This window comes from Lacrimispora sphenoides JCM 1415, assembly GCF_900105615.1.
GTDB lineage: Bacteria > Bacillota > Clostridia > Lachnospirales > Lachnospiraceae > Lacrimispora > Lacrimispora sphenoides.
Genome location: NZ_LT630003.1, coordinates 5,051,373 through 5,108,075 on the forward strand (window position 1 = coordinate 5,051,373; position 56,703 = coordinate 5,108,075).

The window sequence follows — 56,703 nt, forward strand, 5'->3', positions numbered from 1 at the left end:
CGCAGCAGAATTTTCCGGAATCTATGTAAACAGAAACATCCTGCACTCCATGCTTATTTCCGGGGCTATCTGCGGGCTGGCTGCATCTCTTTATATTACCGGGAATTCTCCTCATGGCATTGCTACATTGGCAGCCTTTGAAAACACGGGCTTTAACGGATTATCCGTTTGTCTGATTGCGGCAAGTTCACCAATCGGCTGTATTTTTGCAGGGCTGCTGTTTGGCGGTTTGATCTATGGCGGCCAGTCTTTACAGTACGAGGTGGGAGCTCCATCAGAAATTATCAACATCGTCATTGGTGTCATCGTATTTTTTGTGGCGCTGACCCGTATCATTCCGCCGCTGGTGGACCGTTTTTCGAAGGGAGGTAAGAAACATGCTTAACAGTCTGATGCTATTTGTAGGCATTACACTTATGTATTCCACTCCTTTGGTATTTGCAGCATTGGGGGGAGTGGTGTCGGAGCGGTCCGGCGTTACCAATATCGGTATTGAAGGAATGATGACCATCGGAGCAGTTACAGGGGCTACTGTGGGTTACTATTCAGGAAGTGCCTGGGTAGGATTTTTTGCAGCCGGTCTGGCAGGAGGCGTTATTGCCCTTCTCCATGCCTTCGCGTCGATCACATGCAAGGCGGACCAGACGATATCCGGTATTGCCATCAATTTGATCGGTCCCGGTGTGGCTCTGTTTGTCTGCCGCCTGCTTTTTGACGGTGCTACCATGTCGCTCCCGGTACCTCATAAGATTCCAAAGGTGTTTGGGAGCTTAAACTCAAAGGCGTTTCAGAATTTAAATGTGGATGTAACCGTTGTCATCGCGTTTGTACTGGCTGTGTTTATCTGGTTCTTTCTTTATAAGACAAAGTGGGGTCTTCATATCCGGGCAGTCGGAGAGCATCCGGCAGCAGCGGATACCATGGGACTTAACGTTTATAAAATCAGGTATATCTGTGTGCTGGTCTCCGGCATTTTAGCAGGACTGGGCGGTGCGTCCATGACCCTGGCCATTATCCCTCAGTTTACGCCTACCGCGATCAGCGGACAGGGATTTATTGCACTTGCGGCTGTTATTTTTGGAAAATGGACTCCTCACGGGGCTTATGGCGCCTGTCTGTTATTCGGAGCAGCCCAGGCCCTTACCGTTACTCTGGGAGGGGGAAGATTTGCGGTTCCTTCGTCCATTCTGGCAATGCTTCCGTATCTCATTACTATCGTGATCCTGATCCTGTTTGTGGGGAAATCCTCTGCGCCGAAAGCCAGCGGGCAGCCTTACGAAAAGGATGCGAGGTAAGAGATTAAAGGCAAGTAATGATTCCCGGCGGATCATAAATATGATATGATGAAATCAAAGAGAAAGAAACGAAAAGGAGCAAGATCGTGAACGATGCTATGTCTTTAATCAATGAACTTCACAGTGAGCCGCGGGAATACTTAAATAATTATCTGGCCAATGCGCCTAAATGGCTCCTGGAAGCCTTTAAGATAGTAAACCTAAAAAAAGGCGCTACCTTTATTCATGAAAATGAAACCGTAGATACCATTTATATTCTGGTGGAAGGTGTTGTTAAGGCTACGGATTACCGGGTTCAGGAAATAGCCTACGACTATACCAGATTCTATCCGGTGGAAGTGTTTGGAGCCATGGAATTTCTTATGGGCTTTGAGCTTTACCGGACGACTCTGGTGACAGAAACAGACTGCCGGTTCCTTTGTGTCTCCAAGGATCAGTTCAGCCGCTGGATGCTTTCGGATATCCATGCGGTTTTAGAACAGGTTAAGGCCATGGGCGTCTATCTTTTAGAGCAGGTCAGAAAGGAACGTCTGTTTTTATTTTTACAGGGTAGTGACAGGCTGTTCCTGCTCTTTTTGGAGATTTACCGGAAATCTTCCCATCGGGGGACCTGCCGCATACAGCTTGCAAGAAAAGATTTATCAAACAGCACCGGTCTTTGCATAAAGACCGTGAACCGGTGTGTCAGCCAGATGGAGGAGAAAGGGTATATTTCCCGGGAAGGAAGGACCATTATTATCGATGAAGAGCAGTACCGGCGGATTAAGGCGGTGGTTGCAGAAAAGATTGATGAGAATGAGATATAAAGAAGGGTGGATTAAGTATGACAAATTATTCAGAAACAGAAGGAAAACAGTATCACCTCCAGGTTGGGAAAGGGGACGTGGGCAGATATGTCATTCTGCCAGGTGATCCCAAGCGCTGTGCTCTTATTGCGAAGTATTTTGACAATCCAAGGCTGATCGCGGACAGCAGGGAGTACGTGACCTATACCGGTACGTTAGACGGTAAGTTAGTCAGCGTTACATCTACTGGAATTGGCGGACCTTCTGCGGCTATTGCCCTGGAGGAACTGGTGATGTCCGGTGCAGACACCTTCATCCGCGTGGGTACCTGCGGCGGAATGGATGTGGAGGTAAAAAGCGGGGATTTAGTCATTGCGAACGGAGCCATCCGCATGGAAGGAACCAGCCGGGAGTACGCACCCATCGAGTTTCCGGCAGTCCCGGATTTTAATGTGACGGGCGCACTGGCGGCGGCTGCAAAAGCCCTGGATAAGTCCTATCATGTAGGAGTTGTCCAGTGTAAGGATTCCTTTTATGGGCAGCACTCTCCGGAAACAAAGCCGGTATCCTATGAGCTGTTAAACAAATGGGAAGCCTGGATGAAGCTGGGCTGCAAGGCTTCGGAGATGGAGTCTGCGGCTCTGTTTATTGCAGCCAGTGCGCTTAAGGTGAGGGTCGGTTCCATATTCCTTGTATTAGCGAACCAGGAACGGGCAAGACTTGGTCTTGAAAATCCCATCGTCCATGATACGGATGGGGCCATACGAACGGCAGTAGAAGCCATTCGTCTCATGATACAGCAGGATGAATCATAAAAGAGGAGGAGTTCAAATGGAGATGACACCAACTCCCCATAATGGGGCAAAAAAGGGTGAAATAGCAAAAACAGTTTTGATGCCGGGGGATCCTTTACGGGCAAAGTATATTGCGGAAACGTATCTTGAAAATCCGGTTCAGGTAACGTCGGTCCGGAACATGCTTGGGTTTACCGGAACCTATAAGGGGAAGGAAATCACCGTTATGGGAGGCGGAATGGGAATGCCGTCCATGGGGATTTATTCCTATGAGCTGTACCATTTTTATGATGTGGACCAGATTATCCGCATCGGTTCCGCCGGTTCCCTGCAGGATAAGGTAGAGCTTATGGATGTAGTGATCGCCATGGGAGCCTGTACGGATTCCAATTATGCTTACCAGTATGGACTTCCGGGTACCTTTGCGCCTATTGCCGATTATGAGCTCCTGGCCAGAGCAGCAGAAGCAGCCGGAAAGCTGGGGACGAAAGCGGTTGTGGGCAATGTTCTGTCCAGCGATATTTTTTATAATGCTGACAGCGGAGTTAATGACAAGTGGCGCAATATGGGAGTTCTGGCTGTTGAGATGGAAACAGCGGCTTTATATATGAATGCAGCTGCGGCCGGTAAAAAGGCTCTCTGCATGCTGACGATTTCCGATCTTGTATTTGGAGAGGAAAAACTGAGCGCAGAGGAGAGGCAGCTTGGATTTGGAAAAATGATAGAAATCGCCCTGGAATTGTAGATTACAGAAAAATATGGCTCCGGTTTTTGGAAAGGGTGGTGGCCAGGAGGTTGGAAATGAAAGAAGAAATGATGAAAGGTGTTTGCCAGGGTGAGGCTTTGGCCGGAACAGAGCTTCCTGTAAAGGAAATGATTGATCAGGCATTTGAGGCTATGGGAAAAGCGTATACTCCATATTCAGGATTTAAGGTGGGAGCGGCGCTTTTATCAGCTGACGGCACTTTGTATCAGGGCTGCAACATCGAAAATGCAGCCTATACTCCAAGCAACTGTGCGGAACGCACGGCATTTTTTAAGGCGGTCAGCCAGGGGGAAAAGGAATTTAAAGCAATCTGTATCGTTGGAGGAAAAGAGGGAATCCCTACTGGACTTACAGCCCCTTGCGGAGTCTGCCGTCAGGTAATGATGGAGTTTTGCGACCCGGAAACATTTCAGATCATATTAGCGGCAGGAAGAGAAGAATATAAGATATTTTATTTAAAGGAACTGCTGCCCATGGGCTTTGGGCCGAAAAATTTATAGAATACCAAAACACTTTACAGCTGAGAGCTAAGCACTTTATTCATAAGGGCTTGGCTCTTATTGTATCTCATACAATAAAACCCCCTGTTATACAGGGGGAAGGTATAAAACTTATAGTTATATTAAAAGCCTCCAGCTATAATAAATGTGGGTTCGCAAGCCACAAATAAAAAACTGGAGGTATCCAAATGGATAAGAATACATTAACACATACAACTTGGAATTGCAAATATCATATAGTTTTTGCGCCTAAATTTAGAAGAAAGGCAATCTATGGAGAGTTGCGAGAAGACATCCGAGAAATTATTAAAATGTTATGTGAAAGAAAAGGGATAGAAATATTAGAGGGAGAGTTGATGCCAGACCACATTCATTTGCTGTTAAATATCCCACCGAAATATAGTATTTCAGAAATAATGGGATATCTAAAATCAAAAAGTACTCTTATCATATTTGAAAGACATGCTAATTTAAAATATAAATATGGAAGTAGAAAATTTTGGTGTAGAGGATATTTTGTGGATACAGTAGGAAAAAATGAGAAGAAGATAAAAGAATATATTCAAAATCAGATGCAGGAAGATCTGCTGTATGATCAAATGAGTATAACGGAATATATTGATCCGTTTACCGGAGAAATGGTAAAAAAGAAAAAATGAGCATGTCCCAGAAGGGGCGGCAGAAGATCCCAAGGGGATAATGGATAAAGGTGCATAGAAAATATGCCCGAAAGGGCTAGCAAGAGAATGTGGTACAAAAGGCGAACCTTTCTATGCGCCTTTAGGCGTAGGTCGGAGTAACCCCCTTATAGGGGGTATGTCAAACCGCCGGTTTTACCGGCGGTACTGATTGGTTTTATCCGGATGATTTTAAAAATAAATAAATTGATAACTGGCAGCATTTTTGTTAGAATCATGTAATAAAAAAGAATTGGGGGAATAACATGAAAGGATGTATTTTCTGTCAAATAATTAACGGGGAACTGCCATGTTTTAAAATATATGAGGATGGTCATACGCTGGCATTTCTGGATATCGGAAAAGAAGTCGACGGACATACAATCGTCATTCCTAAAACCCATATAGTTAATATTCTTGACTGCGATGATGAAACTCTTGGACATGTTATGAGCGCCGTTAAACGAATCGCAAACCACTATGTTGACCATTGTAGCTATACTGCAGTGAACTTGCTAAATGCCAGCGGAACGGATGCAGAGCAGTCTGTGCCTCATCTTCATTTTCATATAATTCCAAGAAAAAGCGATGATGGTATTCATGCGTGGCCTGATCTGAAGGAAAGAGAAAATACTCTCGATGACATGTATCGTTTATTAAAAATATAATAAAGTTTCCCCATCTGTCTTATAGTCTGTTATAATTACATTAAAAAGTACTTCCCGCAAGAAAAGACGGTACAATATAGAACGAATGTCATAAATTGTATATTGCTGTCAAAGCTGCTTTGTGGTACCATTTAATTATTCTAAAAATGGAAAAAGAGGATGTTTTAAGTGATAAGAGAACGACTACAAAAGTGGTGTAAAATCGCAGGGATGTTTATCACCACTGTCATTATGCTTTTGATTCCCTGCGCATCTTATATTCTATTTGAATATGTGACTGGCAATCTGCTGACCATTCCCCTGTCCATGGCTGTTTTAAATATAGGCTTGATCTACATAATATATCTTGCAGTGATTGCTGTCAGCGGCAGCACCAGGATAGGGATCCCGTTCACAACGGTTTTTCTTTATATTGTCTCCGTAGCAGAATACCTGGTTACAGGCTTTCGGGGAAGGCCTATTATGATATGGGATGTTTTGGCTTTGCGGACTGCTATGAGTGTGGCAGGAAATTATGAATTTGTCTTCACAAAGGAAATGTACCTTGCTTGTCTGGGAGTCCAGGTAATCTGCCTCTTTGCCTTGCTATTTCCTATAAGGGTAAAGGGCAGGAACAAACGTCTGGCCTTTGCCGGAGGAGGTACCGGTGTTGTCCTAAGCTTTATTTTATGGTTTTATTCATGCCTGATCCCGTATAAAGGCCTGGAAATTAATATGTGGGAAGTCAATGAGACCTATCAGGAATATGGATATGTGCTTTCTACGGCTGTCTCTTTTAATTATGCAGTGAAGAAAAAACCAAAGGGTTACAGCTTTGCAAAGGTAAAACAGATTTATGATACTGTAAAAGCGGACAATCAGGTTCTTCTGGCTTCTGCCGGAGATGTTGACGTGGAAAGCGAAGATAAGATAACGCCGGTCAATATCATATGCATTATGAATGAAAGTTTTTCCGACTTAAAAGTAGCAGGAAATTTTAAAACGAACCAGGAGTACTTTCCTTTTTTAAACAGTTTAAAGGAAAATACGGTGAAAGGAAGCCTTACTGTTCCTGTGTTTGGTTCTTTGACCAGTAATTCTGAGTTTGAATTTCTGACTGGAGATTCGATCTCCCAGCTTCCGGCTAACAGCATTGCTTACCAGTTTAATGTTAAGCCCAATACATACAGCCTTGTAAGTACATTAAAATCCCAGGGTTATGATACCGTTGCCATGCACCCGTATCCAAAAGAGAACTGGAACCGTCAGGAGTGCTACCGGAACTTGGGGTTTGATGAATTTCTTGATATTGAAGATTATGAAGGCAGTGAGCTGCTTAGAAACTATATCAGTGACCGCGCAGATTACGAGAAGCTGATAGAAAGGGTGGAATCCAAGGAGAATTCGGAGGATAAACTGTTTCTTTTTAATGTGACTATGCAGAACCATGGAGGCTATGACATCCTGTTTGATGACTTTGATCAGGAGGTATGGCTGACCGGAAGTCTTAAGGGAAAATACCCAAAGGCTGACCAGTACTTGTCTCTTATGAAGAGGTCAGATGAAGCACTGGAATATTTGATCTCTTATTTTGAACAAAGCTCAGAGCCTACCATGATCGTTCTTTTTGGGGATCATCAGCCAAGTGTGGAAGATGAATTCTTTAATGATATTTCAGGAACTCCCAGTAGCCTTGTGAAGAATCAGGACCGGATGATGTGGTACCAGACCCCGTTTCTGATCTGGACCAATTATGAGATGCAGGCAGAGGAAAAAGGGGAAATGGGAGCCATTTATCTTTCCTCAGAGGTGTTAAAGAAAGCCGGGGTCACTATGACGCCTTATCAGCAGTTTCTCCTTAAGATGGAAGAAACATTCCCTGTAGTACACCCTATTGGATGCTTAGATCAGGAGGGAAACTACTATTCCTGGGAAGCCTTAAATAATCCGGAGAATCCATATAGTGAACTGATTAAGAACTATGAGTATCTGGTATATAACCACATTTTTGACGGGAAAAAGCTTAAGGAGATGTTTTCCTTAGAAACCGATAATTAGTCCTGGTGACTTTTACAAAAAATAGAATAAAAAAGGCGGATGGGGCAGGAAGATGCCGCATTCGCTTTTTTAAATTAGCTTAAAAGCATCATTATTAAAGAAGTCTCCCGGTCCTTACGGTTTTTTTACGAATACGTAATAAAAACGTTATTGTAAAAAGCAGGGAAATTGGTTATTATTGTATGGAACCTGATTAAGACAACATGGAGGGATGCGAAGATGAAGGAAATAAATATAGGCAGGGTCATGACTGGATTTTTAACCGCTGCATTTTTATGCTGTGCCTCTGCCTTTGTTGCGCTGGCAGATGTTGGCGCGGCTGGTGTACAGGCAACAATTCAGTCCTGTCTGGTCAATTCTGATAAGAACAGCGTGACGGTTCAGGCAGAAAGCAATGCTAATATGGGAGGAACGGATGGTGTCCTCTACCTGGTGGAGCTTCAGCCTTACCAGAAAAATCTTGACGGCAGGACGGATTATGCGGCTTCCGCAGCGCCGGGAAACAAAGTTACCTTTACATTTCCATTGAACCGTAATACGGTCCAGGACAGACTTTACAGCAAATTCGTCATTGCTGTCTGGGATGGAACAAAGTATATTGAAATCAGCAAACCTCATTATATTACAAACCCTGAAATGGTTGCGGCAAATACCCAGCCTTTTAATGATCCTCTTACCAAGAAGGGCTTAAACATTCAGCTTAATATGCTGGGGGATGCCTTTGAATTAGGTGTGAAGCACGTAGCCACCAATATCTCTTTTCATCAGATTCTGGGCCAGGGAATTGACTACCAGTACGATGGAAAGACCTATCATTTTGATAAGAATGCCATTACAAGCTATGACGAGACGATCAGTGCTTTATCCGGGAAAGGGATGACGGTAACCGCCATTATATTAAATGGCTGGAATGACGCAGAACCGAATCTGATCTATCCTGGAACAAAGAAAAATGCCAATGCATTTTACTACATGTTCAATCCGGCGACCCAGGAAGGGCTGGACCAGACCAGAGCTATTGCTGCTTTCCTGGCAGAGCGGTACAGCGGTTCCAATCCAAACTATGGAAAGATATCAAACTGGATCATTGGGAATGAGATCAACAACCAGCAGTGGAATCATCTGGGGGAAAGGGATATTAACAGCTACGTCCAGGCTTACCAGGATGCTTTCCGGATTTTCTACACAGCTATTAAGAGTACCAGTGCCAATGACCGGGTATATTACTCCCTGGATTATAACTGGAACAATGAGATTGATAACAAGCTGAAATATGGCGGAAGAGCGATTGTAGATACCTTTAATGCCATAGCCAATGAACAGGGGCAGATGGATTGGGGACTGTCCTATCATCCATATCCCTGTCCGATGACAGAACCGGAATTCTGGGATGATGAGCAGACCGGATTAATCACCAATGATTTTAACTCTCCGGTTATTAACTTTAAGAACCTTACCACTCTGACGGATTATATGGCTCAGGATTCTTTAAAATCCCCAACCGGCCAGGTGCGTCACATCATTCTGACAGAACAGGGATTTACGGCAACAAGCCAGACAAGAGGCAATGTAGCTCAGATTCAGGCTGCCGCTTATGCGTATTCCTATTACATGGTTGACAGCAATCCTCATATTGATGCTTATATCTTAAGCCGTCAGGTGGATGCCCCTCTGGAGGTGAGGAGCGGTTTATCCTTCGGACTTTGGGAATGTTCCATGGACCGGGGAGACGACATTGTAGCCACAAGGCGCCGTAAGATCTGGCAGGTATTCAGAGATATTGATAAAAAGAAATACACCCTGGAGTCAACGGAGTTTGCCAAATCCATTATAGGAATTGAGAAATGGTCTGATGTCGTTCCAAACTTCCGGTGGAGATCCCTGGAGAAATAAAAACCGACAATAGAACAATAAATATTTAACGTTTTAAGCATGAGAACCGCCTTTATAATAATTTTAAAGGCGGTTCTTTGTATGTTAAATTCCTTTTAAAATATCATAGTATGAAAAAAAGTTTCATAAATCATCGAATATCTTGAAAAAATAATACAACAAAGCTAGAATGGTATCAGGTAAAAAAATTGTAAAATTTCTTCTGGCTTTAAGGAAAGGAGAAGAAATGCATGAAAGGTCTACTTGTAAGGATTGACAGCTATCTCCAGGATGCCGGAGAAGCGGAAAAAGAGCTGATAAAAAGACTGCACAAAAATCCGGAATCAGTCCTCCGAAAGAGTATTAAGGAGATTGCCAAAGAAACTTATACCTCTCCGGCAACGGTCGTAAGGCTATGCAAGAAACTGGGCTGTAAAGGATATAAGGATTTTCAGAATACCCTTGCTTATGAAGTGGCTTTATTCCAGGAGAGCAGGGACATTGCGTTTCAGAAGATCACACGGGAAGATTCCATGGAGGACATTATTTATAAGGTTACAAAGAAAAATATCGAATCCCTGGAAACCACTCAAAAGCTGATAGAACCTAAGGTAGTAGCAGAATGTGTGAAGCTGCTGGAAAATAGCAGAACCGTCACCTTGTTTGGACTGGGAACCTCCCTTCTGGCTGCAAGAGATTTGTACTTAAAGCTCCTTAGGGCTGATGTGATATGCAATGTCTGCGACGACTGGCATACACAGTTACTGGCTGCCAGAAATTTAAGAAAAGGTGATCTTGCTATTGCCATCAGCTATTCAGGACTTACGGAAGAAATACTTCAGTGCGTAAAGGAAGCAAAAGGAAATGGGGCAAAGGTGATCGCCATCACAAGGGCAGTGGAATCGGAACTGGCTTCTGAAGCTGATTTCGTCCTTCCTGTTGCGGCAACAGAGCTGATACACCGAAGCGGTGCCATGTCTTCCCGAATTTCACAATTAAATGTAATAGACATTTTTTTTACTGCTTATGTCAATAGAAATTATGATGTGTGTATGAGTAAATTCACGAAAAATTATATACAGAAGAAAGGAAGTACAGAGCATGATTGATTTGTCAGTGCTGACAACAGAGTCCCGCAATCCGGATACCATGAACCTGGATGAAATGACACCGCTTCAAATTGCGGCTGTCATGAACCAGGAAGATGAAAAGGCCGTAAAAGCCGTGGAGGAAGTGCTCCCCCAGATTGCCACAGCAATCGAATGGGCAACAGACAGCCTGAAAGCAGGAGGCCGTATCATATATATTGGCGCAGGAACATCCGGTCGTCTTGGAGTATTGGATGCGGTAGAATGTCCGCCCACCTTCGGTGTTCCCAGGGAACTGGTAGTAGGCCTGATCGCAGGCGGAGATAAAGCGTTTGTAGAGGCAGTAGAAGGAGCCGAGGACAGTGAGACCTTATGTGAGGCAGAGTTAAAGGAGATTGGTCTTACCTCAAAGGATATTGTGATCGGACTGGCGGCATCCGGCCGAACACCTTATGTAATCTACGGCCTTGATTTTGCAAATAAAACAGGCTGCCATACCGTAGCCATTGCATGTAATAAAGGATCTGATGTAGGAAAAAAAGCAAAGCTGGCCATTGAACCGGTGACAGGGCCTGAGGTATTGACCGGATCAACCAGATTGAAGGCAGGAACAGCACAAAAAATGATCCTCAATATGATTTCAACAGGAAGCATGGTTGGAATCGGGAAAGCCTACGAAAATCTGATGGTTGATGTAAAGCAGAGCAACGAAAAGCTGGTAGTAAGATCACAGAATATTGTGATGACAGCAACAGGCTGCACCAGAGAAGAAGCCGAAGCGGTATTAAAACAGGCAGAAGGACATGTTAAAACTGCTATTACAATGATTTTGCTGGACTGTGATCCAGAGGATGCAAGACAAAAGTTATCACAAGCCGGAGGGAAGATCCGCAAGGCTTTGAAATAAAAGAAAGGAGTTTTAAAGTTCTTTAATAACTTAATTATATTTTCAAAGGAGGATTATCGTGAATTACAAGCAAATCAGTGAACAATTATTAACGCTGCTTGGGGGAAAAGCGAACATAACTTCCAATGCTGCCTGCATGACAAGGCTTCGTGTCGGCTTAAGGGATACATCAAAGGCTGATATTGAAGGCGTGAAAAAGGTAGAGGGAGTTCTTGGGGTTGTTGAGAGTGACACGCTCCAGATTGTATTTGGACCGGGGAAAGTAAATAAGGTATTGGACGAATTTTATAAGCTTACAGGGCTTGCAAAAGGCCAGGCTGAGAATGGACCGGATCAGGATATTAATGAAGTTGCAAAGGAAAATAAAGCGCTTCAAAAGGCAAAGTATGATAAACCGGTACAGAGATTTTTAAAGAAGATCTCCAATATTTTCGTAGCGCTGCTTCCAGGCATCATTGCAGCAGGTTTGATCAATGGTATCTGTAATGTTATTAATGTTTCTACCGGCGGATCACTTTTAGGAGTATGGTGGTATCAATGCATCCGGACCATGGGCTGGGCACTGTTTGCTTACCTGCCTATCCTGGTTGGATACAATGCTGCAAAGGAGTTCGGCGGTTCAGGAGTACTTGGAGCGATTGCAGGTGCCATGTCAATTGCCAACCCGGGTATGCCTCTCCTTGCAACGGTAAAGGATGCTCAGATTCTTCTTCCTATTACTAATACAGCTTTTAATCCGGCTTCCGGCGGCCTTTTGGCAGCTCTGATCGCAGGCGCATTCTTTGCTTATCTTGAAAAGAATATCAGAAAGCGTATGCCTGATTTAATTGATACCTTTGTAAGTCCTCTTTTAGTACTTATTGTTGGCGGTATTGTTGCCCTGCTGGTAATTCAGCCTTTGGGCGCAGGCTTAACAAAGGTGATCTTTGCCCTTTTGAGCTTTGTATATGAAAAGATGGGCGTTGTTGGAGGATATATTTTATCGGCAGGCTTCCTTCCTCTGGTAGCAGTAGGCTTACATCAGGCATTGACCCCGATCCATGCCCTGCTAAATGATCCGGATGGTGCTACAAAGGGAATCAACTACCTTCTTCCCATCCTTATGATGGCTGGCGGCGGACAGGTAGGCGCCGGTATTGCACTGTATGTAAAAACAAAGAACGCAAAATTAAAAAGATATATCCGTGATTCCATACCAGTAGGTATTCTTGGAATCGGAGAGCCTATGATGTATGCTGTGACCCTGCCTCTTGGCAGATCCTTTATCACCGCCTGCATCGGTGCCGGATTCGGAGGAGCTGTTGCAGCTCTTATGCACATCGGTACCGTTTCTCAGGGTGTATCCGGTTTGTTTGGTTTATTGATTGTCCAGCCCGGACAGCAGATTGGTTACATAATTGCAATGCTCATTGCTTATGCAGGAGGATTCCTGGTAACCTATTTCTTCGGGGTAGATGAGGACAGAATCAATGAGGTATATGGAGAATAAATGAATACAGGAATTTCAATCTATTTTTCAAGTGGAATGGAAAAGAATGAACGCTTAATAAAGAAAGCGATAAAGAGCGGAGTGAAGTATGCGTTTACTTCACTCCACATTCCAGAGGAAACAGGAATCGATTACCGTTCGGATGTACTTAAAATTCTGAGCATGTGCAGGGAAGGCGGGTTAAATCTCATTGTGGATGTGGGCCCGGAAACCCTGGAAAAGTTTGAAACAGACAGCATAGCAGAGCTTAAGGAGCTGGGAATCACCCATGTCCGCCTTGATTATGGTTTTGATGCAAAAGAGACGGTAGAGATTTCCAAGGATTTTTATGTGGTATTTAATGCCTCCACCATTATGGAGGAGGAACTAATGGAATGGAAAAAGTATGGGGCTGATTTTACCAGATTTACTGCATGCCATAACTTTTATCCCAAGCAGTTCACAGCCCTGTCACTGAAACAAACAAAGGAAATGAATCAGAGGCTTCAATATCTTGGCTTTACTACCATGGCTTTTGTGCCTGGGAATCTGGAATTGAGAGGCCCCTTGTTTGAAGGTCTTCCAACGGTGGAAGAGCACCGGAGGAGGAAAGACCAGGTACTTTTGAACATGCTGGAACTCTTCTATGATGGTTCCTGCGATGTGGTGTTAATCGGCGATGTGGATGTAGAAGAAAGGGACTGGAAGGATATCCAATGCTTAAGCCAGGATTATGTGGAACTTAAGGCAGACATACTTTCTCCCTATGAATTTGTTAGAGATATCCTTCATCATGACAGGCCGGATTCCAGCGAATACGTTATTCGTTCCCAGGAATCAAGACAGTATAAGCAGGAGATCAAGCCTGGTCATGAGAATCATACACAAGTAAGGAAGCAGGGAAGTATCAGCATTTCCAATGAAAATTATTTAAGGTATATGGGAGAACTTGAAATTGCCAGAGTTGATCTGCCTGGAGAGGATAGGGTAAATATTATTGGGCAGGTACATGACTCTTGTATGAAATATTTGCCATATATTCAGAAAGGGCTTGGAGTGAAACTGATATAATTCTTCTGTTAAAAAAGTCTGTAACCTTTGGTAAGACCGGGGTTACAGACTTTTTTTGGTTTATAATTATTATTTCGCACTGCTCATTGCTATCGTGAATGATTCCAGGTTAGGGCTCCGTAGGCGTCTAGAAGACCTCCGCTTACCATCTTCCCTGTAAGGGTATCCAGTTTCCTGCTGGAATTTAAAAGGATAGTTTTTACATCTGACAGGGAAATGTCCTGCCGGTAGGAATAGAGCATAGCAGCCACACCTGTTACCATGGGAGCTGCCATGGAAGTGCCGCTCATAAAACCATAGGCATTACCTGGAACAGTGCTTAATATGTAGCTGCCGGGGGCGGCAATATCAACGCTCGTTGCGCCATAGTTGGAATCCTTGCTTAAGGTCCCGTCAAACAAAAGGTTTGCCACGGAGATTATGTTGTCATATGGCAGGGAAGCAGGATAAACAGGGTAGATATCTGTATCGTATCCAAGTCCGGAGATTCCGCCGTTACCGCAGGATACCACAAACAGCATGCTGGAATTTTTCATGGTCTGAGCCAGATCTTCGCTGTAGGCAGTGGTGCCCATGCTTAAGTTACAGATGGAAGCACCGTGTGCTTCGGCGTAATGGATCGCCTGGATCACCGCTTCCGGGGATCCCAGCCCGTCTTCGCCTCCCAGGGCCTTTAAAGGCATGATCTTTACGTAGTTATTGTCCGTGATTCCGGCTATGCCGTAGGCTCCCCGGGCGGCGCTGATGGTTCCTGCCGCATGGGTACCATGGCTGTCCTCGCTGCCGGTAAAGACCTGGTTATTTCCGGAGTAAAAATTCCAGCCGTGAATATCATCCACATATCCGTCACCGTCGTTATCGATCCCATCCCCGTCAATCTCGCCGGGATTGGTCCATATGGCATTTTTAAGCTCCAGATGATTGATATCAATGCCGGTATCGATGATGGCGACAATGACAGAGCGCTTATTCTCAGCCTGATCGTAAAGCTTCCATGCTGGCTGTACATTAATATCGATTCCGGTGACAGCACCGATCACTGTAGATTCATAGTCTCCGGGACCGGGCTTTGTCGTACCGTCTTTTGATTTCCGTCCATCGTAAATATTATCAATGGATTTAAATTTGGATTTTAACTCTATAAGGCGGAATTCCCCGTCATTTTTTAACCCCCACTGATAAGTGGAAAATTCATCCGCGGGGGATAAGTTAATAAGGCCGGGGCCTAGGGCCATAGTCTGCAGTGCTTGTCCACTGTCTGAAGACTGTGCCATAAGTGCGCTTGTCAAGGTCGTTTCAGTACCATTTCCGGGAGCCGGGCCGCTAAAAAGGGGCAGGCCTGCAAGAAGGAGGGCTAAGATCAGACAGGCAGCACGAGTTATTTTTTTCATAGTTTCTATCTCCTTATATTTGGAACAATCATTGAAATTGTTCCTATTATATCAAAGTGCGTGCTCACTGGCTAGTCCTGCACTTTAATACATTTTCATTTAAGACTTCATATTCTGTTTTTTATCATGATACATTTGAATAAATCCATCAAGAACAGCAAAAGTTTGTCCACACCCTATTTGATACTTCGCTAAAGCATTATATCATAAACTCTACGCTATAAGATAATAAAATATGAAAAAATTTACATTTATATATAAGAAATGCCCGGTGGGAACCGGGCATGATCTACTGTTATTCAACTAATTCCTGTGATTTTTTTTCCATCTCTGCCTCTTCGGGTCTTCTTGCTTCTCTTCTGGCTAGTTCTGCCTTGGCTTCGGCCTGTGTTGGTAATTAGCCTTTTGTTATATGAATAAAAATAATTTTATAAGAAAAGAATAGCATTATTTACTGAAATTAGTCTGAAGGCAGTCAGGGAATCAGCAGGTACTTTTTAGCAGCAGTTGCCATTTTGGACATCAAATGATAATATAATTTTATATATCCGTTTTTGCCTCCGATGGTAAAGGCGCAGAAAGGAGGGCCCTATGGAAGAAAGGAGATTCCGTAATAAGATAACCTGGTTCACATTCTTTTTCAGCGTTTTGGTCATATGGGTCCATTCCTACAATGCAGTCCTTTTTCTGGGCAACACTAGGACTGCTTATGAAGTTGATGCTTTGGAGCGCTTTTTAGGTGATCAGGTGGCTCAGATCGCCGTTCCTGGATTTTTTCTCATATCCTCTTATCTTTTCTTCCGGAATTTTACCATGGACCGCCTTTGGATCAAATGGAATTCCAGGATCAGAAGTGTGTTGGTTCCCTATATCGTATGGAATCTTTTATATTACCTTGGGTATGTTATAGGAAGCCGGCTTCCAGTGGCTTCTGATATTATTGGAAAGGGGAAAATTCCCTTTCACTTTACGGTTGCAGCAGATGCGGTGCTTTATTATACCTATAATTATGTGTTCTGGTATTTGAACCAGCTCATTATTTTGATTGTTCTGGCGCCGGTAATTTATCTCTTTGTCAGGCAGTGGCTTACGGGTATTTTGCTTCTGACCGTAACGCTTGCTGCAATTTACGTCGGCGCTTCTTTGCCTCTTCTCAATCTGGATGCCCTGTTTTATTACAGCTTTGGCGCTTTTTCTGCAGTTTTAGGGAGAACGATCGCCGAAAAGTCCTGGAACAGGAGACGCTTTCTGGCAGGTCTTATTATTGTGGCAGCAGGGCTTCTCATAAAGGACCTGGATCTTCCAGGAAGCATTAAGGGAGAGGTTGCTGCTACCACTGTAATCTACCGGCTATTTATTCCGGTGGGTTTATGGTTTCTGGTTCCAGAACAGCATTTGGAGAACACAAAAGATTGGATGAAGCAGAATTTCTTTCTATATGCCGTCCATTTCGCCATGGTACGGCTGATAAATAAAACGGGAGCATTGCTGCTCCCTGCTTTTCCGCCACTGCCACTTGGAATTTTCCTGTTTATGCCGGTTTTATGTGTGATATTCAGTTACTGGGCCGGTCTCTTTCTGCGCCGTTACCTTCCGGTTTTGTGGAATCTGCTCAACGGAGGGCGATGAACATATTTAAGCCCACCATCTGCCTGAAGCACCGCAGGGAAGAACCAGTCCGGTCCGGGTTACAGGCAGACCCACTTCTTCTGACTTTACGGTACCTCCGAATTTTACGCCAATTTCTGTAGACAACATATAGGAAAGTACAGAAGGAGCCAGTCCAGTGGTATAGGAATTGATTAGAAAGAACAGAGGCTGATCAGACAGAAGCTGAGCGCAAAGCTTCACCAAAGGATAAATGGCGTCCTCTATTTTCCAGATTTCCCCCTTTGGCCCTCTTCCATAGGAAGGAGGATCCATAATGATTGCATCGTAATGGTTTCCCCTTCTGATCTCTCTTTCAACGAATTTTACGCAGTCATCCACGATCCAGCGGATGGAAGCGGAATCCAGATTGGAAGAGTGGGCGTTTTCCTTGGCCCAGCCGACCATACCCTTGGACGCATCCACATGAGTGACAGAAGCCCCGGCTTTTGCGGCTGCAAGGGTAGCACCTCCGGTATAGGCAAATAAGTTAAGCACTTTTACAGGACGTCCGGCCTGTTTTATTTTTTCACTGAACCAATCCCAGTTTGCCGCCTGTTCCGGAAAGAGTCCTGTATGTTTAAAGCTGAAGGGCTTTAATTGAAAGGTTAAATCCTTATAACTGATTGTCCATTGTTCCGGAAGGTCAAAAAATTCCCACTCACCGCCGCCCTTGGCGCTGCGATGATAGTGGCCGTTCATCCTTTTCCAGCCTTTTTCCGTCTTGGGAGTGGACCAGATAACCTGTGGGTCAGGACGTACAAGGAGATAATTTCCCCAGCGTTCAAGTTTTTCTCCTTCTGAACAGTCTATCACTTCATAATCTTTCCAGCCGTCTGCAATCCACATAATTGGTGCCGCCCTTTCCATAAATAGTTAATAGTAGTTTTCTCAAATAATCCGTTCAATAGCCAAAGGCAAATTTGAACTTCCTTGATTATACTGGATAGAGCCGGGAGCGTCAAGTACGGGAGAATTGATGGAAAAGAGCCCATAATCACACCTTGTCTTTTGTCCTATATAATATAGTATAAATTAAAAAAATGAGGTGTAAATTTATGTGCTGTTTTAATATAGGCTTTTCTGCCTGCGGATGCGGCTGGAATAATGGATGCTGCAATCGATGTAATAGGGGCTGTAACTGGGGCTGGACGAATGGATGTAATCGGGGTTGCTGCAATCGGGGCTGCTGCAACCGTTGCAATAGATGCTGCGGTAACTGGGGCTTTAACAATCGCTGCAATTGGTTTTAAAAAGAATAGCTGAATCTTTTAACTTAAGGAACTTATTGGGACTGAATTCTGTATTAACAGGATTCAGTCCTGTTTGTCTGCCTGATTTTCATTCGAATTGATATAATAGTTAATCTCATTTTGTTATATTTATAGCAATGTATTTTTAGATAAAGACCCAGAAAAGACAAGGGAAATAATTTCGTAATAGAATTGAAAGATTAAAACAGTTGAATAATCTGAGATTAATTGTTAAAATAAATTATAGCAAAAAAGGAAATCCTTGTAAGGAGTGAAGATATGAAAAGAAAAGGTCTCATCATGCTGGCTGTTACCGCCATGCTGACGGTTGGTGCAGTGTCTGTAGAGTCTTATGCCGCAGAAGGTTGGGCTCAGTCTGGAAGCACCTGGGTTTATTATGATACAAGCGGAAATAAGGTGACGAACACCTGGAAAAAGGGAGCGGACAACCTTTGGCGTTATTTAAACACCAATGGCGAGATGTCCGTTAATACCTGGGTGGAAAATACTTATTATATGGACTCCAACGGAATTCTGGTTACGGATAAATGGATGAAGTTTCAGGATTCAAGCAGTTCCCAGTACAAGTGGTATTATTTCGGCAGCAGCGGAAAGGCCATTATGGATAACTGGTCCAAGATCAATAACAAATGGTATTATTTCGATCCTAATGGTGAGATGCAGACCGGCTGGGTCCTTGATGACATGTATTATTGCGGAACGGACGGAGCCATGCGTACCGGCTGGCAGAAGCTTTTCTCACCAAACAGCAATAACGACGGGGACCGTGTTACTCCGGGGGATAATGATGACGGAAAGTTCTGGTACTATTTTAACGACAACGGTAAAAAGTATGTTCCAAAGAACATTTCCGGAGATTATGCGACCTATAAGATTGACGGTGTCGCTTACTGCTTTGACTCAGATGGAGCGCTTCAGACCGGATGGAAGAACGTTGGAGTTGATAACGCGGAGTACGACATCCAGAACTATAAATATTATGACAGCAATGGCAAGCTGAGAGTGGGCTGGTATTCTGTGGAACCGCCACAGGATTTATCTGGCTATGAAGAGAGCGTAGAATGGTTTTATTTCTCAAGTTCAGGAATTCCAAAGACCGGTCCGAAGGAGGGAGATGCCACCACTCAGAATATAACTAAAATTAATGACAAGACCTATCTGTTTAATAACCTTGGCAATCCTGTATATGGGCTGCAGAAGGTGATGATTGGAAATACATCGGAATATACGGCATTCTATTTCGGAGATAAGAAGACCAGCACCATGCAGAAGGGCAGGATAAAGGTGATTGAAGGAGACGGCGATGAAGCTACCTATTATTTCAGTGACAGCGGCCGCGGTTATACCGGAGTTAAGGACAGTTACCTTTATTATATGGGAAAGCTTCAATGTGCGGATGAAGGAACGAAGTATGAAGCCATTGCCATTCCTACAGGAAGCACCAAAACAACCTATGTGGTGAACACTTCCGGCAAGGTATCCAAAAATACGACGGTAAAGAACTCTGACGGTACAAGATACAAGACTGGAAGCAATGGAAATTTATTAAAGGTAAATGATGACGATCCAAGCGGAGAAGGCAGAACCCCTACAGAACCGGCCTGGAATTAAGAAAAGAACGACCAAAGGCGCAAAACCTGGAAAATCAGATTTTGCGCCATTTTTTTGAAAAAAATGCTTGCAATGTAAAAAAAAGTGTGTTATCATACAAAGGCTGTGGCATGATAGCTGTGAAGCGTGAGGTTGCTGCTTATATAAGCAGGTTTTCCGTGGAGCGAATGTCAAGTTAGGAAACTGGCGACAAGTCACTGTACAATTTAAAATCCTGTTTATTTAAATGGGAAGTCAGTGTGGGGTCTTTGATGACACACACGGGAACGTGTACAGTCACCGCTTGTCGTACTTCTACTAAGTGCGAAAAGGAGGCGACTTTTTTTATGGCAAGTCAAGTAATGAGAATCACATTAAAAGCGTATGATCATCAGTTGGTTGATCAGTCTGCGGGCAAAATCATCGACACTGTAAAAAAGACAGGATCAAAAGTGAGTGGACCGGTGCCGTTACCAACCAAGAAGGAAGTGGTAACCATCTTAAGAGCGGTTCATAAGTACAAAGATTCCAGAGAGCAGTTCGAGCAGAGAACGCATAAGAGACTCATTGATATCATTACACCAAGCCAGAAGACTGTTGATGCATTATCCAGACTGGAAATGCCGGCAGGTGTGTACATCGATATCAAGATGAAGAATAAATAATCTTCATCAGAACCATTATGGAAATTGTTCCATGCATGTCCTGAAGGGTTTTAATATAGAAGCAACACTTTTTCCTGTAAGGAATCAACATCTCCGCCAGGCGGAGTCATAGTGTTCCATGTATATTGGACTGTTCTAGGATGATTGCGAAAGCAATCCGCTGTAGAATTAACAAACAGGAGGTAAAAACATGAAGAAGGGTATTTTAGCTACCAAAGTCGGAATGACACAGATCTTCAATGAGAACGGAGTCTTAACTCCGGTAACAGTTCTTCAGGCAGGTCCTTGTGTAGTAACACAGGTTAAGACTGTTGAGAACGATGGTTACAGTGCAGTACAGGTTGGTTACGTTGATAAGAGAGAAAAGCTTGTCAGCAAACCAATTAAGGGCCATTTTGATAAGGCCGGTGTCTCTTACAAGAGATACGTAAGAGAGTTTAAGCTTGAGAATGCTGACCAGTATTCTGTAAAAGATGAAATCAAAGCTGAGATCTTTGCAGCAGGCGACAAGATCGATGCAACCGCAATCTCCAAAGGTAAAGGTTTCCAGGGTGCTATTAAGAGACACGGACAGTCCAGAGGACCTATGGCTCATGGTTCCAAGTTCCACCGCCATGCAGGTTCCAACGGTGCAGCTTCTGACCCTAGCAAGGTATTCAAGGGCAAAAAGATGCCTGGCCAGATGGGTAACAAGAAGGTAACAATCCAGAACCTCGAAATCGTTAAGGTTGATGCAGAAAACAACCTGATTCTGGTTAAGGGTGCTATACCAGGACCTAAGAAGTCTTTAGTAACAATCAAGGAAACAGTAAAAGCATCTAAATAATGCTTTTATCAGAAAGGAGGATCACACAGATGGCAAACGTATCTGTTTACAATATGGAAGGTAAAGAAGTTGGCACAGTAGAGTTAAACGATGCAGTGTTCGGTGTAGATGTAAATGAGCATCTCGTACACATGGCAGTCGTAAGCCAGCTTGCAAATAAGCGCCAGGGCACACAGAAAGCAAAAACTCGTGCAGAAGTATCTGGCGGCGGAAGAAAACCGTGGAAGCAGAAAGGAACCGGTCATGCAAGACAGGGTTCAACAAGATCTCCCCAGTGGACAGGCGGTGGAGTTGTATTTGCTCCTACACCAAGAGATTATACAATCAAACTTAACAAGAAGGAAAGAAGACTTGCTCTTAAGTCCGCTCTGACCAGCAGAGTAAATGAGAATAAGTTCATCGTTGTTGACGAATTAAAGTTTGATGAGATCAAGACAAAGAAATTCCAGACTGTTTTAAATAACTTAAAGGTATCCAAAGCTCTTGTAGTTGTTGGCGACGACAGCGCAAACGCAGTAATGAGTGCAAGAAACATTGCTGCTGTTAAGACTGCTTCTGCTAACACCATCAACGTATACGATATCTTAAAGTACAACACAGTTGTTGCTACCAAGACTGCTGTTGCAGCAATCGAGGAGGTGTACGCATAATGGCAGATATTAAGTATTACGACGTAATCCAGAAGCCTGTAGTAACTGAGAAGAGCATGAACGCTATGGCGTCCAAGAAGTACACATTTATTGTGCACACAGATGCTAATAAGGCTATGATCAAAGAAGCTGTTGAGAAGATGTTCCCAGGTGCTAAGGTTGCCAGCGTGAACACCATGAACTTAGATGGAAAGACCAAAAGAAGAGGAATGACTTTTGGAAAGACTTCTAAGACAAAGAAAGCTATCGTTCAACTGACAGCTGACAGCAAAGACATCGAAATCTTCGAAGGACTGTAAGATCGGGGCGCTTGGTGAGAATTTATTCGAGCCCGGCGTAAACGGTTTTCAGCTTCCTATGTGATGAACATTATATCACGATAATTGAGATACGCCAGGCGGCGTTGAAGCACTGGCATACCTTTATGTCCAAAGAGCTTGGACAATTAAGAAGAAAGGAGAAATATAATGGGAATTAAAAAGTATAACCCATATACCCCTTCCAGAAGACACATGACTGGTTCTGATTTCAGCGAAGTCACAAAGTCAACTCCTGAGAAGTCCTTAATCAGCAAAACAATCAATAAAACAGCCGGCCGTAATAACCAGGGTAAGATCACGGTAAGACATCGCGGAGGCGGCGTTAAGAGAAAATATAGAATCATCGATTTTAAGAGAAACAGCAAAGATGGCATTGCAGCAACTGTTATCGGTATCGAGTACGATCCAAACAGAACTTCCAACATCGCGCTGATCTGCTACGAAGACGGTACAAAAGCGTATATCCTTGCTCCGGCTGGTTTAACAGACGGCATGAAGGTTATGAGCGGAGCGATGGCAGAAGCTAAAGTCGGCAACTGCTTACCATTAAGCCAGATCCCGGTTGGTACTCAGGTTCATAACATTGAGCTTTATCCAGGAAAAGGCGGACAGTTAGTTCGTTCCGCAGGAAATTCTGCTCAGTTAATGGCAAAAGAAGGCAAATATGCTACTCTTCGTTTACCTTCCGGTGAGATGAGAATGGTTCCGATCAACTGCAGAGCAACCATCGGCGTTGTAGGCAACGGAGATCACAACCTGATCAATATCGGTAAAGCTGGTAGAAAACGTCATATGGGCTTCAGACCTACTGTACGTGGTTCTGTTATGAACCCGAATGACCATCCTCACGGCGGTGGTGAAGGCAAGACCGGTATCGGACGCCCAGGTCCAAGTACACCATGGGGCAAACCGGCACTTGGCTTAAAGACCAGAAAGAAAAACAAGCAGTCTAACAGACTGATCGTTAGAAGAAGAGATGGAAAGACCGTTAAATAATTAAAGGAGGTTAGAATCTATGGCTCGCTCACTTAAAAAAGGACCATTTGCAGATGCTCATTTACTGAAAAAAGTAGATGTTATGAACGCAGCAGGACAGAAACAGGTAATTAAGACCTGGTCTCGCCGTTCTACAATCTTCCCGCAGATGGTTGGACATACAATTGCAGTTCACGATGGCAGAAAGCACGTTCCGGTATATGTTACAGAAGATATGGTTGGACATAAGCTGGGTGAATTTGTTGCCACAAGAACCTACAGAGGACATGGTAAGGACGAGAAAAAATCAGGCCGTAAGTAGATAGAAACAAACTCTTCCGGGCATTCGTTAGGATTCCCAGGGGCGTTAAAGTTGAAAGGAGGATTCACCAATGGCTAAGGGACATAGAAGCCAGATTAAAAGAGAAAGAAATGCCGTGAAGGACACCAGACCATCAGCAAAGTTATCCTATGCTAGGGTTTCTGTTCAGAAAGCATGCTTCGTATTAGATGCCATCAGAGGCAAAGATGTTATGACAGCACTTGGTATTGTGACTTACAATCCCAGATATGCTTCTTCTTTAATAGAGAAGTTATTAAAATCAGCAATTGCTAACGCTGAGAATAACAACGGTATGGACCCTGCAAAGCTTTATGTAGAGGAATGTTTTGCAAACAAGGGACCGACAATGAAAAGAGTAAAACCGAGAGCACAGGGCCGCGCTTACAGGATCGAGAAGAGAATGAGCCACATCACCGTTGTGCTTAATGAAAGATAAGGAGGCAAATAATGGGACAGAAAGTTAATCCACACGGCTTAAGAGTCGGTGTTATTAAAGACTGGAACTCAAAATGGTATGCTGAAGCTGATTTCGCAGATAACCTGGTTGAAGATTATGCGATCAGAAAGTTCCTTAAGAAAAGATTATACAGCGCCGGCATTTCTGATATAGAAATTGAGAGAGCATCTGACCGCGTGAAAATTACGATTCACACAGCGAAACCAGGTGTTGTTATCGGTAAAGGCGGATCTGAGATCGAGAAATTAAAAGCTGAAGCTCAGAAGCTTACAGATAAAAAGTTATTTGTTGACATCAAGGAAATCAAAAGACCTGATAAAGATGCTCAGTTAGTAGCTGAATCTATTGCACAGCAGTTAGAGAACCGTGTATCCTTCCGCCGGGCTATGAAGTCCACCATGGGTCGTTCCATGAAGGCTGGAGTAAAGGGCATCAAGACTGCAGTTGCAGGACGTCTTGGCGGTGCTGATATGGCTCGTACTGAGTTCTACAGCGAAGGAACCATTCCGTTACAGACACTTAGAGCAGATATTGACTATGGTTTCGCTGAAGCAGATACAACCTTCGGTAAGATCGGTGTTAAGGTATGGATCTACAATGGCGAAATACTTCCAACTAAAGGAAACAAGGAAGGGAGCGGAAAATAATGTTAATGCCTAAAAGAGTTAAACGTCGTAAACAGTTCCGTGGATCCATGGCTGGTAAAGCGTTAAGAGGCAATACTATCAGCAACGGTGAATTCGGTTTAGTCGCTGCAGAACCATGCTGGATCAAATCCAACCAGATCGAGGCAGCCCGTGTTGCCATGACCCGTTATATCAAGCGTGGTGGTAAAGTCTGGATCAAGATTTTCCCGGATAAACCTGTAACAGCAAAGCCAGCAGAAACCCGTATGGGTTCCGGTAAGGGCGCTCTGGAATACTGGGTAGCAGTAGTAAAACCAGGCCGTGTATTATTCGAAATCGCTGGAGTACCTGAAGAAACAGCACGTGAAGCTTTACGTCTTGCTATGCATAAGTTACCGTGCAAGTGTAAGATTGCTGCTAAAGCAGATTTAGAAGGCGGTGAATGACAGTGAAAATTGATAAGTATGTTGAAGAATTAAAAGGAAAATCAGCTGCAGAACTGAATGTAGAATTAGTAGCTGCAAAGAAAGAACTTTTCAACTTAAGATTCCAGAACGCGACCAATCAGCTTGATAACACAAGCAGGATCAAAGAGGTTCGCAAGAACATTGCCAGAATTCAGACTGTTATAACTGAGAAGGCTAAATTAGCTTAAGTTGCGGTTTTTTAAAAAGCATGACACACACGAGTGTGTGTAAACTTATAGATTGGGCCGCCAGGGCCAAAACTCGAAAGGAGAATACCGAACGTGGATAGAAATTTAAGAAAAACCCGTACTGGTAAGGTTGTAAGCAGCAAGATGGATAAGACCATCGTTGTGGCTATTGAAGACCATGTAGAACATCCTTTATACGGCAAGATCGTAAAAAGAACGTATAAATTAAAAGCTCATGACGAGAACAACGACTGCAACATGGGCGATACAGTAAAAGTAATGGAAACAAGACCGCTGTCCAAAGACAAGAGATGGAGACTTGTTGAGGTTATCGAAAGAGCGAAATAATTTATTTCCAGGAAGGAGTAACAGGTATGATTCAGCAGGAAACCAGATTAAGGGTTGCCGACAATACCGGTGCAAAAGAGATTCTTTGTATCCGTGTTATGGGCGGCTCTACAAGAAGATATGCTAATATTGGTGATGTTATCGTTGCCAGCGTAAAAGATGCAACGCCTGGTGGTGTTGTGAAAAAAGGCGACGTTGTAAAGGCCGTAGTTGTACGCACCGTTAAGGGCGCACGCCGTAAAGACGGTTCTTATATCAAGTTCGATGAGAATGCTGCCGTAATTATCAAAGATGACAAGACTCCAAAAGGAACTCGTATCTTTGGGCCGGTTGCCAGAGAGTTAAGAGAGAAGCAGTTCATGAAAATTGTTTCCTTAGCTCCCGAAGTATTATAAGGAGGTGTCGGACTGTGCATAAAATTAAAAGAGACGACCTGGTAAAGGTTATCGCAGGAAAAGATAAAGACAAACAGGGCAAAGTTCTTCACGTAGATACGAAGAACAGCAAAGTGGTAGTGGAAGGCGTTAACATGATTACAAAGCATGTGAAACCAGGCGCAGGCAATCCGCAGGGTGGTATCGTACAGAAAGAAGCTGCACTTGATATCTCCAACATTATGCTTGTTGTTGACGGAAAAGCAACCAGAGTTGGTTTTGAAGTTAAAGACGGCAAAAAGGTCCGTGTTGCAAAGGCAACCGGTAAAGTAATTGACTAATTCGGAGAGGAGGAATAAAAATTGGCTAGATTAAAAGAGATATACCAGACAGAGATCGTAGAAGGTATGGTCAAGAAGTTTGGATATAAGAACAATATGGAAGTGCCAAAGTTAAATAAGATTGTCATCAATATGGGTATTGGTGAAGCAAAGGAAAATGCCAAGATTTTAGACTCTGCAGTAAGAGATTTAGAAATCATCTCCGGTCAGAAGGCAGTTTTAACAAAGGCTAAAAAATCAGTTGCTAACTTCAAGATCAGAGAAGGTATGCCGATCGGATGTAAAGTAACTTTACGCGGTGAGAGAATGTATGAATTTGCTGACCGCCTGATCAACCTTGCACTTCCTCGTGTACGTGACTTCAGAGGAGTAAATCCTAATGCATTTGATGGCAGAGGAAACTATGCTCTTGGTATCAAGGAACAGCTTATTTTCCCTGAAATTGAGTACGATAAAGTTGACAAGGTAAGAGGTATGGACATTATTTTCGTTACTACCGCTAAGACAGACGAAGAAGCCCGTGAACTTTTGACATTATTCAATATGCCATTTGCAAAATAGTAGGAGGAATAATCCATGGCTAAGACTTCAATGAAGATCAAACAGCAGAGACCTGCAAAGTTCTCCTCAAGAGAATACAATCGTTGCAGAATCTGTGGTCGTCCACATGCTTATTTGAGAAAATACGGAATTTGCAGAATCTGCTTCCGTGAATTAGCATATAAGGGCCAGATCCCAGGCGTTAAAAAAGCAAGCTGGTAAAATAAGGAAGGAGGCAATTTCAAAATGACTATGAGCGATCCAATCGCAGATATGCTTACAAGAATCCGTAATGCAAATACTGCAAAACATGATACAGTAGATGTACCTTCATCTAAGATGAAATTAGCTATTGCTGATATCCTTGTAAAAGAGGGCTACATTAAGAAATACGATCTCGTAGAAGACGGTGCATTCCAGACAATCCGGATCACCTTAAAATACGGTAAAGATAAAAATGAGAAAATCATTACAGGTATTAAGAGAATCTCCAAGCCTGGTTTACGTGTATACGCAAACAAGGAAGAGTTACCAAAAGTACTTGGCGGTTTAGGAACTGCTATCATCTCCACAAACCAGGGCGTTATTACCGATAAGGATGCACGTACCATTGGCATCGGCGGAGAAGTACTGGCATTTGTTTGGTAATTAAGAGAAGCATCTGAAAACAGAAGAAGCGCAGAGCTTCTTCCGAAAATTTAAGGAGGTAAACGGCATGTCACGTATAGGAAGAATGCCTATCGCGATTCCGGCAGGCGTAACTGTTACAATCGCAGAAAATAATAAAGTGACTGTAAAAGGTCCTAAGGGAACTCTTGAAAGAGTGTTACCATCTGAGATGACAATCAAAGAAGAAGATGGTCATATCGTTGTTTCAAGACCGAACGATTTAAAGAAGATGAAATCTTTACACGGTCTGACAAGAACATTAGTAAACAACATGGTCGTTGGTGTTACTAACGGCTATGAGAAGAAGCTGGAAATCAATGGTGTTGGTTACAGAGCACAGAAGCAGGGCAAGAAGCTGGTTCTTTCTCTTGGCTATTCCCACCCGGTAGAAATGGAAGATCCTGAAGGTATCGAAGCTACCATGGAAGGCCAGAACGTCATCATTATTAAAGGTATCGATAAAGAAAAAGTTGGCCAGTACGCTGCTGAAATCAGAGATAAGAGAAGACCTGAACCGTATAAGGGCAAGGGTATCAAGTATGCTGACGAAGTTATCAGACGTAAAGTTGGTAAGACTGGTAAGAAATAATTAAGGAGAGTGTAAAGATGGTTAGCAAACAGTCAAGAAGCGAAGTTCGCGTTAAAAAGCACAACAGAATACGTAACCGTTTTGCAGGCACTGCAGAAAGACCACGTTTAGCTGTGTTTAGAAGCAATAATCATGTGTATGCTCAAATTATTGACGATACAGTTGGTAAGACTTTAGTCGCTGCTTCTACAGTAGAAAAAGAAGTAAAGGCAGAATTAGAGAAAACTAACAACGTTGATGCTGCAGCATATGTAGGTACCGTAGTAGCAAAGAGAGCCCTTGAAAAAGGAATTAAGGGAGTTGTCTTTGACAGAGGCGGTTTTATATATCATGGTAAGATTCAGGCATTAGCAGACGCAGCCAGAGAAGCTGGTCTGGAATTCTAAGTAGAGAGGAGAATGACAGCGTGAAACGTACAATTTTTGATGCAAATCAGTTAGAATTAAACGACAGAGTAGTTGCTATCAAGCGCGTATCTAAAACCGTTAAGGGTGGACGTACCATGAGATTCTCTGCTTTAGTAGTCGTAGGTGATGGCAATGGCCACGTAGGTGCGGGTCTTGGCAAAGCCGGTGAAGTTCCAGAAGCAATCCGTAAAGGAAAAGAGGCTGCTGTTAAGAATATGGTTGCTATTCCTATCGATGAGAACAACAGTATTCCTCATGACCTGATCGGAAAATTCGGAAGTGCATCTGTACTTCTTAAGAGAGCTAATGAAGGTACAGGAGTTATTGCAGGAGGTCCTGCACGTGCGGTTTTAGAACTTGCAGGTATTAAGAATATCCATTCTAAGTCCTTAGGTTCTAATAATAAGACCAATGTAGTTTTAGCTACTATCGAGGGATTAACCCGTTTAAAAACTCCTGAGGAAGTTGCAAAGCTTCGCGGTAAATCTGTAGAAGAGATTTTAGGCTAAGGAGGATATGAAAATGGCAGATAAATTAAAAATCACATTGGTGAAATCCCCGATCGGCGCAGTTCCGAAGCATAAAGCAACCGTTGAAGCATTAGGCTTAAAGAAGCTTCATAAAACAGTTGAGATGCCGGATAATAACGCGGTTAGAGGTATGATCGCAAACGTGCGTCATTTAGTAAAAGTTGAAGAGATTTAAGAGAATACAGTAAGGAGGTGCAAGCGATGGATTTATCAAATTTACAGCCTGCGTTAGGTTCCAAACACAGCGACAACTTCAGAAGAGGCCGCGGTCATGGTTCAGGAAACGGCAAGACAGCAGGTAAGGGTCATAAAGGACAGAAAGCACGTTCCGGTGCAACTAGACCAGGTTTTGAAGGTGGTCAGATGCCTTTATACAGACGTATTCCTAAGAGAGGCTTTACCAATAGAAATACTAAAATTATTATCGGTATCAATGTAGGCGCTTTAGAGTGTTTTGACAATGGTACAGTTGTTACTGTTGAAACTTTGTTAGAGAGCGGTATCGTTAAGAATCCGCGTGACGGTGTTAAGATCCTTGGAAATGGAGAATTAACCAAAAAGCTTACAGTAAAGGTAGATGCTTTCAGCGAAGGCGCAAAAACCAAAATCGAGGCTTTAGGTGGAACCTGCGAGGTGATCTAATATGTTAAAAACACTCCGTAATGCATTCAAGATCAAGGATGTAAGAAAGAAACTCATCTTTACATTCATGATGCTGGTGGTTACTAGAATCGGTTCTCAATTGCCGATTCCAGGAGTTGAAACAAGCTTTTTTAAAGATTTTTTTGCTCGGCAGAATAATGATGCGTTTGGTTTTTTCAACGCAATGACTGGTAGCTCTTTTACCAATATGTCCGTATTTGCCTTAAGCATTACCCCTTACATCACATCTTCCATCATCATGCAGCTTTTGACCATAGCGATTCCAAAGCTTGAGGAAATGCAGCGGGATGGGGAAGATGGCAGAAAGAAGATTGCAGAATACACCCGTTACGTAACAGTTGGTCTGGCTTTAATCGAGTCCATCGCTATGGCGATTGGATTCGGCGGCCAGGGGCTGTTAAGAGAATTTAATGTATTAAGTATTATTATTGCTGTTGCAACTATGACCGCAGGAAGTGCTCTTCTGATGTGGATCGGTGAGCGAATTACGGAGAAAGGTGTGGGAAATGGTATTTCCATTGTTTTGACCTTTAACATCATTTCCAGCTTTCCTTCGGATATGTCAACCTTATATACCAGATTCATGTCTGGGAAATCGGTTGCCGTAGCTGCAATTGCAGCCATTATTATCGTTGCTGTTATCGCAGCGATTGTAATATTTGTTGTTATCCTTCAGAATGGTGAGAGAAGAATTCCTGTACAGTATTCGAAAAAGATGCAGGGACGGAAGATGGTCGGCGGTCAAGCCACCAACATACCGTTAAAGGTGAATACAGCCGGCGTTATCCCGGTTATCTTCGCTTCCTCCATTATGTCGTTCCCGGTAGTGATTTCCCAGTTCTTTGGGGCCAATATTAACTACAACAGCATTGGAGGCCACATTTTATCGGCACTGAATTCTTCAAGCTGGTTTAAACCGGAAAGACCGTTATATACCATCGGTATGCTGGTCTATGTGGCTCTTATCATCGTGTTCGCTTATTTTTATACATCAATTACGTTTAACCCGCTTGAAGTTGCGAATAACATGAAAAAGTCCGGCGGCTTTATCCCGGGCATCCGTCCAGGTAAACCAACCAGTGATTATCTCAATTCCATTTTGAACTATATCGTATTTATAGGCGCATGCGGCTTGACGATCATCTGTATTATTCCGATCATGGTTTCCGGTTTATTTAATGTAAGCCGTTTATCCTTTGGAGGTACATCTTTAATCATCATCGTCAGTGTAGTCTTAGAGACGTTGAAGGCGATTGAATCTCAGATGCTTGTGCGCTATTATAAAGGATTTTTAAACGATTAGAGGACAAACCAAGAGAAACACGCACGGCGTGTTTTTCTTGGAATTTGTGTTATTTAACCTTAAGGAAGCAAGGGAGGGACTGTTTATGAGAATTATCATGTTAGGTGCTCCTGGTGCCGGCAAAGGTACCCAGGCAAAAAAAATTGCTGAAAAGTATCAGATTCCCCATATTTCTACTGGAGATATTTTCCGCTCCAATATTAAAGAGGGAACAGAGTTAGGCAGGAAGGCAAAGGAATACATGGATCAGGGCGCTCTTGTGCCGGATGAACTGACCATTGGCATGCTGATGGACCGTATTCAATGTGATGATTGTGAAAACGGATACGTGCTGGATGGTTTTCCAAGAACCATTCCCCAGGCGGAAAGCCTTAAAAAGGCGCTTTCTGATATGGGACAGAAGATTGACTTTGCGATTAATGTGGATGTACCGGATGAGATAATTATAGACAGAATGGCAGGCCGTCGTGCTTGCATTGCCTGCGGAGCTACATATCATATTGTGTATAATCCAAGCAGGGTTCCCGATGTATGCGACGTGTGTGGAGCAGGGCTTGTTTTGCGGGATGACGATAAGCCGGAAACCGTTAAAAAGCGTTTGTCGGTCTACCATGATCAGACAAAGCCTCTGATCGAATATTATAAGGAAGCTGGTGTGCTGGTGAATATTGATGGAACACAGGAATTAAACAAGGTGTTCTCGGACATCGCTGACCTATTAGGAGCATAGTTTATGTCAGTTACGATTAAATCTGCAAGAGAGATAGAACTTATGAGAGAGGCAGGAAGGATTCTTAGTAAAACTCACGAAGAGCTTTCAAAAGCCTTGAAGCCGGGAATGACAACCTGGGATATTGATCATCTGGGAGAAGAAATCATAAGGAGCTACGGCTGTCAGCCCTCTTTCCTGAACTATAACGGATATCCTGCCTCCATCTGCGTTTCTGTAAATGATGAAGTGGTTCATGGGATTCCAAGCAAGAAACGGATTTTAATGGAGGGCGATATCGTAAGCCTGGATGCTGGGGTTATTTACAAAGGATATCATTCCGATGCGGCAAGGACTTACGGAATCGGGGAGATCACTCCTTTCGCAGGGCAGCTCATAGAAGTGACAAGACAATGTTTCTTTGAAGGGATTAAATTTGCAAAATCTGGCAATCATCTGAATGATATATCTGCTGCAATCCAAATCTATGCAGAAAAATTTGGATTTGGAGTTGTACGGGATCTGGTAGGCCATGGAATCGGTACACATCTCCATGAGGAGCCGGAGGTGCCGAACTTTGCACAGAAAAGACGGGGAATCAAATTAAAGCCGGGAATGACCCTGGCCATCGAACCCATGATCAATGGGGGAACACCGGAGGTCGTATGGCTTGATGATGACTGGACCGTAGTAACAGAGGATGGCAGCCTTTCCGCTCATTATGAAAATACCGTGCTGATTACAGAAGGTGAACCAGAGATTCTTAGCCTGGTTTCCTGTGACCGCTGAGGAAATGCCCATGGAATTAACTACCGGAGCATTCGTAAAGTCTGCGGCAGGTCACGATAAAGGCGGTTATTTCTTCATATTGCGGGAGGAAGGCGAATATATATATCTGGTGGACGGAAAAAGCAGACGTTTAAACTGCCCGAAGAAGAAAAAGAAAAAGCATGTGGAAGCCCTTTTATGGGAGAAACATTCACCCGGAATAAAGATCCGGGAAAATAAATTAGTCACCGATGAAGAAATCAAACATTTCATCAGATGTTTCAAAAGAGAAGAACAGGTTGTTAGGAGGTAAGCTTTATGTCAAAAGCAGATGTTATTGAAATTGAAGGAACCGTTGTGGAGAAGCTTCCCAACGCCATGTTCCAGGTAGAACTGGAGAATGGCCATCAGGTACTTGCTCACATCAGCGGAAAACTTCGCATGAACTACATTCGTATTTTACCGGGAGATAAAGTAACCATTGAGATGTCCCCTTATGATTTAAGCAAGGGAAGGATCATCTGGAGAGACAAATAAGGCGCTGTTTTATTAAACATTGCCTGTTATCCTAGTGCGACACACCAGGGTAAAGGGTTAATAAATATATAGGAAAAAGTGCTTGCATTTTAAAATAAACAGTGTTATAATGCTATAGCGACTTTGTTGAAATACTGGGTGTATTATGCCCTTATGGGCAGCACTGGTTTTACGATAAAACACACTGCGGGTATACTCAGAAGGCTCTTTCCAAAAAGAGCTCCATCGCCACCAGGCTCGTAACAGAGCCGGCCGGGTGCGGGGGAGCGCTTTCGCGCGGAAACGTCTTTTAATAGACGGCAAGTGCTTCATGTGAAAGGGCGCATAACGGAAAGGAGAATTGCTGTGAAGGTTAGATCATCAGTCAAACCGATTTGCGAAAAATGCAAAATCATTAAGAGAAAAGGCAGTATCAGAGTAATCTGTGAAAATCCTAAGCATAAGCAGAGACAAGGTTAAAAAAATTAATGGAGGTGTAATACACAAATGGCTCGTATTTCAGGTGTTGATTTACCAAGAGAAAAACGTGTTGAGATCGGCTTGACCTATATCTACGGTATCGGCAGAACAAGTTCAAACCGCATCCTGACAGAGGCTGGCGTTAGTCCTGATACTCGTGTTAAGGACTTAACAGACGACGAAGTAAAGAGAATTTCATCAGTAATTACTGATTCTCAGATTGTTGAAGGTGATTTACGTAGAGAGATCGCTATGAACATCAAGAGACTTCAGGAAATCGGATGCTACCGTGGAATCCGTCATAGAAAGAGCCTGCCAGTTCGTGGTCAGAAGACAAAGACCAACGCAAGAACTCGTAAGGGTCCTAGAAAGACTGTAGCAAACAAGAAGAAATAAGCATTGAACATCTAGTGGGTTATCTCACAAGATCAGTGTGAAAGAACTTCATTATCCAACAACAGCGAATCACGTTACATGTTTTAAAAACAGGAATAACAGGATTCAGATGCAAGTAAAAAGAAAGTAGGTTAGTTTAAAATGGCTAAAAAAGTGTCCACTACTAAAAAAGTGACAAAAAAGCGCGTAAAGAAAAACGTTGAACGCGGACAAGCACATATCCAGTCATCTTTTAATAACACGATCGTGACATTAACAGATACACAGGGTAATGCATTATCCTGGGCAAGTGCTGGTGGTCTTGGCTTCAGAGGTTCAAGGAAATCTACTCCATATGCAGCTCAGATGGCGGCAGAAACTGCTACTAAGGCAGCTCTTATACATGGTTTAAAATCAGTAGACGTTATGGTAAAAGGTCCTGGTTCCGGCCGTGAAGCAGCTATTCGCGCACTTCAGGCATGCGGATTAGAGGTAACCAGCATTAAGGATGTAACCCCGGTTCCACATAACGGTTGTCGTCCACCAAAACGTAGAAGAGTCTAATTAGGAGGTAATTACAGTGGCAGTTGATAGAGTTCCTGTTCTTAAAAGATGTAGATCCCTTGGTCTTGATCCAATCTATTTAGGAATAGATAAAAAATCAAACAGAGAATTAAAAAGAGCTAACAGAAAGATGAGTGAGTACGGCATTCAGCTTAGAGAAAAGCAGAAAGCCAAATTCATCTACGGAGTTCTTGAGAAACCTTTCCGTAACTACTATGCTAAGGCTTCCAGAATGAATGGTCTTGTGGGTGAAAACCTGATGATCCTTCTTGAGAGAAGACTTGACAATGTAGTATTCCGTATGGGATTCGGAAGAACAAGAAGAGAGACCAGACAGATGGTTGACCACAAGAGCATTCTTGTAAACGGCAAATGCGTAAACATTCCTTCTTATTTAATTAAGGCTGGAGATGTGATCGAAGTTAAAGAGAAATGCAAAGCCAATGCAAGATTCAAAAGTGTTCAGGAATCAACCGCAGGACGTATGGTTCCGGCATGGCTTGATGTTGACCATGAGAATTTACGTGGTACTGTAAAAGAGTTTCCAACAAGAGATGAGATTGATGTTCCGGTGAATGAAATGCTTATCGTCGAGTTGTACTCCAAATAATTGAAAGTCTGTTGATTGAAGCCGGCTTTCGCCCAGGGGCTACCCCCTGGGCAAGGTTTGAGTATAAGACCCTCGATACAAAATACCCAAAAGGAGGGGCTATTAGTGTTCGATTTTGAAAAACCAAACATTGAGATTGCTGAAATCTCAGAAGACAAGAAATATGGCAAATTTGTAGTTGAACCGCTTGAAAGAGGTTATGGCACGACTTTAGGAAATTCCTTGAGAAGAATCATGCTTTCTTCCTTACCGGGCGCTGCAGTCAGTCAGGTAAAAATCGACGGCGTTTTGCATGAATTCAGTTCTATTCCAGGAGTTAAGGAAGATGTGACTGAAATCATCATGAACATCAAGAGCTTATCTATTAAGAATAATAGCGATACCAACGAAGCTAAGGTTGCATACATTGAGTTTGAAGGCGAAGGCGTTATTACGGCTGCGGACATTCAGGCGGATCCGGATATTGAGATCATGAATCCGGAACAGATCATTGCAACTCTCAGCGGCGGCACGGACAGCAAGTTCTATATGGAACTTACTATCACCAAGGGCCGTGGCTATGTAAGCGCAGACAAGAATAAGAGTGAAGATTTACCGATTGGCGTGATTGCCGTTGATTCTATCTATACACCAGTCGAGCGCGTCAACATGACGGTAGAAAACACCCGAGTAGGTCAGGTTACCGATTATGATAAGCTGACATTAGATGTTTTTACAAACGGTACTTCGGCACCGGATGAAGCGGTCAGCCTTGCCGCTAAGGTGCTCAGCGAGCACTTAAACCTGTTCATTGATTTATCTGAGAACGCCAAGACTGCAGAAGTTATGGTGGAAAAAGAGGATAATGAAAAGGAAAAGGTTCTGGAAATGAACATTGATGAACTGGAGCTTTCCGTCCGTTCATACAACTGTCTGAAGAGGGCCGGCATCAATACAGTAGAAGAACTGTGCAACCGTACCTCTGAGGATATGATGAAGGTTCGTAACCTGGGCCGCAAGTCTTTAGAAGAAGTGTTGGCCAAATTAAAAGAGTTAGGCTTGCAGCTTAACCCAAGCGATGATGCCAGTGTATAACTGGACCGCTTGAAGCAGGTAATTTATGGAGATTAAGCGCCGGTACAGTAAGTCCGAAGAAGCATGTACCTGTGTTCCACAAATGGAGGATTATTAAAATGGCAGGATATAGAAAGCTGGGAAAAACTTCCAGCCAGAGAAAAGCATTAATCAGAAGCCAGGTAACTGCATTATTATATAATGGCAAAATCGTGACAACAGAGGCAAGAGCAAAAGAAATCCGCAAGGTGGCTGAAGGCCTCATCGCTTTAGCGGTAAAAGAGAAAGACAACTTTGAGACTGTTAAGGTTACCGCAAAGGTTGCACGTAAAGATAAAGACGGCAAGAGAGTAAAAGAAGTTGTTAACGGCAAGAAAGTTACCGTTTACGATGAAGTAGAGAAAGAGATCAAGAAAGACCTTCCTTCCAGACTTCACGCAAGAAGACAGATGTTAAAGGTTCTTTACGATGTAACAGAAGTTCCTGCACAGGCTGCTGGAAGAAAGAAAAATACAAAATCTGTTGATCTGCCAAAGAAACTGTTTGAAGAAGTTGCACCAAAGTACGTATCCCGCAACGGTGGTTACACACGTATCGTTAAGATCGGCCAGCGTAAGGGTGACGGAGCTATGGCAGTCGTGCTTGAACTGGTATAATCCACGAAAGCAATGAGCAGTGCTGAAGAAAGGTTCGATAAAATTTTCGTTGTGCTTGCACATAAGAAAATCTTATCGAACCTTTCTTCATAGGGCGAATGCCCGTGAGCTGGCAAATCCAAAGGATTTGCCAGCTTATACTGCGGACTCAACGACCCGCCAGCTTGCACTGCCCCCCCCCAACCCAGTATTGGAGCACCTCCAATATCGGGATTTTTTTGTTTTACTGCTACTCCATACAGAAATGCAAGAATAAAGAAAGAATATCGTAAGTTGACGGATAATTGCTTTTAGGGATATAATGTCAGTAATAGAAGTAGATGACTGTATTGTCAAATTACGTTAATTTATAGTGGGAGGTTTTTTTATGAGACTTTTTAAACGGTTAGCTGCAATGGCTTCTATGGTGAGCCTGCTGGGACTCAGCATCCCATTTGAATCTCTGGCTGCTGTAAAGACCATAACATCAGTTACCATTTACGCAGGATTAGAGGAGCTTGCCTCAGGGGATACGCTGCCATCAGAGAGTAGTTTTAAGACTAACGAAGGTACAGGGAATTACGTTTATAGCAACAACGATAGATACGAAGTAACGGATTTGGACTGGATCACATCTGATACGAAGGAAATGAAGGTTGGTTCTGAACCAAAGATGAAGGTGACTTTAAGGGCCACAAACTCCGATGAGTATGCTTTTAAGGGTGGTTATCAGTCCAGTAATGTATCAATTAAAGGCGGAACCTATGTTTCTTCTAGCCGCTCAGGGTCAGATACTCTGTATGTCACATTTACCTTTAAGCCTGTAAAGGGAACTTATGAATCACCCCAGGATGCTGATTGGAGAGATTCCGGATACGGTACTGCCAAGTGGAGCTCTGTAGCTAATAGTTCAGGCGCCTATGATGTTTATCTGTACCGGGGAAGCAGTATTATAAAAAAGGTGGAGAAGCTTAAGGCTACCACTTATAACTTCTTCCCTTATATGACAAAAGCAGGCACCTATAGCTTTAAAGTTCGTACCGTACCTTATACGGAGAGCGAGCAGAAATATGGTAAGAACAGCGAATGGACGGAATCTGGCGAAGTATACCTGCCCCAGGAAAAGGTATCCGATGGAAGCGGTCAGGATAACAGTGCGGTAGCAAACGGCCAGGTCGGCTGGATCAAGACCGGAAACATCTGGTATTACCGATATCCGGATGGAACCTATCAGAAGAATAACTGGGCTAAAATCAATAATAAATGGTATTTATTTGATTCAAACGGAGGTATGGTCACCGGCTGGCAGCAGAGGAATAATACATGGTATTTCTTAAACAGCGATGGCGCGATGACAACGGGCTGGGTTGTTTCCAATAACAAATGGTATTATTTAAATCCATCTACGACAAGCGGAGTAGAGGGAGCCATGATCACAGGCTGGGTTAATTACAATAATAAATGGTATTATACGGATTCCACCGGAGCTATGCAGGAAGGCTGGAGGCAGGTAGACGGAAATTGGTACTACTTCTATCCAGGTGAAGGCTCAAAGGCTGTCAATACTACCATCAGTGGCTTTCCGGTAGACGGCAACGGTATCTGGCGTAAGTAATATCAGGAAAGGAAGTAGATACAATGAAGTGGATGCAGGGGAAAAGGAAGTGGCTGGTGCTTTTATGCGCTTTCATGGTTCTGGGAACTGGGATGACAGTCCCGGCTTCCGGAAGCTTGAAGATCCGCCTGGATAATGGAAGTAAAAGCAGCTGGACGGAAGGGATTCAGGTTCCGACAGTAACCGTCAACTATTCCGAGGTGAATCCGGAATGGAGCAAGGAGGATGTAGACGATTGGGTTCCGGGTAAGAAGATCACCGGCATCATAAGCGTAGACGGCACGTTTACCAGATCTGATTGCACGATTTATGGTGGAAGCCTGGTTTCTGTAAAGGCAGAAGATGGCGTAACCGAAATAAAAGTTTCCTACGTTCCGGTAGCAATGCTGGAAAGCCCGAAAGAGGCAGGTTGGAGCGACAATGCAAAGACGAAAGCTTCCTGGAAAAAGGTTCCTTTCGCATCCAGGTACCAGGTGGTCCTGTACCGGGAAGGCGGAATCTGGGTCAAGAGCCTTACTACCTCATCTACTTCTGTGGATCTTTTGCAGTATATGGATGGAGGTTATAAATACTTCTATACCGTAAAGGCGATCCTAAAAGATTCTTCTGAAGAAGATTATTTAAAAGAAGGAGAAGTGACCACCTCTGATGATTCCGTGGTACAGGAGCTTGGTGATACTTCAGGAACCTGGGCAGAGTATCAGAACGGAAAAAAATACCGGGGCGAGGACGGAAATTACGTTGTCGGTCAATGGAAAATGGTCAGCGGAAAATGGTACTATTTTAACAAGGATGGCTACGCAGTTGTTGGCTGGCAGTTAATAGGCGATAAGTGGTATTATATGGGAGCTAACGCCCAGATGATGACCGGCTGGCAGCAGATAAACGGTAAGTGGTATTATTTAAACTCCGACGGAGACATGGCTATCGGCTGGATCCAGCCGCAGCCTGGAAAGTGGTATTATCTTTATAGCGACGGCAGCCTGGCGGTGAATACGAAGGTTGACGGTATTTACCATATTGACGCTTCCGGACTTTGGGTTCCGTAATAATAAATGGCACAGATACATGATATGCCCCCTGTCAAGTAGACAGGATAAATATCTAAAATGAAGTGCCGAAAAACGATCACACATATTTGTGTGGTCGTTTTTCTATGCACACCATTTCTCTTTATATTTCTCAATTCGTTTGTTTTCGGGAATCGGGTATTCTTTTGGCCTTTCGGAAGATAGCGCTTCGGTTCTTACTTCCAACGGTGTTTTACAATGATATCTATCTTGAGGACGCTCTTTCCTATAAAACCTTATATAATCCTTTATTGCATATCTCAATGATGCTTCATCCATGATTTCATACATTTGGTACATCTCTGTTTTAATGATACCCCAAAAGCCTTCTGTAGGACCATTATCAATACAGTGACCAACTCTGGACATTGATTGTTCCATTTCCTGAACTTTTAGTTTATTTTGGAATACTTTACTTGTATATTGAAAGCCTCTATCACTATGAAAAATAGGTTTTGCATGGGGATTTGAAGAGATTGCTTTATCAAATGTTTTAAATACCAGCTTGCTATCATTCCTGCTACTGATTACATATGAAACAGGATACCTGTCATACAGATCTATGATTGCACTTAAATACAATTTCTTTCTTTCGCCGGGTACTTTGAATTCGGTTACATCTGTTGTCCACTTCTCATTTGGAGCTGTTGCATAGAAATCTCTATTAAGCTTATTCTCAGATATTGTTTCAGGTGTAGATGAATTATATTTCTTCTTTTTCTTCCTGATGACTGAATGTATGCTTAACTTCTTCATAATCCTGTGTACTCTGTTTTGGCTATAGTTGGTATGATTGAAGTTATTAATCCATGAAGTCATTCTACGATAGCCCAGGATATGGCGAAAGCGTTCGTCGTATTCTTTGATAAGTTCTGCAAGCTCAATATTTCCTAATTCCTGTTCCGGAGTCTTACGATGTAACCATTTATAATAAGCTGCCCGGGATATTCCAAGCTGTTTACACATCCATTCGATACTCCATTTCTTTGTTTCATGAAAATATCCAACAGCTAAATATTTTGTTTCGTAGCGCAGTTTGCCAAGTCTCACATCCCTTCGAATTCTTTCACTTTTTTTAACAATTCAACTACCATATCTTTTTCTTCAAGTTGGCGTTTGAGCCTGAGATTTTCCCGACGCAAACGTTCTAATTCACCTACCTCATCATCGGTTTTATGGCGACCACGTTTATCTGATAATCCCTCTTCTCCATTAGCGTCGTACTTTTTCACCCAGGAATAGACCTGACTGTATGAAACATCATAGATGCTTGCAGATTCTTTATAATCACGATTATGTTTAAGACAGTATTCAACGATTTCTTTACGTTCTTCAATAGATGTTCTTCTTCTTGCTTCTGCCATATAGACCTCCTTTTTAGGATTATAATCCTTAAGTTCTCTATTGGCATTATAACGCTTTATCCAGTTTCTGAGTACCTCTCTGGAAGATATATTGTATTTAGCAACGATATCATCTACACTTCCTTCGCCTGATAAAACAGCTTTAACACATATAATTTTAAAATCAGATGAATAGGAAGTGTTACCTGATTTGTGAGCGAATGCTGCAATTCCATAAATCGTATATTTTGAAATCCATTGTCTTAAGGTTTTACTTCCAATGTTATATTTAGCAGATATATAATCGTAGGAACCAACTCCATCAAGATACTCCTGTGAAACCTTTGCACGGAATTCAGGAGTATGTGGTGATTTTGCCATAAAATAATCCTCCATAAGTAGATTTTGGTTATTTACCATGTCTACTTATGGAGGATCATATCAACATCTGTGCCATTTTTTTATCTCTGGATATAAAGTAAAGGTTTCAAACATTTCATTTTAATGCCTTTTTCACCCCTGAATTTACAAAAGATTTGCGTCTATGCTTGACTGTTATGAAATATTCATCTAAAATTATGTGGCATATGTATGTTTGAGTTCATCAGAGAAAGGTCTACTATGGGAATAATAAAAACCTCGAAACTGATATTTGATTATATCAGAAGAGATGAGGAAGAAAACATTGAAGAGATTAAACGTGCCATTGACGGCGTCAGTTTAGATATTAAGGCGGGGCAGTTTGTAGCCATTCTTGGACACAACGGTTCCGGTAAGTCAACCTTTGCAAAGCAGTTAGATGCGATTCTCCTACCTACGGAGGGTACCGTGTGGATTCAGGGAATGGACACTTCCGTGGAAGATAATTTATGGGAAGTTCGGAAAAAGACCGGAATGGTATTCCAGAATCCGGATAATCAGATTATCGGAAATATCGTAGAGGAAGATGTAGGGTTTGGTCCTGAAAATCTTGGAGTTCCTACTGAGGAGATATGGAAGCGGGTAGATGAGAGTCTGGAGAGTGTTGGAATGGCTGCATTTCGCTTAAAATCCCCTAATCGGCTTTCCGGTGGCCAGAAGCAAAGGGTTGCCATAGCCGGCGTTATGGCAATGCGGCCCCAGTGCATTGTGTTGGACGAGCCTACAGCCATGCTGGATCCTAACGGCCGGAAGGAAGTTGTGAAGACGGCCAGGGAGTTAAATAGGAAGGAAGGAATCACGGTCCTATTGATTACTCATTATATGGAAGAGGTCATAGATGCAGACCGGGTCATTGTCATGGATAACGGTAAGGTGGTCATGGACGGAACTCCAAAGGAAATTTTTTCAAGGGTCGAGGAGCTTAAATCCTACCGCCTGGATGTTCCCCAGGTAACAGAGCTGGCCTATGAACTGCAAAAGAATGGGGTAGACTTACCGGATGGGATACTGACACTGGAAGAACTGATGGAAAATCTTCTGCCAAAATTTGCAGAGCGTTTTCCTGGAACGGTGACACTAGGGAATGGAGTAAAGGATGGCAATTAGAGCAGAGCATTTGAATTATGTTTATGGGCTTGGAACAGCCTTTGAGCAGCGTGCGCTAAAGGATGTGAATCTGGAAATAAATGATGGGGAATTTGTCGGCCTTATCGGGCATACAGGTTCCGGGAAGTCGACCCTGATCCAGCACTTAAACGGATTGATGAAAGCCACTGATGGCGCCATCTATTATAATGGAAGAAACATTTATGAGGAAGGATACAATTTGCGGGCCTTAAGAAGCAAGGTTGGACTTGTATTCCAGTATCCGGAGCATCAGCTTTTTGAGATCAATGTGTTTACAGACGTTTGCTTTGGTCCAAAGAATCAGGGTCTTTCCAGAGAGGATGCCGAGAAAAGGGCAAGGGAAGCACTCACTATGGTGGGGCTTGACGAAAGCTTTTATTCCCGTTCGCCTTTTGAACTTTCCGGAGGACAGAAAAGGCGGGTGGCCATTGCAGGAGTTCTGGCCATGGAGCCGGAGGTGCTCATACTGGACGAACCTACTGCAGGCCTGGATCCAAGGGGTAGAGACGAGATCCTGGACCAGATTGCGCGGCTTCATAAGGAAAGGAATATGACCATCATTCTGGTTTCCCACAGCATGGAGGACATTGCCCGGTATGTGGACCGGATTCTGGTTATGAATCAAGGGGAAAAGGTGTTTGATGATACTCCGAAGGAAGTATTTAAGCATTACAAGGAGCTGGAAGCGATCGGCCTTGCGGCGCCTAAAATCACCTATGTGGTCCATTCGCTGCAGGACCACGGAGTTCCTGTTGATGATAACGTTACAACCGTAGAAGAAGCCAGAGACGAGATTTTACGGCTTCTTGAAAAATAGATCGGGAGATATTATGCTGAAAGATATTACTTTAGGGCAGTATTATCCGGTGAATTCAAAGCTTCATAGGCTGGATCCCCGGACAAAGCTGTTTGGGACTATGGTTTTTATTATATCCCTTTTTATTGCAAATGACATATGGGCGTATTTGATCGCCACTTTTTTTCTGATCACATCGGTCCGTTTAAGCCAGGTTCCCTTTAAATTCATGGTACGCGGGTTAAAGGCGATTGTGTTTCTTCTGCTCATCAGCGTCAGCTTTAATTTATTCCTGACTCCGGGAGAACCCATCTTCCAGCTGGGATTTTTAAAATTGACAAGGGAAGGTGTGAAAACGGCGTCCTTTATGGGAGTCCGGCTCATTTACCTGGTGGTTGGTTCTTCTATTATGACTCTCACCACCACACCGAACCAGCTGACCGATGGCCTGGAAAAGAGCCTTGGGTTTTTAAAGAAGGCGGGAGTTCCGGTCCATGAGGTATCCATGATGATGTCCATTGCTTTAAGATTCATTCCGATCCTTGTGGAAGAGACCGATAAGATCATGAAGGCTCAGATGGCCAGGGGTGCTGATTTTGAAACAGGGAATCTGATTCAGAAGGCAAAGAATATGATTCCTCTTCTGGTACCCTTATTTATTTCCGCATTCCGCCGTGCTACGGACCTGGCAATGGCCATGGAGGCCAGATGCTACCGGGGCGGAGAAGGAAGGACTAAAATGAAGCCTCTTCGGTATGGAAAACTGGACGGGATCGCCTATCTGGTATGTCTGGTATATCTGGCCGCTATCACTGGACTTCGAATCATGGGTTAAGGCCCCCATAAAATAGGAGGATGTATGAAACGGGTTAAAATGATTGTGGCCTATGACGGCACCAATTACTGCGGCTGGCAGATCCAGAATAACGGGATCACCATAGAGGAGATACTTAACAGGGAACTGACGAATCTTTTAAAGGAGACTGTAACCGTAATCGGGGCCAGCAGAACCGATTCCGGGGTTCACTCGGAGGGAAATGTGGCGGTCTTTGATACGGAGAACCGGATGCCTGCCGATAAAATATGCTTTGCATTAAACCAGAGGCTGCCGGATGATATCCGGATCTTACAATCTGAGGAGGTGGCACCGGATTATCATCCGAGAAAGCAGAACTGCGTGAAAACTTATGAATATAAAATCATGAACCGGAAAATTGAAGTACCTACCATGAGGCTTTACAGCTATTTCTGCTATTTTCCCCTGGATGTGGAGCGGATGCGGGAAGGCGGGGCCTATCTGGTGGGAGAACATGATTTTAAAAGCTTCTGTACGGCCCGTGGGCAGGCGGAAGAGACCGTACGTACCATTTATAGCCTGGACATTGAAAAGACCGGGGATCTCATTACAATCCGCATTAAGGGCAGCGGTTTCCTGTATAACATGGTGAGGATCATTGCAGGTACGTTAATGAAGGTCGGCATGGGGGTGTATCCGCCGGCTCATGTGGAAGAGATTCTTGATGCCAGGGACCGGAATGTGGCAGGGCCAAAGGCTGCGGCAAAGGGACTTTCCCTGATAAGCCTTGATTATGAAACAGAACTTAAAAATCAGATCCAGAGAGAGAATAAGGAATGGAGCTATACTCTTTCCCAGGATAAGATTGTTTCGGAAGGAAAAGCCTGGCTTCACATTCACCGGTGCAGGGAAGAGGATTTTGAAAGACTTTTGATCCGTGTGGTCCATCAGGCGGTTCAAAATGGTGCAAAAACCATTTTTGTTCGAGACGAGGAGATGGATGGAAGGATCATTTTGGGAAAGCCCTACGGATTTTATATTTTTCAGGCTGATCCTGAGAGCAGGGGATGGTACGTGACACAAAAATAGGCCGAAAAACCTTGATTTTATGGGAAAAGAGGTTGACACATCCGGCTGAATGTAATATAATGTATAACTGTGACGTTAGACGAAAATGTTCAGCCAAAGCCCCGGAGTGAGCATTTTGCAATATAGTTATGCTTAATAAAACCATAATTTACAGGAGGTTGTCCAATGAAGACTTTTATGGCTAGTCCAGCAACAATTGAAAGAAAATGGTACGTAGTTGATGCTACAGGATATACATTAGGACGTTTGGCTTCAGAAGTAGCTAAAGTATTAAGAGGTAAAAATAAACCGATCTACACACCGCATATGGATTGCGGCGATTATGTGATCGTTGTAAATGCAGATAAGATTGCCGTTACCGGTAAGAAATTAGATCAGAAGATCTACTATAACCACTCTGAGTATGTTGGTGGTATGAGAGAAACAACTTTAAGAGAAATGATGGCTAAAAAGCCTGAAAAAGTTATTGAACTGGCTGTTAAGGGTATGCTTCCCAAGGGACCTTTAGGAAGAAGCATGATAACAAAACTTCACGCATATGCAGGTGCAGAGCATGGTCATGCAGCTCAGAAACCAGAAGTTTTAGAGTTCAAATTTTAATCAGAGGTGCTGAAAGGAGGAAGTTATCATGGCTAATGCAAAATTTTACGGAACAGGTAGAAGAAAAAAATCTATCGCTAGAGTATATTTAGTACCAGGTACAGGTAAGATCACTATCAATAAGAGAGATATCGACCAGTATTTAGGTCTTGAAACATTAAAGCTTGTTGTTCGTCAGCCGTTAGTTGCTACAGAGACAGTTGATAAGTTTGACATTATGGTTAACGTTCACGGCGGTGGATTCACTGGACAGGCCGGTGCAATCAGACACGGTATTTCAAGAGCTCTGCTTCAGGCAGATGGAGAATATCGCCCGATTCTTAAGAAGGCAGGCTTCTTAACAAGGGATCCAAGAATGAAAGAAAGAAAGAAGTACGGCTTAAAGTCAGCTCGTCGTGCTCCACAGTTCTCAAAGAGATAAGCAGACAGAAAATCGAATTACAGCAGAACCCCGAAAAACACTGTGTTTTCGGGGTTTTCTTATTGCTTTTTTTCCTCTGAATTTCCTAACGAAAATCATAAGAAAAGGGATTGCAATCTACCGGCTTTCATGTTATTATGTCCCTGAGGGGGAGACATTAAATGGAAATATGTCTGCGCATAAAAGACATTTTTCGTCTCACAAAGACATATAAAGCAATAAGAAAGGTGGAGGTTACAATGAAAGAAAGAATGATGTATGCAATTGTAAAAGAAGAGGCGGCGCGTGGGCTGGCACTTAGAGAGGTCCCCATTCCCGAAACAGGGGAAAATGATGTAAAGATCAAGATTCACTACACATCAATCTGCGGTACGGATTTACATATCCATAACTGGGATAAGTGGTCTCAGGAAACCATAAAACCGCCGATGACCATCGGACACGAATTTGTAGGTGAAATCGTGGAAGTGGGCAGCCTTGTGAAGGAATATAAAATCGGCGATATCGTATCGGGAGAGGGCCACATCGTATGTGGACACTGCCGTAACTGTAAAGCAGGAAAACGCCATCTCTGTAAAAATACCGTCGGTGTAGGGGTAAACCGTGACGGTGCATTTGCACAGTATCTGGTGATTCCGCAGACCAATGTGATTATCTGTGAGCCGGGAATCTCCGAAGAATTATGTTCTTCTTTCGATCCTCTGGGCAATGCAGTACATACCGCTTTGTCCTTTGATATGGTGGGAGAGGATGTGTTGATCACAGGTGCCGGACCTATCGGCATCATGGCCGCAGCGATCTGCCGCCACGTGGGAGCCAAACATGTGGTAATCACCGATGTCAATGATTACCGGTTAAATCTGGCCCGGGAAATCTGCGGTGCCCATACTGTCAATGTAGCCAGAGAGAACTTAGATGATAAGATGCGGGAGCTTCATATCGAAGAAGGTTTTGATATCGGACTTGAGATGTCCGGCAATGGCCAGGCGTTTACTTCCATGATTGACCATATGTACAACGGCGGCAAGATTGCAGTGCTGGGCCTTCAGGGAAGCGATACCGTAGTGCCATGGAATAAGATCGTGATTAACTGTCTGCAGTTAAAGGGAATTTATGGAAGAGAAATATTTGAAACCTGGTACAAGATGATGGCTATGCTAAACAGTGGCCTTGAAATTGAGAAGATTATTACCCATAAGTTTGATTTCCGGGAGTTCCAGAAAGGGTTTGACGTAATGAACAGCGGACAGTGCGGAAAGGTAGTTCTGGACTGGACGAAGATTTAATAGAGGATGGGACGAACGAATTAACATAGATAAGGTTATTCAGCCAGACATGGAAAATGAACGATAGGAGAGAAGTGATATTATGAAAAAAGCATTAAACTATTATAAAGAAGCGGTGGAACAGGCCAGAGAAGACGGAACTTATAAGGAGGAGCGCATTATTACAACTCCTCAAAGGAGCAGAATCAATACTACGAAGACAGAAAATGTCATCAATATGTGTGCCAACAATTATCTTGGACTTTCTGACAACCAGGAGATTATAGAGGCGGCAAAATCCACTTATGATACATGGGGATACGGCTTGTCTTCCGTACGTTTTATCTGCGGAACCCAGGGGATACACAAAGAACTGGAAGCAAAAATCTCTTCCTTCCTGGGCATGGATGATACGATTTTGTACTCCTCCTGCTTCGATGCTAACGGAGGCCTGTTTGAGACATTGCTGACAGAGGAAGATGCGGTGATCAGCGATGCATTAAATCATGCCAGCATCATTGACGGCGTGCGTTTATGCAGGGCAAAGCGCTTCCGTTATGCCAATAATAATATGGAGGAGTTAGAACAGTGCTTAAAGGATTCCCAGGATGCCAGGATACGTCTGATTGCCACAGACGGTGTATTTTCCATGGATGGCATCGTGGCTGATTTAAAAGCTATCTGCGATCTGGCTGACAAATACGACGCAATGGTGATGGTGGATGACAGCCATGCAGTAGGATTTATGGGAAGGCTTGGCAAGGGTACACCGGAGCACTGCGGCGTCATGGGCCGGGTGGATATCATCACCGGTACACTGGGCAAGGCTCTGGGTGGAGCCAGCGGCGGATATACCAGCGCCAGACAGGAAATCGTGGATTTGCTCCGTCAAAAGAGCAGACCGTATCTATTTTCCAATACTGTAGCTCCTGCAATCGCCGGAGGTGCCATAAAGACTTTTGAAATTCTTGAGCGGAGTACGGAGTACAGGGACCGCGTTCATGAAAATACCCGTTATTTTAGGGAAAAGATAAAAGAGGTAGGTTTTGATATTATAGAAAGTGATCATCCGATTGTAGCGATCATGCTGTATGATGCAAAGACGGCCGTGGAATTTGCAGCAAGGATGCTGGAGCGCGGCGTTTATGTGATCGGATTCTGCTATCCGGTGGTGCCAAAAGGAAAGGCCAGAATTCGTACACAGATATCCGCCGCCCATACAAGGGAGGATTTGGATTTTGCAGTAGAATGCTTTAAGCGTGTAAAGGAAGAGATGGGGATTTAAGAAAATAGTGGAGCCGATTTTACTGTAAAATGAAATAGACGAGAGCGGGGAACAGGATTATATTTTATCCTGTTCCCCGTTTTTGTGCGCTGACTGTTCTATTAAAATTATTTTTGTTGACTTGACAACAAAAAGTTGGTGTGTTATCATAAGATTGCTTACCAGGAAACAAAAAGGAGATATAAAATGGAGCGGGAAATACTTCAACAATTTACGCAGCTTTATAACAATCAAGACTTACTCAGCAATCTTATAAATAGTGGTTTAAATTCACGATATAGTAATTCGGAATTGCATTGTATTGAAGCGATCGGAAAGCTTGAACACCCAAATGGAGTGCAGCTCGCTGCGCTTCTTTCTATGACTCGAGGTGCAGTTACAAGGCTGGCTAAGCGCTTGCTGCAGGATGGACTTATCGAGCGTTATGTTCTTCCGGATAATAAAAAAGAAATATACTATCGGCTGACCTCTAAAGGAGAGGTTCTGTATAAAGAACATGAGGTTGCTCATACGAAATGGGAAGAACGAGATATCGCCTTTTTATATTCTGTTCCAATAAAGGAGCAACAAGTAATACTTGACTTTTTACAAAAGTTCAATAACTATCTGAAAGACAAAATACAGGAGGAATCGTTATGAAATATGATTTGACAACACAAGTGGATCAGTGCTTAATAGAGCAATGGCTCTCCACACAGGAAAACCGCCATATAGCCACAGGACACGTGGGAACACATTTGGATACCTATGAGAAAAGCGTTATCCCGCTAGATTACATTACGTGCCCGGGTATTCTTTGGGATGTATCAGATATTGCAGAAGATCGTGAAATCTCCCTCTCTGATATTGAGAATTTACACATACCAGAACATGCCTTTCTTTTCATATACACGGGTCGAAGTGAAAAAGAAAAATATGGTACCGCTGATTATTTTCGTGATCATCCGCAGTTATCCAATGAGTTGATCCAGTGGCTTACGAATCAACCGCTTCGATTTTTGGGAATTGACTGCTCAGGAATACGCCGTGGAAAAGAGCATGAACCTGCTGACAGGCTGTTGGAGAAGAATGGCATATACGTTATCGAGAACTTAAGTGGTCTTAATCAATTGATAGACATTGGTGCCTTTAAAGTCTATACTCTTTGGTTTGATGATCCTGTTGCTACCGGACTACAATGCAAAGTGGTGGCGGATACTGATATCTCAACTTAAATGCGAGTGAATTCGCTTGTTGCGTTATGGGTTTAACTGGAGCTGTGTGATAATATTTAATTATGAATTTAGGGGGAGGTTATTACATGGCAACACTTAAACTTAAAATAGCAGAATTGAGAAGGGCTAAAGGGATAGCCCAGCAGGATTTAGCTGATGTATTGGGTGTATCTTTTCAATCGGTCAGCAAATGGGAAACTGGTACTACAATGCCCGATATAACGTTACTTCCAGGTATTGCTGAATACTTTAATGTTTCTGTTGATGAACTATTAGGCCTTAAACCGCTGCGCCAACAAGCTTACAAACCACGTAATACTGATCATCGTGATCATTGGAATGGAAAGACGAATGAGCTTTATAAGAATAGAAAGTACTTTTGGAATGATGATTACTTGAGTTTCCTTGTGACAAATGTCTGGCACGTAGATATTCCAGTAGATGTTATTGAATTAAGATGTGGAGAAGGCTGTTTAGGAATGCAGTTGCTTGACCATCTGCCTGCAGGAAGCACTTATACAGGGGTTGATAATGAATATTTTACGAATAGAGCCAAATTAAGCTTTCATAATTCGGGATTTGAGATAAATTTTATTGTATCAGATATATACTCCTTTGAAACAAATAAAAAATATGACATCGCTGTCTGCCAGTCCGGATTACGTCACATGAACAAACCAATGGAAGTATTAAAGAAAATGGCGGAGTCTGTTAAAAAAGAGGGCCTTGTTGTCTGTATGGATGTCAATCGGGAGCTTGAAAATGTTGGATTTTACTTTGATGACATTCGCTATGATTATCTTTGCACAGCGTTTGATTTTCATAAGGTATGGAAGAAAGAACTGGAATGTGAAGGCAGAGATTATGCGATCGGAAGCTGAAAGGGTAACTTCCCGCCTCGTATCTATTTTCCAAAAGACAATGATTGCCTGCAAATTGCAGGATAGAAAAAGACTCCTGAGAGTTTCTCCCAAGGAGTCTTTCTTATGTGCCGAATTTCACCGTATTAAATTGAATTTATGTAATAACGTTAAAGTTTTGTGGCACAATGTTATAGTGAACCACCCTGATTATCTGCCAGGAAAGATTCAGACCTTTGCTGAACCGATAAAAATGAACAACCATCAGCTGCCATAAACTTTCGTATTGTGACTGCATAATATAAAAGGTATAATACGATCTGAAAATATATTGACAATAGTGTACTAAAATGATACAAATAATGCTTATAAGAAAGAAATATGGTATGTGAGTTTAACCTCATCTAGCAGGGTCGAGGATTACGAATATCCGATTGACTAAAGAATATCGTTTGACTCCTGTAATGGTAAAAAGCCATTATAGGTATACCGGTATTTTTAACATATAACTGGTAACCGTGTATGAAAATCTTTGAAGGAAGTGAATTCAATATGAAAAATCCGCTAAATTATCAGGTCACGGAATACGACTGCGGCCCGACTACATTACTGAATGCAATGAGTTATCTCTTCACCCGGGATCAGATTCCGCCGGATATCATCAAACATATTATGCTGTTTTGTCTTGATTCCTATAATGCCAAGGGGGAGTTCGGGAAAAATGGAACCTCACGTATGGCTATGATGTTTTTTAGCAACTGGATCAACCAATTCGGAAAGATGAAAAAATTCCCGGTTCAAAGTGAATATCTGACTGGGGACGAAGTGTTTATAGGAGAAAACAGCAAGATCATGTATGGACTGCAGCAGGACGGAGTTGTGGTGGCGCGTGTGATGTTAGGCTGCTGGCACTATGTACTGGTAACAGGGGCCGATGAGGAAAATGTTTATTTATTTGATCCTTATTTCAGAAAGAAGCCTTTTAAGCAAAAGGGATTGGAGCTGATCACAGATATGCCTTACCATAGGAACCGGTGTGTGCCATGGGAAATGTTTAATGACACGGGAAAGGGTACTTATGCCCTTGGACCCAAGGAAACAAGGGAGGCTGTCATCATATTTAACAGGGTGACACAGAAGAAACCGGCAGATACCATTGAATATTTCATTTGACAATATACGCTCTTTGTGATAACCTGAATCAAATTATAAATGGAGGCAGCTATTATGAATCAACATCAACAACTTAAAAAGTTGAATTGGGACGACGATTGACAGCGCTTGTATCTGTGACAAACCACAGGTGCAAGCGCTAAAAGCGTTGCGCCTATGTGGATAGAATATTTAGGACCACATTGGTAAATTTAATTTGCTCGTGTGGTTCTATTTTTTTTACCCATACGAGAAAGGGAAAGGTTGTGATCGTATGGGACATATTGATGATGTCCTTATGGATATATTTATAGCAATAAAAATAAAATAATAATAATCCAGGAGGAAAGACAATGAAGAGTATCATTGGAGAAATCAAAGAGATAACCGTTGAGGCGGAGGAATTAATAAACCATATCGGTGAAACTATAAGAATTCATGGAAGCATCTATAAAATCAGGAAAATGAGCGATTTTGCTTTTGTACTATTAAGAACGAAACGTAACGTGGTTCAGTGCATTTATTCTAAGGAAATTTCCCGGTTTTCTCTTGATGAAATAAAGGAAGAGAGCAGCGTAATCGTGACTGCTTGTGTCAAAGGGGAAGAAAGATCCAGAACAGGCTATGACCTTCAGATAATTGGCATAGAGATATTATCAAAGCCGGAAGAGCAAAGCCCAGTTGTAATAAATAATAAATGTGTAGATACTTCTATGGAAACTCTGCTTAATTTCAGGCCGGTTACGCTTCGTAACGAAAAAGAACGTGCTATTTTTAAGCTGCAGGAAGGGATCACTTATGGAATACGTGAGTTCTTAAAAAAGGAAAAATTTACAGAAATCCGTACGCCTAAAATCGTTTATGCAGGCGCTGAAGGCGGAGCAAATATTTTCCGCTTAGACTATTTCGGCAGAGAGGCATATTTAGCTCAAAGCCCGCAATTTTACAAGCAGATGATGGTAGGCGTTTTTGAAAGAGTGTATGAAATTGCTCCGGTTTTCCGGGCGGAAAAACATGATACCTCCAGGCATTTGAATGAATATACAAGCGTGGATTTTGAAATGGGGTACATTTGCAGTTTTGAAGACATTATGCAGATGGAAACGATGATGCTAAAATATGTAATGGAATATTTAAATGAACAATATGAAGATGAAATAAGGCTGTTAAAAGTGAAGCTGCCTGTAATCAAAGAGATTCCGGCGATTAAATTTAAAGAAGCAAAAGAATTGATTTCAATGGAGTATCATAGACCTATAAAAGATTTTGATGATTTTGAGCCGGAAGAAGAAAAACTTCTTTACGAGCTGATAAAGCAGAAAACAGGAAGTGAATTTGTATTTGTAACCCATTATCCAAGCAAAAAGAGACCCTTTTATGCCATGGATAGCATGGAGAATGAGGAGGAAACCTTAAGCTTTGACCTTTTATTCCGTGGACTGGAAATAACAACAGGCGGTCAAAGAATTCATGGGTATAAGGAACAGATTGATAAAATGGAACGCAGAGGCATGAATACAGAATTATTTGAAAGCTATCTTATAATGCATAAATATGGGATGCCGCCGCATGGAGGCCTGGGCCTGGGCCTGGAACGTTTTACAAGCAAGCTGCTTGAACAGGAGAATGTGCGGTTTTCCACCTTGTTTCCAAGAGATATTAACCGGCTGATTCCATAGAATCATGAAATGGATTTCATTTAATAAATAACAGATAGTGGGGGAGGATAAAGAATAATGACAAGAGTATATTTTGTACGTCACGCACAGCCGGACCATGCCTGGGAGGATGACAGAACCAGGCCCTTAACAACGGAAGGCAGAGAAGACTCCAGGAAGGTGTTTAAATTCTTGCAGGATAAAAATATTGATTCGTTTTATTGCAGTCCTTATAAGCGGAGTTTAGACACCATAGGGGAAACGGCAGCGCATTATGGTAAGGAAATCATCACCGATGAACGTCTCCGTGAACGTGAAAGCGGGAGAAACGGGAATCATCATGAATTGTTTCGAAAGCGTTGGGAAGATCATGACTTTCATGAGGAGGGCGGAGAATCAATTGCCATGGTACAGGGCAGGTATGTGACGGCATTAAAGGAAATTATTCGAAACAATGATGGCAGGAATATTGTCATTGGAACCCATGGAACAGCACTTAGCAGTATCTTAAATTATTATGATACAGACTATGACTGTGATTCTTTCCTGCGGATTCTGGATTGGATGCCTTATATCATAGAGCTTGATTTTGTAGACGGAGAATTTACGGATAAAATCGAGCATTTGCATATAAAAAAGGAGTTTTTGGGAATATAAAAAATGAATATGAAACAATGATTCTTTCCGCCAAACCATACTTTTCCTGGAATTAGCATCTTTCCCATGAATGGTATGGTAAGGAAGAAGAAAAAGTATTATAATAATAACTATCATAGAATCACCGGATTTGATAAAAATATCAGTACTACAAAGAAAATCAAAACGTACTTGCGGGAGGTATCTTATGCAGACATTTAAGCAGTTGTATGAAAGTTTGGTAAAGTCCGTACTAAATGACAATTTGGATCCGGAGATGAATTTGGAAACCTCGTACGATCCTCATCATCTTGACTGTCTTTTGAATCCTACGAAGCACCCGGTAGTAATCCGTACCGGAACCTGCACCTGTTCCAAAGAGGAACGGGAGGAATGCTTAAAGCGCTGTCCTTTCGGGGCATTGGGGATCGGAAAGGATGGGGTCACTGTTGATCCGGAGCTGTGCCTGGGCTGTGAAAATTGCATTGAAGGCTGCGCACCGGAAAAACTGACAGCCAGTACGGATATTATCCCGGCTTTAAAAGCGATAAGAAGCTCCAAGGGACTGGTATATGCAATGATAGCTCCCGCATTTTTAGGCCAGTTTTCAAAAGAGGTTACTCCCGGAAAGCTTAGGTCGGCATTAAAAGCCGTAGGGTTTGACGGAATGCTGGAGGTTGCCCTGTTTGCGGACATCCTTACATTAAAAGAAGCCCTTGAATTTGATAAAAACATCAATGATATTAATGATTACCAGCTGACAAGCTGCTGCTGTCCCATGTGGATCGGTATGATCCGCAAAGTCTATCACCAGCTGGTTCCTCATGTGCCTGGCTCGGTATCGCCCATGGTTGCCTGCGCAAGAGTCGTAAAAGAACTCCATCCCGATGCTCTGACCGTATTCATTGGACCATGCCTTGCCAAAAAGGCGGAAGCCAGGGAAAAGGATCTGGCCGGTGCGGTTGACTTTGTTCTTACATTCCAGGAGGTAAAGAATATATTTGATGCCCTGGGAATCGACCCGGCTGTCATGGAAGAAAGTGAAAAAGACCATTCTTCAAGGGCCGGAAGGATCTACGCCAGAAAGGGAGGAGTCAGTGAGGCGGTAGAGAGTACGGTAAGAGCCATTAATCCCAATAAAAAAACAGAAATCCGTACCAAACAGGCAGATGGGGTACCTGCGTGCCGGAAGATGATCCAGGATATTATGGATGGGAAGATAGAAGCAAACTTTTACGAAGGCATGGGCTGTAAGGGCGGCTGTGTCGGCGGACCAAGGTCCATTTTAGGAGTGGAGCAGGGAACAGAACTGGTCAATGATTACGGGGAAAAGGCGACTTATTTGCATCCGGCAGAGAATCCATATGTGATCGAGCTGCTGCACCGTCTGAACCTGGACAGCATTGAAAGCCTGCTGGAAGAAACCGATTTATTCAGCAGAAATATAACGTAAGGCAAATTGCTTTCATAAGTTTAACTTAATCAAGCAGGGGCACGGATTGCGAATATCCGATTGACTATCATTTCAGTAAAATCAGTACCTTGGAGCCGTGGCTGGCGGCTCCCGGGTACTGATTTTCGGTTTTCTTGTTTGCATCTTGCTTTTCACCCCTTAAAAATGATAATATAAAAGAGTATGCATGGACAAGACAGGCAACTGAAAGAAGGGAAATGGTATGGCAACAGGCAGAATGAATCAGCTGTTGGTAATGGTCAATTTATGCAGCAGTGTTGTGGAAGGAATCGAACACCTAATGGCCTATAAGGAAAATGAACGGCTGAAAGAGGATACTGTCACAGGGCTTCTCACTCTGGAGGAGAGTTTAAAGGGATTTATGGCAGATAAATCGGTGATCCATGAAACGAAATGGATGGCGGAAGTCATAAAGACCCGGCTGTTTGTTTTCGACCAGGAATTTAAAAACAGACTGTACCGCTGGTATTTTTCAGCGTTAAAAGAACTTCGGAACTTAATGACGGCAGAAGTAGAGCGGTGCCCCGTCTGCTCAGGAAAGGGTGTCCCCCATTATGGTGCAGTTCTCTATATGGAAGGCGGAGAGGCGGATGAATATGTGCTGGAGCCTGTCCGGGTCTTTATGAAGTGCATGGATTGCGGGAATTATTATCTTGCAAGGGAAGAAAGCCGGATTGTAAACAGAAAGAAGGGCTCTCACCGCACAAAAGCAAGATGCGAGCGGCTTTTAGCCGACATCGGTGAAGTTGCAGCAGAAGGAACGATGCTGTTTGTCGGGGAAGAGAAAAGCCCATTATATAAAGAGGCCAAAAAGGCCGGATATAATCCTCAGGCCATGTCCTTAGAGGAAGCCGATGAACGAATAGAAGGCGGTAAGGAGGCGTACCAGATCGTCCTCATTGACCGGATCTCCCGTACTCAGGATCTGAAGCTGATCCTGACCCGTGCGGCGGAGTATCTGGCAGAGGACGGGATTCTCTGGTTTGACGGCCCGGATCTCGATAAATCCATTAAAAATCTGGAAAAAAAGGGAGCTTCCATGTGGAAGGGAGAAGCGGCA

The 56,703-nt window shown here is 43.1% G+C and carries 70 protein-coding genes (2 of these 70 running past the window's edge); 66 read left to right on the plus strand and 4 right to left on the minus strand.

What is annotated here, in order from left to right; translation table 11 throughout:
* The 14 genes from BMX69_RS22735 to BMX69_RS22800 all read left to right on the plus strand — a co-directional run.
* Positions 1-385, plus strand: partial view of an ABC transporter permease gene (locus BMX69_RS22735; protein WP_100043616.1) — the 3' end only. It extends 740 nt beyond the left edge of the window; 385 of the gene's 1,125 nt are visible here — the last part of the coding sequence; its start codon lies beyond the left edge, outside the window; its stop codon occupies positions 383-385.
* Complete coding sequence (locus BMX69_RS22740) at positions 378-1,295, plus strand: ABC transporter permease (protein WP_092240481.1); 918 nt, start codon at positions 378-380, stop codon at positions 1,293-1,295. Before BMX69_RS22735 ends, BMX69_RS22740 begins: the two co-directional genes overlap by 8 nt.
* Positions 1,296-1,381: 86 nt before the next feature.
* Positions 1,382-2,101: a Crp/Fnr family transcriptional regulator gene (locus tag BMX69_RS22745; RefSeq protein WP_100043617.1), complete on the plus strand. Its 720-nt coding sequence runs from the start codon at positions 1,382-1,384 to the stop codon at positions 2,099-2,101.
* Positions 2,102-2,118: 17 nt separating this feature from the next.
* On the plus strand, positions 2,119-2,895 hold the full coding sequence (udp, locus tag BMX69_RS22750) for a uridine phosphorylase (RefSeq protein ID WP_100043618.1): 777 nt from the start codon (positions 2,119-2,121) through the stop codon (positions 2,893-2,895).
* 16 nt (positions 2,896-2,911) lie between these two features.
* Positions 2,912-3,619 carry a purine-nucleoside phosphorylase gene (gene deoD, locus BMX69_RS22755; RefSeq protein ID WP_100043619.1) on the plus strand — a complete coding sequence of 236 codons (708 nt, stop codon included), beginning with the start codon at positions 2,912-2,914 and terminating at the stop codon, positions 3,617-3,619.
* 56 nt (positions 3,620-3,675) lie between these two features.
* Complete coding sequence (locus BMX69_RS22760) at positions 3,676-4,140, plus strand: cytidine deaminase (RefSeq protein WP_100043620.1); 465 nt, start codon at positions 3,676-3,678, stop codon at positions 4,138-4,140.
* 188 nt (positions 4,141-4,328) lie between these two features.
* Positions 4,329-4,799: an IS200/IS605 family transposase gene (gene tnpA / locus BMX69_RS22765; RefSeq protein WP_100043621.1), complete on the plus strand. Its 471-nt coding sequence runs from the start codon at positions 4,329-4,331 to the stop codon at positions 4,797-4,799.
* A 284-nt stretch (positions 4,800-5,083) separates the two neighbouring features.
* A complete protein-coding gene (locus BMX69_RS22770; protein ID WP_100043622.1) occupies positions 5,084-5,485 on the plus strand; it encodes an HIT family protein in 402 nt (133 codons plus the stop codon).
* Between the two features lie 210 nt (positions 5,486-5,695).
* Positions 5,696-7,522, plus strand: a complete 1,827-nt coding sequence (locus tag BMX69_RS22775; protein WP_100043623.1) for an LTA synthase family protein — start codon at positions 5,696-5,698, stop codon at positions 7,520-7,522.
* Positions 7,523-7,741: 219 nt separating this feature from the next.
* Positions 7,742-9,415 carry a DUF5722 domain-containing protein gene (locus tag BMX69_RS22780; RefSeq protein WP_100043624.1) on the plus strand — a complete coding sequence of 558 codons (1,674 nt, stop codon included), beginning with the start codon at positions 7,742-7,744 and terminating at the stop codon, positions 9,413-9,415.
* A 230-nt stretch (positions 9,416-9,645) separates the two neighbouring features.
* Positions 9,646-10,503, plus strand: a complete 858-nt coding sequence (locus tag BMX69_RS22785; RefSeq protein WP_025231316.1) for a MurR/RpiR family transcriptional regulator — start codon at positions 9,646-9,648, stop codon at positions 10,501-10,503.
* On the plus strand, positions 10,496-11,389 hold the full coding sequence (gene murQ / locus BMX69_RS22790; RefSeq protein WP_100043625.1) for an N-acetylmuramic acid 6-phosphate etherase: 894 nt from the start codon (positions 10,496-10,498) through the stop codon (positions 11,387-11,389). The genes BMX69_RS22785 and murQ overlap by 8 nt, the downstream gene beginning before the upstream one ends.
* A 58-nt stretch (positions 11,390-11,447) precedes the next feature.
* Positions 11,448-12,878, plus strand: coding sequence for a PTS transporter subunit EIIC (locus tag BMX69_RS22795; protein ID WP_054792023.1), 1,431 nt, complete (start codon positions 11,448-11,450; stop codon positions 12,876-12,878).
* Entirely contained in the window at positions 12,879-13,928 is a 1,050-nt protein-coding gene (locus BMX69_RS22800; protein ID WP_054792024.1) for a MupG family TIM beta-alpha barrel fold protein, read from the plus strand.
* An 89-nt stretch (positions 13,929-14,017) separates the two neighbouring features.
* Here BMX69_RS22800 and BMX69_RS22805 read toward each other — a convergent pair whose 3' ends face one another.
* Positions 14,018-15,319: a S8 family peptidase gene (locus BMX69_RS22805; RefSeq protein ID WP_100043626.1), complete on the minus strand. Its 1,302-nt coding sequence runs from the start codon at positions 15,317-15,319 to the stop codon at positions 14,018-14,020.
* A gap of 591 nt (positions 15,320-15,910) precedes the next feature.
* On the opposite strand from BMX69_RS22805, the gene BMX69_RS22810 reads away from it, so the two are divergent.
* Positions 15,911-16,948, plus strand: a complete 1,038-nt coding sequence (locus BMX69_RS22810; RefSeq protein ID WP_100043627.1) for an acyltransferase family protein — start codon at positions 15,911-15,913, stop codon at positions 16,946-16,948.
* A gap of 6 nt (positions 16,949-16,954) precedes the next feature.
* Here the strand turns inward: BMX69_RS22810 and BMX69_RS22815 are convergent, their stop codons facing one another.
* Positions 16,955-17,815, minus strand: coding sequence for a class I SAM-dependent methyltransferase (locus tag BMX69_RS22815; RefSeq protein WP_100043628.1), 861 nt, complete (start codon positions 17,813-17,815; stop codon positions 16,955-16,957).
* A gap of 683 nt (positions 17,816-18,498) precedes the next feature.
* Here BMX69_RS22815 and BMX69_RS22820 point away from each other — a divergent pair.
* From BMX69_RS22820 to BMX69_RS22990, 35 genes are all read left to right on the plus strand, one after another.
* Positions 18,499-19,851 (plus strand): PspC-like choline-binding domain-containing protein, encoded by a 1,353-nt coding sequence (locus BMX69_RS22820; protein WP_100043629.1) that lies wholly within the window; start codon positions 18,499-18,501, stop codon positions 19,849-19,851.
* Between the two features lie 326 nt (positions 19,852-20,177).
* Positions 20,178-20,495 (plus strand): 30S ribosomal protein S10, encoded by a 318-nt coding sequence (gene rpsJ / locus BMX69_RS22825; protein ID WP_013274341.1) that lies wholly within the window; start codon positions 20,178-20,180, stop codon positions 20,493-20,495.
* A 190-nt stretch (positions 20,496-20,685) separates the two neighbouring features.
* Positions 20,686-21,321: a 50S ribosomal protein L3 gene (gene rplC, locus BMX69_RS22830; RefSeq protein WP_025231325.1), complete on the plus strand. Its 636-nt coding sequence runs from the start codon at positions 20,686-20,688 to the stop codon at positions 21,319-21,321.
* Positions 21,322-21,350: 29 nt separating this feature from the next.
* Entirely contained in the window at positions 21,351-21,971 is a 621-nt protein-coding gene (gene rplD / locus BMX69_RS22835; protein WP_038281357.1) for a 50S ribosomal protein L4, read from the plus strand.
* Complete coding sequence (gene rplW, locus BMX69_RS22840) at positions 21,971-22,270, plus strand: 50S ribosomal protein L23 (RefSeq protein WP_054740792.1); 300 nt, start codon at positions 21,971-21,973, stop codon at positions 22,268-22,270. Before rplD ends, rplW begins: the two co-directional genes overlap by 1 nt.
* A 168-nt stretch (positions 22,271-22,438) precedes the next feature.
* Positions 22,439-23,287: a 50S ribosomal protein L2 gene (gene rplB / locus BMX69_RS22845; RefSeq protein WP_025231328.1), complete on the plus strand. Its 849-nt coding sequence runs from the start codon at positions 22,439-22,441 to the stop codon at positions 23,285-23,287.
* Positions 23,288-23,306: 19 nt separating this feature from the next.
* A complete protein-coding gene (gene rpsS, locus BMX69_RS22850) occupies positions 23,307-23,588 on the plus strand; it encodes a 30S ribosomal protein S19 (RefSeq protein ID WP_013274336.1) in 282 nt (93 codons plus the stop codon).
* A gap of 70 nt (positions 23,589-23,658) precedes the next feature.
* Positions 23,659-24,045 (plus strand): 50S ribosomal protein L22, encoded by a 387-nt coding sequence (rplV, locus tag BMX69_RS22855; RefSeq protein ID WP_029701447.1) that lies wholly within the window; start codon positions 23,659-23,661, stop codon positions 24,043-24,045.
* An 11-nt stretch (positions 24,046-24,056) separates the two neighbouring features.
* Positions 24,057-24,713, plus strand: coding sequence for a 30S ribosomal protein S3 (gene rpsC, locus BMX69_RS22860; protein WP_025231330.1), 657 nt, complete (start codon positions 24,057-24,059; stop codon positions 24,711-24,713).
* Positions 24,713-25,138, plus strand: coding sequence for a 50S ribosomal protein L16 (gene rplP / locus BMX69_RS22865; RefSeq protein ID WP_100043630.1), 426 nt, complete (start codon positions 24,713-24,715; stop codon positions 25,136-25,138). Before rpsC ends, rplP begins: the two co-directional genes overlap by 1 nt.
* Before the next feature lie 2 nt (positions 25,139-25,140).
* On the plus strand, positions 25,141-25,347 hold the full coding sequence (gene rpmC, locus BMX69_RS22870) for a 50S ribosomal protein L29 (RefSeq protein WP_025231332.1): 207 nt from the start codon (positions 25,141-25,143) through the stop codon (positions 25,345-25,347).
* A gap of 93 nt (positions 25,348-25,440) precedes the next feature.
* Entirely contained in the window at positions 25,441-25,695 is a 255-nt protein-coding gene (gene rpsQ / locus BMX69_RS22875; protein WP_025231333.1) for a 30S ribosomal protein S17, read from the plus strand.
* 26 nt (positions 25,696-25,721) lie between these two features.
* The gene (gene rplN, locus BMX69_RS22880) at positions 25,722-26,090 is read left to right on the plus strand and encodes a 50S ribosomal protein L14 (RefSeq protein WP_024291900.1); all 369 of its coding nucleotides are present in this window, start codon (positions 25,722-25,724) and stop codon (positions 26,088-26,090) included.
* Positions 26,091-26,104: 14 nt separating this feature from the next.
* Positions 26,105-26,410 (plus strand): 50S ribosomal protein L24, encoded by a 306-nt coding sequence (gene rplX / locus BMX69_RS22885; RefSeq protein ID WP_025231334.1) that lies wholly within the window; start codon positions 26,105-26,107, stop codon positions 26,408-26,410.
* A gap of 21 nt (positions 26,411-26,431) precedes the next feature.
* Positions 26,432-26,971 (plus strand): 50S ribosomal protein L5, encoded by a 540-nt coding sequence (rplE, locus tag BMX69_RS22890; protein ID WP_054792026.1) that lies wholly within the window; start codon positions 26,432-26,434, stop codon positions 26,969-26,971.
* A gap of 15 nt (positions 26,972-26,986) precedes the next feature.
* Positions 26,987-27,172, plus strand: coding sequence for a type Z 30S ribosomal protein S14 (locus tag BMX69_RS22895; RefSeq protein ID WP_002604691.1), 186 nt, complete (start codon positions 26,987-26,989; stop codon positions 27,170-27,172).
* Positions 27,173-27,196: 24 nt separating this feature from the next.
* A complete protein-coding gene (rpsH, locus tag BMX69_RS22900) occupies positions 27,197-27,598 on the plus strand; it encodes a 30S ribosomal protein S8 (protein WP_025231336.1) in 402 nt (133 codons plus the stop codon).
* A 67-nt stretch (positions 27,599-27,665) separates the two neighbouring features.
* Complete coding sequence (rplF, locus tag BMX69_RS22905; RefSeq protein ID WP_025231337.1) at positions 27,666-28,208, plus strand: 50S ribosomal protein L6; 543 nt, start codon at positions 27,666-27,668, stop codon at positions 28,206-28,208.
* Between the two features lie 17 nt (positions 28,209-28,225).
* The gene (gene rplR / locus BMX69_RS22910; RefSeq protein ID WP_025231338.1) at positions 28,226-28,594 is read left to right on the plus strand and encodes a 50S ribosomal protein L18; all 369 of its coding nucleotides are present in this window, start codon (positions 28,226-28,228) and stop codon (positions 28,592-28,594) included.
* Between the two features lie 20 nt (positions 28,595-28,614).
* Positions 28,615-29,124, plus strand: a complete 510-nt coding sequence (gene rpsE, locus BMX69_RS22915) for a 30S ribosomal protein S5 (protein ID WP_035286429.1) — start codon at positions 28,615-28,617, stop codon at positions 29,122-29,124.
* A gap of 13 nt (positions 29,125-29,137) precedes the next feature.
* Entirely contained in the window at positions 29,138-29,320 is a 183-nt protein-coding gene (rpmD, locus tag BMX69_RS22920) for a 50S ribosomal protein L30 (RefSeq protein WP_024291892.1), read from the plus strand.
* 26 nt (positions 29,321-29,346) lie between these two features.
* A complete protein-coding gene (rplO, locus tag BMX69_RS22925) occupies positions 29,347-29,787 on the plus strand; it encodes a 50S ribosomal protein L15 (protein WP_025231340.1) in 441 nt (146 codons plus the stop codon).
* 1 nt (position 29,788) lies between these two features.
* Positions 29,789-31,111, plus strand: coding sequence for a preprotein translocase subunit SecY (secY, locus tag BMX69_RS22930; RefSeq protein ID WP_100043631.1), 1,323 nt, complete (start codon positions 29,789-29,791; stop codon positions 31,109-31,111).
* Between the two features lie 85 nt (positions 31,112-31,196).
* On the plus strand, positions 31,197-31,841 hold the full coding sequence (locus BMX69_RS22935; RefSeq protein WP_100043632.1) for an adenylate kinase: 645 nt from the start codon (positions 31,197-31,199) through the stop codon (positions 31,839-31,841).
* A gap of 3 nt (positions 31,842-31,844) precedes the next feature.
* Positions 31,845-32,609, plus strand: a complete 765-nt coding sequence (gene map, locus BMX69_RS22940; protein WP_100043633.1) for a type I methionyl aminopeptidase — start codon at positions 31,845-31,847, stop codon at positions 32,607-32,609.
* 4 nt (positions 32,610-32,613) lie between these two features.
* Positions 32,614-32,901, plus strand: coding sequence for a KOW domain-containing RNA-binding protein (locus BMX69_RS22945; RefSeq protein ID WP_100043923.1), 288 nt, complete (start codon positions 32,614-32,616; stop codon positions 32,899-32,901).
* Between the two features lie 5 nt (positions 32,902-32,906).
* Entirely contained in the window at positions 32,907-33,125 is a 219-nt protein-coding gene (gene infA / locus BMX69_RS22950; protein ID WP_013274317.1) for a translation initiation factor IF-1, read from the plus strand.
* Between the two features lie 345 nt (positions 33,126-33,470).
* The gene (gene rpmJ, locus BMX69_RS22955; RefSeq protein ID WP_003497809.1) at positions 33,471-33,584 is read left to right on the plus strand and encodes a 50S ribosomal protein L36; all 114 of its coding nucleotides are present in this window, start codon (positions 33,471-33,473) and stop codon (positions 33,582-33,584) included.
* Between the two features lie 27 nt (positions 33,585-33,611).
* Complete coding sequence (gene rpsM, locus BMX69_RS22960; RefSeq protein ID WP_025231345.1) at positions 33,612-33,980, plus strand: 30S ribosomal protein S13; 369 nt, start codon at positions 33,612-33,614, stop codon at positions 33,978-33,980.
* Between the two features lie 141 nt (positions 33,981-34,121).
* Positions 34,122-34,523 (plus strand): 30S ribosomal protein S11, encoded by a 402-nt coding sequence (rpsK, locus tag BMX69_RS22965; protein ID WP_024834894.1) that lies wholly within the window; start codon positions 34,122-34,124, stop codon positions 34,521-34,523.
* 16 nt (positions 34,524-34,539) lie between these two features.
* On the plus strand, positions 34,540-35,133 hold the full coding sequence (gene rpsD / locus BMX69_RS22970) for a 30S ribosomal protein S4 (protein ID WP_100043634.1): 594 nt from the start codon (positions 34,540-34,542) through the stop codon (positions 35,131-35,133).
* 105 nt (positions 35,134-35,238) lie between these two features.
* Positions 35,239-36,207 (plus strand): DNA-directed RNA polymerase subunit alpha, encoded by a 969-nt coding sequence (locus BMX69_RS22975; protein WP_054792031.1) that lies wholly within the window; start codon positions 35,239-35,241, stop codon positions 36,205-36,207.
* Between the two features lie 98 nt (positions 36,208-36,305).
* Positions 36,306-36,842, plus strand: a complete 537-nt coding sequence (locus BMX69_RS22980; protein ID WP_025231348.1) for a bL17 family ribosomal protein — start codon at positions 36,306-36,308, stop codon at positions 36,840-36,842.
* Positions 36,843-37,209: 367 nt separating this feature from the next.
* A complete protein-coding gene (locus BMX69_RS22985; protein WP_054792032.1) occupies positions 37,210-38,436 on the plus strand; it encodes an N-acetylmuramoyl-L-alanine amidase family protein in 1,227 nt (408 codons plus the stop codon).
* Positions 38,437-38,459: 23 nt separating this feature from the next.
* Entirely contained in the window at positions 38,460-39,485 is a 1,026-nt protein-coding gene (locus BMX69_RS22990; RefSeq protein WP_100043635.1) for an N-acetylmuramoyl-L-alanine amidase family protein, read from the plus strand.
* A gap of 105 nt (positions 39,486-39,590) precedes the next feature.
* Here the strand turns inward: BMX69_RS22990 and BMX69_RS22995 are convergent, their stop codons facing one another.
* Positions 39,591-40,556 (minus strand): IS3 family transposase, encoded by a 966-nt coding sequence (locus BMX69_RS22995; RefSeq protein ID WP_054792199.1) that lies wholly within the window; start codon positions 40,554-40,556, stop codon positions 39,591-39,593.
* Entirely contained in the window at positions 40,553-41,230 is a 678-nt protein-coding gene (locus BMX69_RS23000) for a helix-turn-helix domain-containing protein (RefSeq protein ID WP_054792198.1), read from the minus strand. Before BMX69_RS23000 ends, BMX69_RS22995 begins: the two co-directional genes overlap by 4 nt.
* A gap of 240 nt (positions 41,231-41,470) precedes the next feature.
* On the opposite strand from BMX69_RS23000, the gene BMX69_RS23005 reads away from it, so the two are divergent.
* The 16 genes from BMX69_RS23005 to BMX69_RS23085 form a co-directional block, all read left to right on the plus strand.
* The gene (locus BMX69_RS23005; RefSeq protein WP_100043636.1) at positions 41,471-42,376 is read left to right on the plus strand and encodes an energy-coupling factor transporter ATPase; all 906 of its coding nucleotides are present in this window, start codon (positions 41,471-41,473) and stop codon (positions 42,374-42,376) included.
* Complete coding sequence (locus tag BMX69_RS23010) at positions 42,366-43,214, plus strand: energy-coupling factor transporter ATPase (protein WP_054792114.1); 849 nt, start codon at positions 42,366-42,368, stop codon at positions 43,212-43,214. The genes BMX69_RS23005 and BMX69_RS23010 overlap by 11 nt, the downstream gene beginning before the upstream one ends.
* 13 nt (positions 43,215-43,227) lie before the next feature.
* Positions 43,228-44,028: an energy-coupling factor transporter transmembrane component T family protein gene (locus tag BMX69_RS23015; protein ID WP_054792115.1), complete on the plus strand. Its 801-nt coding sequence runs from the start codon at positions 43,228-43,230 to the stop codon at positions 44,026-44,028.
* Between the two features lie 24 nt (positions 44,029-44,052).
* Complete coding sequence (truA, locus tag BMX69_RS23020; RefSeq protein ID WP_100043637.1) at positions 44,053-45,078, plus strand: tRNA pseudouridine(38-40) synthase TruA; 1,026 nt, start codon at positions 44,053-44,055, stop codon at positions 45,076-45,078.
* Positions 45,079-45,243: 165 nt separating this feature from the next.
* Positions 45,244-45,678 (plus strand): 50S ribosomal protein L13, encoded by a 435-nt coding sequence (gene rplM, locus BMX69_RS23025; protein ID WP_100043638.1) that lies wholly within the window; start codon positions 45,244-45,246, stop codon positions 45,676-45,678.
* A 28-nt stretch (positions 45,679-45,706) separates the two neighbouring features.
* Positions 45,707-46,099: a 30S ribosomal protein S9 gene (gene rpsI / locus BMX69_RS23030; protein ID WP_054792117.1), complete on the plus strand. Its 393-nt coding sequence runs from the start codon at positions 45,707-45,709 to the stop codon at positions 46,097-46,099.
* Positions 46,100-46,338: 239 nt separating this feature from the next.
* Positions 46,339-47,385 carry an L-threonine 3-dehydrogenase gene (gene tdh, locus BMX69_RS23035; protein WP_197678653.1) on the plus strand — a complete coding sequence of 349 codons (1,047 nt, stop codon included), beginning with the start codon at positions 46,339-46,341 and terminating at the stop codon, positions 47,383-47,385.
* A gap of 82 nt (positions 47,386-47,467) precedes the next feature.
* Positions 47,468-48,649, plus strand: a complete 1,182-nt coding sequence (locus BMX69_RS23040) for a glycine C-acetyltransferase (RefSeq protein WP_100043639.1) — start codon at positions 47,468-47,470, stop codon at positions 48,647-48,649.
* Between the two features lie 186 nt (positions 48,650-48,835).
* Positions 48,836-49,288, plus strand: a complete 453-nt coding sequence (locus BMX69_RS23045; protein ID WP_100043640.1) for a MarR family winged helix-turn-helix transcriptional regulator — start codon at positions 48,836-48,838, stop codon at positions 49,286-49,288.
* On the plus strand, positions 49,285-49,863 hold the full coding sequence (locus BMX69_RS23050; protein ID WP_054792119.1) for a cyclase family protein: 579 nt from the start codon (positions 49,285-49,287) through the stop codon (positions 49,861-49,863). The genes BMX69_RS23045 and BMX69_RS23050 overlap by 4 nt, the downstream gene beginning before the upstream one ends.
* A gap of 86 nt (positions 49,864-49,949) precedes the next feature.
* A complete protein-coding gene (locus BMX69_RS23055; RefSeq protein ID WP_054792120.1) occupies positions 49,950-50,744 on the plus strand; it encodes a DNA (cytosine-5-)-methyltransferase in 795 nt (264 codons plus the stop codon).
* Positions 50,745-51,245: 501 nt separating this feature from the next.
* Positions 51,246-51,896, plus strand: coding sequence for a hypothetical protein (locus BMX69_RS23065; protein WP_330387545.1), 651 nt, complete (start codon positions 51,246-51,248; stop codon positions 51,894-51,896).
* A 332-nt stretch (positions 51,897-52,228) separates the two neighbouring features.
* Positions 52,229-53,554 carry an aspartate--tRNA(Asn) ligase gene (gene aspS, locus BMX69_RS23070; RefSeq protein WP_100043642.1) on the plus strand — a complete coding sequence of 442 codons (1,326 nt, stop codon included), beginning with the start codon at positions 52,229-52,231 and terminating at the stop codon, positions 53,552-53,554.
* Between the two features lie 57 nt (positions 53,555-53,611).
* Positions 53,612-54,190, plus strand: a complete 579-nt coding sequence (locus BMX69_RS23075) for a histidine phosphatase family protein (RefSeq protein ID WP_100043643.1) — start codon at positions 53,612-53,614, stop codon at positions 54,188-54,190.
* A 187-nt stretch (positions 54,191-54,377) separates the two neighbouring features.
* Positions 54,378-55,622, plus strand: a complete 1,245-nt coding sequence (locus BMX69_RS23080; protein WP_100043644.1) for a [Fe-Fe] hydrogenase large subunit C-terminal domain-containing protein — start codon at positions 54,378-54,380, stop codon at positions 55,620-55,622.
* Positions 55,623-55,845: 223 nt separating this feature from the next.
* On the plus strand, positions 55,846-56,703 hold the 5' portion of the coding sequence (locus tag BMX69_RS23085; protein WP_054792123.1) for a hypothetical protein. Its footprint extends 126 nt past the window's final position; 858 of the gene's 984 nt are visible here — the first part of the coding sequence; its start codon is at positions 55,846-55,848; its stop codon lies beyond the right edge, outside the window.

Coding starts and splice junctions, on each gene's coding strand:
- rpsM (WP_025231345.1), top strand. CDS start 33,612: ATGGCTCGTATTTCAGGTGTTGATTTACCAAGAGAAAAACGTGTTGAG.
- tdh (WP_197678653.1), top strand. CDS start 46,339: ATGAAAGAAAGAATGATGTATGCAATTGTAAAAGAAGAGGCGGCGCGT.
- map (WP_100043633.1), top strand. CDS start 31,845: ATGTCAGTTACGATTAAATCTGCAAGAGAGATAGAACTTATGAGAGAG.
- rplV (WP_029701447.1), top strand. CDS start 23,659: ATGGCTAAGGGACATAGAAGCCAGATTAAAAGAGAAAGAAATGCCGTG.
- rplF (WP_025231337.1), top strand. CDS start 27,666: ATGTCACGTATAGGAAGAATGCCTATCGCGATTCCGGCAGGCGTAACT.
- rplO (WP_025231340.1), top strand. CDS start 29,347: ATGGATTTATCAAATTTACAGCCTGCGTTAGGTTCCAAACACAGCGAC.
- BMX69_RS23045 (WP_100043640.1), top strand. CDS start 48,836: ATGGAGCGGGAAATACTTCAACAATTTACGCAGCTTTATAACAATCAA.
- BMX69_RS22990 (WP_100043635.1), top strand. CDS start 38,460: ATGAAGTGGATGCAGGGGAAAAGGAAGTGGCTGGTGCTTTTATGCGCT.
- tnpA (WP_100043621.1), top strand. CDS start 4,329: ATGGATAAGAATACATTAACACATACAACTTGGAATTGCAAATATCAT.
- BMX69_RS22770 (WP_100043622.1), top strand. CDS start 5,084: ATGAAAGGATGTATTTTCTGTCAAATAATTAACGGGGAACTGCCATGT.
- BMX69_RS22945 (WP_100043923.1), top strand. CDS start 32,614: ATGCCCATGGAATTAACTACCGGAGCATTCGTAAAGTCTGCGGCAGGT.
- BMX69_RS22985 (WP_054792032.1), top strand. CDS start 37,210: ATGAGACTTTTTAAACGGTTAGCTGCAATGGCTTCTATGGTGAGCCTG.
- rplP (WP_100043630.1), top strand. CDS start 24,713: ATGTTAATGCCTAAAAGAGTTAAACGTCGTAAACAGTTCCGTGGATCC.
- BMX69_RS23015 (WP_054792115.1), top strand. CDS start 43,228: ATGCTGAAAGATATTACTTTAGGGCAGTATTATCCGGTGAATTCAAAG.
- BMX69_RS22775 (WP_100043623.1), top strand. CDS start 5,696: ATGTTTATCACCACTGTCATTATGCTTTTGATTCCCTGCGCATCTTAT.
- BMX69_RS22935 (WP_100043632.1), top strand. CDS start 31,197: ATGAGAATTATCATGTTAGGTGCTCCTGGTGCCGGCAAAGGTACCCAG.
- BMX69_RS23040 (WP_100043639.1), top strand. CDS start 47,468: ATGAAAAAAGCATTAAACTATTATAAAGAAGCGGTGGAACAGGCCAGA.
- secY (WP_100043631.1), top strand. CDS start 29,789: ATGTTAAAAACACTCCGTAATGCATTCAAGATCAAGGATGTAAGAAAG.
- BMX69_RS23075 (WP_100043643.1), top strand. CDS start 53,612: ATGACAAGAGTATATTTTGTACGTCACGCACAGCCGGACCATGCCTGG.
- rplN (WP_024291900.1), top strand. CDS start 25,722: ATGATTCAGCAGGAAACCAGATTAAGGGTTGCCGACAATACCGGTGCA.
- BMX69_RS22820 (WP_100043629.1), top strand. CDS start 18,499: ATGAAAAGAAAAGGTCTCATCATGCTGGCTGTTACCGCCATGCTGACG.
- rplM (WP_100043638.1), top strand. CDS start 45,244: ATGAAGACTTTTATGGCTAGTCCAGCAACAATTGAAAGAAAATGGTAC.
- infA (WP_013274317.1), top strand. CDS start 32,907: ATGTCAAAAGCAGATGTTATTGAAATTGAAGGAACCGTTGTGGAGAAG.
- rplR (WP_025231338.1), top strand. CDS start 28,226: ATGGTTAGCAAACAGTCAAGAAGCGAAGTTCGCGTTAAAAAGCACAAC.
- BMX69_RS22895 (WP_002604691.1), top strand. CDS start 26,987: ATGGCTAAGACTTCAATGAAGATCAAACAGCAGAGACCTGCAAAGTTC.
- BMX69_RS22800 (WP_054792024.1), top strand. CDS start 12,879: ATGAATACAGGAATTTCAATCTATTTTTCAAGTGGAATGGAAAAGAAT.
- rpmD (WP_024291892.1), top strand. CDS start 29,138: ATGGCAGATAAATTAAAAATCACATTGGTGAAATCCCCGATCGGCGCA.
- BMX69_RS22780 (WP_100043624.1), top strand. CDS start 7,742: ATGAAGGAAATAAATATAGGCAGGGTCATGACTGGATTTTTAACCGCT.
- BMX69_RS23080 (WP_100043644.1), top strand. CDS start 54,378: ATGCAGACATTTAAGCAGTTGTATGAAAGTTTGGTAAAGTCCGTACTA.
- rpsI (WP_054792117.1), top strand. CDS start 45,707: ATGGCTAATGCAAAATTTTACGGAACAGGTAGAAGAAAAAAATCTATC.
- BMX69_RS22980 (WP_025231348.1), top strand. CDS start 36,306: ATGGCAGGATATAGAAAGCTGGGAAAAACTTCCAGCCAGAGAAAAGCA.
- rplC (WP_025231325.1), top strand. CDS start 20,686: ATGAAGAAGGGTATTTTAGCTACCAAAGTCGGAATGACACAGATCTTC.
- BMX69_RS23010 (WP_054792114.1), top strand. CDS start 42,366: ATGGCAATTAGAGCAGAGCATTTGAATTATGTTTATGGGCTTGGAACA.
- rpsK (WP_024834894.1), top strand. CDS start 34,122: ATGGCTAAAAAAGTGTCCACTACTAAAAAAGTGACAAAAAAGCGCGTA.
- rplB (WP_025231328.1), top strand. CDS start 22,439: ATGGGAATTAAAAAGTATAACCCATATACCCCTTCCAGAAGACACATG.
- rpsJ (WP_013274341.1), top strand. CDS start 20,178: ATGGCAAGTCAAGTAATGAGAATCACATTAAAAGCGTATGATCATCAG.
- BMX69_RS23065 (WP_330387545.1), top strand. CDS start 51,246: ATGAAAATCTTTGAAGGAAGTGAATTCAATATGAAAAATCCGCTAAAT.
- deoD (WP_100043619.1), top strand. CDS start 2,912: ATGGAGATGACACCAACTCCCCATAATGGGGCAAAAAAGGGTGAAATA.
- BMX69_RS22815 (WP_100043628.1), bottom strand. CDS start 17,815: ATGTGGATTGCAGACGGCTGGAAAGATTATGAAGTGATAGACTGTTCA.
- rpsC (WP_025231330.1), top strand. CDS start 24,057: ATGGGACAGAAAGTTAATCCACACGGCTTAAGAGTCGGTGTTATTAAA.
- udp (WP_100043618.1), top strand. CDS start 2,119: ATGACAAATTATTCAGAAACAGAAGGAAAACAGTATCACCTCCAGGTT.
- BMX69_RS22740 (WP_092240481.1), top strand. CDS start 378: ATGCTTAACAGTCTGATGCTATTTGTAGGCATTACACTTATGTATTCC.
- BMX69_RS23005 (WP_100043636.1), top strand. CDS start 41,471: ATGGGAATAATAAAAACCTCGAAACTGATATTTGATTATATCAGAAGA.
- BMX69_RS22785 (WP_025231316.1), top strand. CDS start 9,646: ATGAAAGGTCTACTTGTAAGGATTGACAGCTATCTCCAGGATGCCGGA.
- rpsH (WP_025231336.1), top strand. CDS start 27,197: ATGACTATGAGCGATCCAATCGCAGATATGCTTACAAGAATCCGTAAT.
- BMX69_RS23050 (WP_054792119.1), top strand. CDS start 49,285: ATGAAATATGATTTGACAACACAAGTGGATCAGTGCTTAATAGAGCAA.
- rpsS (WP_013274336.1), top strand. CDS start 23,307: ATGGCTCGCTCACTTAAAAAAGGACCATTTGCAGATGCTCATTTACTG.
- BMX69_RS22805 (WP_100043626.1), bottom strand. CDS start 15,319: ATGAAAAAAATAACTCGTGCTGCCTGTCTGATCTTAGCCCTCCTTCTT.
- rplD (WP_038281357.1), top strand. CDS start 21,351: ATGGCAAACGTATCTGTTTACAATATGGAAGGTAAAGAAGTTGGCACA.
- BMX69_RS22810 (WP_100043627.1), top strand. CDS start 15,911: ATGGAAGAAAGGAGATTCCGTAATAAGATAACCTGGTTCACATTCTTT.
- rplW (WP_054740792.1), top strand. CDS start 21,971: ATGGCAGATATTAAGTATTACGACGTAATCCAGAAGCCTGTAGTAACT.
- BMX69_RS22760 (WP_100043620.1), top strand. CDS start 3,676: ATGAAAGAAGAAATGATGAAAGGTGTTTGCCAGGGTGAGGCTTTGGCC.
- truA (WP_100043637.1), top strand. CDS start 44,053: ATGAAACGGGTTAAAATGATTGTGGCCTATGACGGCACCAATTACTGC.
- aspS (WP_100043642.1), top strand. CDS start 52,229: ATGAAGAGTATCATTGGAGAAATCAAAGAGATAACCGTTGAGGCGGAG.
- murQ (WP_100043625.1), top strand. CDS start 10,496: ATGATTGATTTGTCAGTGCTGACAACAGAGTCCCGCAATCCGGATACC.
- BMX69_RS23055 (WP_054792120.1), top strand. CDS start 49,950: ATGGCAACACTTAAACTTAAAATAGCAGAATTGAGAAGGGCTAAAGGG.
- BMX69_RS23000 (WP_054792198.1), bottom strand. CDS start 41,230: ATGGCAAAATCACCACATACTCCTGAATTCCGTGCAAAGGTTTCACAG.